This is a genomic window from Levilactobacillus huananensis (genome assembly GCF_003946145.1).
GTDB classification, from domain to species: domain Bacteria; phylum Bacillota; class Bacilli; order Lactobacillales; family Lactobacillaceae; genus Levilactobacillus; species Levilactobacillus huananensis.
Genome location: NZ_RHOC01000015.1, coordinates 1 through 40,426 on the forward strand (window position 1 = coordinate 1; position 40,426 = coordinate 40,426).

The 40,426-nt window shown below is 45.8% G+C and carries 37 protein-coding genes; 13 read left to right on the plus strand and 24 right to left on the minus strand.

Features of this window, described 5'->3' with window-relative positions; genetic code table 11:
• Nucleotides 1–173: 173 nt before the first annotated feature.
• Nucleotides 174–530 (minus strand): hypothetical protein, encoded by a 357-nt coding sequence (locus EKM71_RS09690; RefSeq protein WP_125574413.1) that lies wholly within the window; start codon nucleotides 528–530, stop codon nucleotides 174–176.
• 221 nt (nucleotides 531–751) lie between these two features.
• Nucleotides 752–1,678 (minus strand): tyrosine-protein phosphatase, encoded by a 927-nt coding sequence (locus EKM71_RS09695; RefSeq protein ID WP_125574414.1) that lies wholly within the window; start codon nucleotides 1,676–1,678, stop codon nucleotides 752–754.
• Nucleotides 1,679–1,870: 192 nt separating this feature from the next.
• On the opposite strand from EKM71_RS09695, the gene EKM71_RS09700 reads away from it, so the two are divergent.
• The gene (locus EKM71_RS09700) at nucleotides 1,871–2,479 is read left to right on the plus strand and encodes a DJ-1/PfpI family protein (protein WP_125574415.1); all 609 of its coding nucleotides are present in this window, start codon (nucleotides 1,871–1,873) and stop codon (nucleotides 2,477–2,479) included.
• A gap of 52 nt (nucleotides 2,480–2,531) precedes the next feature.
• Here the strand turns inward: EKM71_RS09700 and EKM71_RS09705 are convergent, their stop codons facing one another.
• Nucleotides 2,532–3,170, minus strand: a complete 639-nt coding sequence (locus EKM71_RS09705) for a glutathione S-transferase C-terminal domain-containing protein (protein ID WP_125574416.1) — start codon at nucleotides 3,168–3,170, stop codon at nucleotides 2,532–2,534.
• A gap of 742 nt (nucleotides 3,171–3,912) precedes the next feature.
• Between EKM71_RS09705 and EKM71_RS09710 the strand changes: the two genes are divergently transcribed.
• From EKM71_RS09710 to EKM71_RS09715, 3 genes are all read left to right on the plus strand, one after another.
• Nucleotides 3,913–6,372: a phosphoketolase family protein gene (locus EKM71_RS09710; RefSeq protein ID WP_125574417.1), complete on the plus strand. Its 2,460-nt coding sequence runs from the start codon at nucleotides 3,913–3,915 to the stop codon at nucleotides 6,370–6,372.
• Between the two features lie 340 nt (nucleotides 6,373–6,712).
• On the plus strand, nucleotides 6,713–6,874 hold the full coding sequence (locus tag EKM71_RS11120; protein ID WP_164504781.1) for a hypothetical protein: 162 nt from the start codon (nucleotides 6,713–6,715) through the stop codon (nucleotides 6,872–6,874).
• A 210-nt stretch (nucleotides 6,875–7,084) separates the two neighbouring features.
• The gene (locus tag EKM71_RS09715; RefSeq protein ID WP_125574418.1) at nucleotides 7,085–8,215 is read left to right on the plus strand and encodes a GGDEF domain-containing protein; all 1,131 of its coding nucleotides are present in this window, start codon (nucleotides 7,085–7,087) and stop codon (nucleotides 8,213–8,215) included.
• 286 nt (nucleotides 8,216–8,501) lie between these two features.
• Here the strand turns inward: EKM71_RS09715 and EKM71_RS09720 are convergent, their stop codons facing one another.
• The 5 genes from EKM71_RS09720 to EKM71_RS09740 all read right to left on the minus strand — a co-directional run bounded on the left by EKM71_RS09720 (nucleotide 8,502) and on the right by EKM71_RS09740 (nucleotide 13,178).
• Nucleotides 8,502–9,962 carry an Ig-like domain-containing protein gene (locus EKM71_RS09720; RefSeq protein ID WP_125574419.1) on the minus strand — a complete coding sequence of 487 codons (1,461 nt, stop codon included), beginning with the start codon at nucleotides 9,960–9,962 and terminating at the stop codon, nucleotides 8,502–8,504.
• Between the two features lie 19 nt (nucleotides 9,963–9,981).
• Complete coding sequence (locus tag EKM71_RS09725) at nucleotides 9,982–11,022, minus strand: DUF916 and DUF3324 domain-containing protein (RefSeq protein ID WP_225418032.1); 1,041 nt, start codon at nucleotides 11,020–11,022, stop codon at nucleotides 9,982–9,984.
• A 35-nt stretch (nucleotides 11,023–11,057) separates the two neighbouring features.
• A complete protein-coding gene (locus tag EKM71_RS09730; protein WP_125574421.1) occupies nucleotides 11,058–11,783 on the minus strand; it encodes a WxL domain-containing protein in 726 nt (241 codons plus the stop codon).
• A gap of 410 nt (nucleotides 11,784–12,193) precedes the next feature.
• Nucleotides 12,194–12,448, minus strand: coding sequence for a hypothetical protein (locus tag EKM71_RS09735; RefSeq protein ID WP_125574444.1), 255 nt, complete (start codon nucleotides 12,446–12,448; stop codon nucleotides 12,194–12,196).
• Between the two features lie 301 nt (nucleotides 12,449–12,749).
• Entirely contained in the window at nucleotides 12,750–13,178 is a 429-nt protein-coding gene (locus EKM71_RS09740; protein ID WP_125574422.1) for an Rrf2 family transcriptional regulator, read from the minus strand.
• Nucleotides 13,179–13,516: 338 nt separating this feature from the next.
• On the opposite strand from EKM71_RS09740, the gene EKM71_RS09745 reads away from it, so the two are divergent.
• Nucleotides 13,517–14,092, plus strand: coding sequence for an NADPH-dependent F420 reductase (locus tag EKM71_RS09745; protein WP_125574423.1), 576 nt, complete (start codon nucleotides 13,517–13,519; stop codon nucleotides 14,090–14,092).
• Nucleotides 14,093–14,333: 241 nt separating this feature from the next.
• Nucleotides 14,334–15,455, plus strand: coding sequence for an Ig-like domain-containing protein (locus EKM71_RS09750; RefSeq protein ID WP_125574424.1), 1,122 nt, complete (start codon nucleotides 14,334–14,336; stop codon nucleotides 15,453–15,455).
• A 111-nt stretch (nucleotides 15,456–15,566) separates the two neighbouring features.
• Here the strand turns inward: EKM71_RS09750 and EKM71_RS09755 are convergent, their stop codons facing one another.
• Nucleotides 15,567–16,607, minus strand: coding sequence for a zinc-binding dehydrogenase (locus tag EKM71_RS09755; protein ID WP_125574425.1), 1,041 nt, complete (start codon nucleotides 16,605–16,607; stop codon nucleotides 15,567–15,569).
• A gap of 213 nt (nucleotides 16,608–16,820) precedes the next feature.
• On the opposite strand from EKM71_RS09755, the gene EKM71_RS09760 reads away from it, so the two are divergent.
• Nucleotides 16,821–17,999: a DUF998 domain-containing protein gene (locus EKM71_RS09760; RefSeq protein ID WP_125574426.1), complete on the plus strand. Its 1,179-nt coding sequence runs from the start codon at nucleotides 16,821–16,823 to the stop codon at nucleotides 17,997–17,999.
• A gap of 73 nt (nucleotides 18,000–18,072) precedes the next feature.
• On the opposite strand, the gene EKM71_RS09765 is transcribed toward EKM71_RS09760, so the two are convergent.
• From EKM71_RS09765 to EKM71_RS09795, 7 genes are all read right to left on the minus strand, one after another.
• Nucleotides 18,073–18,882: a chitosanase gene (locus tag EKM71_RS09765; protein ID WP_125574427.1), complete on the minus strand. Its 810-nt coding sequence runs from the start codon at nucleotides 18,880–18,882 to the stop codon at nucleotides 18,073–18,075.
• Between the two features lie 868 nt (nucleotides 18,883–19,750).
• Nucleotides 19,751–20,569 carry an energy-coupling factor ABC transporter ATP-binding protein gene (locus EKM71_RS09770; RefSeq protein WP_125574428.1) on the minus strand — a complete coding sequence of 273 codons (819 nt, stop codon included), beginning with the start codon at nucleotides 20,567–20,569 and terminating at the stop codon, nucleotides 19,751–19,753.
• The gene (locus EKM71_RS09775) at nucleotides 20,553–21,419 is read right to left on the minus strand and encodes an energy-coupling factor ABC transporter ATP-binding protein (protein WP_225418033.1); all 867 of its coding nucleotides are present in this window, start codon (nucleotides 21,417–21,419) and stop codon (nucleotides 20,553–20,555) included. Before EKM71_RS09775 ends, EKM71_RS09770 begins: the two co-directional genes overlap by 17 nt.
• On the minus strand, nucleotides 21,416–22,213 hold the full coding sequence (locus EKM71_RS09780) for an energy-coupling factor transporter transmembrane component T (protein WP_164504782.1): 798 nt from the start codon (nucleotides 22,211–22,213) through the stop codon (nucleotides 21,416–21,418). The genes EKM71_RS09775 and EKM71_RS09780 overlap by 4 nt, the downstream gene beginning before the upstream one ends.
• Nucleotides 22,214–22,221: 8 nt before the next feature.
• A complete protein-coding gene (locus tag EKM71_RS09785) occupies nucleotides 22,222–22,836 on the minus strand; it encodes an ECF transporter S component (RefSeq protein ID WP_164504783.1) in 615 nt (204 codons plus the stop codon).
• Nucleotides 22,837–23,031: 195 nt separating this feature from the next.
• Nucleotides 23,032–23,967 carry a nucleoside hydrolase gene (locus EKM71_RS09790; protein ID WP_225418034.1) on the minus strand — a complete coding sequence of 312 codons (936 nt, stop codon included), beginning with the start codon at nucleotides 23,965–23,967 and terminating at the stop codon, nucleotides 23,032–23,034.
• A gap of 10 nt (nucleotides 23,968–23,977) precedes the next feature.
• Nucleotides 23,978–25,174 (minus strand): MFS transporter, encoded by a 1,197-nt coding sequence (locus tag EKM71_RS09795; RefSeq protein WP_125574432.1) that lies wholly within the window; start codon nucleotides 25,172–25,174, stop codon nucleotides 23,978–23,980.
• A 136-nt stretch (nucleotides 25,175–25,310) separates the two neighbouring features.
• On the opposite strand from EKM71_RS09795, the gene EKM71_RS09800 reads away from it, so the two are divergent.
• The 3 genes from EKM71_RS09800 to EKM71_RS09810 all read left to right on the plus strand — a co-directional run bounded on the left by EKM71_RS09800 (nucleotide 25,311) and on the right by EKM71_RS09810 (nucleotide 27,377).
• The gene (locus tag EKM71_RS09800) at nucleotides 25,311–25,988 is read left to right on the plus strand and encodes a Crp/Fnr family transcriptional regulator (RefSeq protein ID WP_125574433.1); all 678 of its coding nucleotides are present in this window, start codon (nucleotides 25,311–25,313) and stop codon (nucleotides 25,986–25,988) included.
• Nucleotides 25,989–26,080: 92 nt separating this feature from the next.
• Nucleotides 26,081–26,896, plus strand: a complete 816-nt coding sequence (locus EKM71_RS09805; protein WP_225418035.1) for a helix-turn-helix transcriptional regulator — start codon at nucleotides 26,081–26,083, stop codon at nucleotides 26,894–26,896.
• 73 nt (nucleotides 26,897–26,969) lie between these two features.
• Nucleotides 26,970–27,377 carry an SRPBCC family protein gene (locus tag EKM71_RS09810; protein WP_125574434.1) on the plus strand — a complete coding sequence of 136 codons (408 nt, stop codon included), beginning with the start codon at nucleotides 26,970–26,972 and terminating at the stop codon, nucleotides 27,375–27,377.
• Nucleotides 27,378–27,426: 49 nt separating this feature from the next.
• On the opposite strand, the gene EKM71_RS09815 is transcribed toward EKM71_RS09810, so the two are convergent.
• The 7 genes from EKM71_RS09815 to EKM71_RS09845 all read right to left on the minus strand — a co-directional run bounded on the left by EKM71_RS09815 (nucleotide 27,427) and on the right by EKM71_RS09845 (nucleotide 34,837).
• A complete protein-coding gene (locus tag EKM71_RS09815) occupies nucleotides 27,427–27,954 on the minus strand; it encodes a hypothetical protein (protein ID WP_225418036.1) in 528 nt (175 codons plus the stop codon).
• 180 nt (nucleotides 27,955–28,134) lie between these two features.
• Nucleotides 28,135–28,536 carry an aggregation-promoting factor C-terminal-like domain-containing protein gene (locus EKM71_RS09820; RefSeq protein WP_125574435.1) on the minus strand — a complete coding sequence of 134 codons (402 nt, stop codon included), beginning with the start codon at nucleotides 28,534–28,536 and terminating at the stop codon, nucleotides 28,135–28,137.
• Between the two features lie 270 nt (nucleotides 28,537–28,806).
• Complete coding sequence (locus EKM71_RS09825; RefSeq protein WP_125574436.1) at nucleotides 28,807–29,634, minus strand: undecaprenyl-diphosphate phosphatase; 828 nt, start codon at nucleotides 29,632–29,634, stop codon at nucleotides 28,807–28,809.
• A gap of 322 nt (nucleotides 29,635–29,956) precedes the next feature.
• On the minus strand, nucleotides 29,957–30,964 hold the full coding sequence (gene asnA, locus EKM71_RS09830; RefSeq protein WP_125574437.1) for an aspartate--ammonia ligase: 1,008 nt from the start codon (nucleotides 30,962–30,964) through the stop codon (nucleotides 29,957–29,959).
• A 584-nt stretch (nucleotides 30,965–31,548) separates the two neighbouring features.
• Nucleotides 31,549–31,617 carry a hypothetical protein gene (locus tag EKM71_RS11310; protein WP_404819435.1) on the minus strand — a complete coding sequence of 23 codons (69 nt, stop codon included), beginning with the start codon at nucleotides 31,615–31,617 and terminating at the stop codon, nucleotides 31,549–31,551.
• Between the two features lie 16 nt (nucleotides 31,618–31,633).
• Nucleotides 31,634–34,129, minus strand: coding sequence for a KxYKxGKxW signal peptide domain-containing protein (locus EKM71_RS09840; RefSeq protein ID WP_164504784.1), 2,496 nt, complete (start codon nucleotides 34,127–34,129; stop codon nucleotides 31,634–31,636).
• Between the two features lie 375 nt (nucleotides 34,130–34,504).
• On the minus strand, nucleotides 34,505–34,837 hold the full coding sequence (locus tag EKM71_RS09845; protein WP_125574439.1) for a nuclear transport factor 2 family protein: 333 nt from the start codon (nucleotides 34,835–34,837) through the stop codon (nucleotides 34,505–34,507).
• Between the two features lie 302 nt (nucleotides 34,838–35,139).
• On the opposite strand from EKM71_RS09845, the gene map reads away from it, so the two are divergent.
• From map to EKM71_RS09860, 3 genes are all read left to right on the plus strand, one after another.
• Nucleotides 35,140–35,928, plus strand: a complete 789-nt coding sequence (gene map / locus EKM71_RS09850; RefSeq protein WP_125574440.1) for a type I methionyl aminopeptidase — start codon at nucleotides 35,140–35,142, stop codon at nucleotides 35,926–35,928.
• Nucleotides 35,929–35,956: 28 nt separating this feature from the next.
• Nucleotides 35,957–36,826, plus strand: a complete 870-nt coding sequence (locus EKM71_RS09855) for a hypothetical protein (protein WP_125574441.1) — start codon at nucleotides 35,957–35,959, stop codon at nucleotides 36,824–36,826.
• A 460-nt stretch (nucleotides 36,827–37,286) separates the two neighbouring features.
• Entirely contained in the window at nucleotides 37,287–39,473 is a 2,187-nt protein-coding gene (locus EKM71_RS09860) for a MucBP domain-containing protein (protein ID WP_164504785.1), read from the plus strand.
• Nucleotides 39,474–39,620: 147 nt separating this feature from the next.
• Here the strand turns inward: EKM71_RS09860 and EKM71_RS09865 are convergent, their stop codons facing one another.
• Entirely contained in the window at nucleotides 39,621–40,397 is a 777-nt protein-coding gene (locus EKM71_RS09865) for a metallophosphoesterase (protein ID WP_125574443.1), read from the minus strand.
• Nucleotides 40,398–40,426: the final 29 nt, after the last annotated feature.

Sequence of the window (40,426 nt, forward strand, 5' to 3'; positions counted from 1 at the left end):
GAATACCGCGATGAAGCCGCTTAAGCAATACTAAAAATTATATTATTTCAACTGTCAACTTGACAGGGACTAGTGCATTCTGCAAAGTCGTTTTAATTTTGACTATTATGGTGCCGAAACGTGGAACCTAAGGCAGTTTGCGAGCCTTATGTCCCACTCTCATCACATTTAGATTATTTAAGATTCAGAGCTTGGCCGTAGACCCAATAACGCCGAGTGTGGTGCTTACTAATTGATCGGATTCGGTACCAATCATATTGTGTTCCTTGACTCGCCCGGCAGTCAATTTTCACTTTGGAACCAGCCTTGAGGTTTTCAAACTTCCAGTTGAAGACCTTAATGGTCTTATACTTACTGTGTGGTTGATGATTCGTCAGACTGAAGTGCTTGTAGTTCTTTTTGATGGTGGCTAACCCGTGATAGTGATGATACGTAACTGCCCCGGTTAGGGAACTTGCTTGACTAGTGGTACTGATCCCCATAGTGCCGGTCAAGCCAATGATACCCAAGACGACTGCGACTTTTTTCATGAAACAAAACCTCTCCTTAAACCGTTGTTAATAGCACAATTTAACCATAACACAAATTTTAGAGGAACGTTCAGTGAATGAAACTTTTTTTATCGAAACATAGTAATCGCTTAAATGGAGAGAACCTGAGGATGAAGTCATAGGATTCAGATCAGGTCAATTAAAAGCCCACAATCCCTGATGATAGAGATTGTGGGCTGAAAATTAAGACTACCGCATGATTATTTAGCTGGCGTGAGGTAGCTCGAACGCAGGTGCTTCAATTGCGTGTTGGATAATCCCAGACCCTTGTGGAGGAAGTTATCCATGTTGCCGTACTTGGTGTTGATAGCCTTGTACATGGTGTTGAGGTAAGCCATCTTGACACCGTTTTGAGCTTTGAAGTTGGCGATAACCGTTGGTGTTAGTTCCTTGCCTTGGGCCTTCCAACCAGCTTCTTGGCGCTTCAAGTTTTCTTTGTTGGTATTGACCAGGTATGTATTGGACTTCAAGTAATCCTTGGCAATAGCCTTCTTGTTGAAGTTGAGGGCTGAGAGGACGAGGACGGTTCCCATACCGGCACGGTCCTTACCCGCTGAACAGTGCCAGAGGACGGCCTTGTTCTTAGGATTCTTTAAGAGCTGGTGGAACAGGGACTTGTAAGCCTTACGTCCTTGTGCCGTGGTGATGGCGTCGTGATAGGACTTCTTCATCATCTTATCACCGGCATTTTTCTTGGAGAAGTCGGGGAAAGCCCCGAAGGATTTGAAGACATTAGCCTTGATGAGTTTCACGCCCTTCATCTTAACATCAGGGCTCTTTTGTTGTTCGATGACGGTCCGAAGGTCAACGTCGGTTGCCACGTGGTAAGTCTTGACGAGCTTCTTCTGATCAGACTTTGATAATGTTGAAAGGCTGTTGGAACGAATGAGGCGGTGAGCCTTAATCTTTTGGCCTTTGCTGTTGATGTAGCCCCCAAGATCGCGGGCATTGGAAGCGCCTTGAAGCTTAATATGGGTTGATTGTGACTTAGCAGCTTTCTTGACTCGCTTAGTGGTCTGAGTCGTCTTGGTTTTTGCGGCCGCCGTAATCGACATTAAGGGTTGTTGCCAACCTAAGGTGGTGGTCAATAACAGGGCAGTTACTAGGGTACTCATTTGTTTTTTCATCTTACAAACTCCTCCTCTTTGCTTGGGTACAGGTTAAGGATACGCGGTAGATGTAAAGACTAGATGTTGATTGTGTAAAGTTCAGGTTGATAACCAATTCGAGTATTATAACGTTTATAAAAGGCCAAGTTTATTCAGGCAGACTTAACTACTCGTGAGCGTATAATTAATTTCAAACTGGAGGTGTTCGTCATGAAACGAGCTTTAGTGATGCTGTATCCAGGATTTTGTAATTTTGAAATTTCGGCTTTAACTGAGATCTTGGCCTTTCAAGAGAGTGAATGGTCGCTGACGACGGTTGGGGCTGACCGACAATTATATGCAGGAGAGGACCATCTACAAGTCATGGCACAACAGGCATTCACCCAGGTGAATCCGCTGGAGGTTGACTTGTTGATTCTGCCGGGGATTGATAACTATCATATTCCATTAGCGGATCCACGAAATATTGCCTTTTTGGCGCAACTAAATGTTGCCCCCGCACAGCGACCAATTATTGCTTCCATGTCCTCGTCACCGATTCTCTTAGCCAAAGCTGGATTGTTGGATAAGACCAAATTCACGGGTGGCATATTTGAAGAAACCTATGACCGCAATCCGTTTATTCCAAAGCACAATCTGGTTCGTGAGCCTGTCGTCACTGATAATGGAATCATCACGGCGAGTTTTCAATTCTTTCGGGAATTTGCAATCACAGCAGCCCGAGCCTGCGGCATAGAAGTCGGCGATCGCGCATTCGAACCTGCACGAACAGATCGTCCCTATACGGCGGCGGAATTGACGTTTCACCTGCCAAAGTAAAGTGAAAGCCCCGGCGCGTCGTTTCGTGTGCGGGGCTTTTATCGTACCTATCCTATTTGGATTCTAGCGAGTGTGGCCGTCCTTCCTGCTGTAAAACGCGTTGGACGGCTGGGCGTTCCCGCATGGTTGCGTCAAAGGCCTTCAGCCAAGGGAAGTTGTCGAAAGAATAGTGCAGGCGTTGCATCCAGTTGGTCATGACAAACAGGTAGGGGTCAGCAATGGAAAAATCCCAACCCAGTAAGTATGGGCCACGATCGGACAGCCGCTTTTCGACATAGTCCAGGCGAGGGTGTACCCGCGTCCAAACGCGTTCTTTGGTCTCTGGTGTGTTAGGAAGCCAGTTACCATAACGAGCTGGCGAGATGAAATTTTTATGGAGTTCAGTTGCAATGTAGTTCAACCAGACCCGCTGTTCCCAGTAGTCTGAGGTATTATACGGCGGGAGTGGGGATGGTTGGGCCAACGTGCCAATGACTTCTAAGATGACGGCACATTCCGTTAGTAAGGACTGATCATCGATCTGTAGCGCAGGGACATAGGACTTGGGGTTCAGTTGATTGTAATTGCCTTGTGACCATGTTTTTTCATCCAAGTCGACTTTCTCCAAGTGATAAGGTAATCCGAGCTCTTCTAACAAGATGTGGGGTGCCAATGAACTTGCCCCGGGGGCATAAAATAAGGTTAATTTCATGACTGAACACACTCCTTTAGTGAACGTAAGCCAAGTATAGCGGAGGAATTCGAGATCTTCTAAACAAGTGACCTTGGTTAGGAAAATGACACGCCAAAATATGAACGCGGCAAAGCGACCTTAATGTGGACCTATATAAGTCTAATAAGAGGGACTCATTGGATTGTTGCCGTTGTTTTTTGGATCAAACCGCTGGCTTTGATTCACCTGACAGTGATGGTTTCTTTTTTTCGTGAGGAGCACATTAGCGACGGCGGAGACAATCTGGTTCGCGATATAAGCACAGCGCAAAGGCCACGCTTCCGCATCTGACTGATGATTATGAAAGGTTAGTGGTGACAAGCCAAACTACTGCGAAAACGCGCACGCTTCTGGTATACTGGGCTCAAGTTGGTTGCCAACAATCATGTCGAGACCGGGTGTCGTTCGTCAGGTCTGGAACCGCGGTATCGGTGACTTAGCAACTAATTTAAGGGATTGAGCGCCGAGTCAGACAGAGGATAAATTAAATCCGGCGTGTGCCTTCCATTCCGATTACATTGTTTTTGAGCGGGATGAAAGGCACACGGGAGGACGGTTAAAATCGTCTAAAATCCAACTTTTTCATAATTGGATCGTATCAATTTTCAAAAAGGTTGACTTTTTGAAAATTATTGGTATCATTAAGGACATAAATTGACCTCTAATAACTCGGGTTAATTCTAGTAGAAGTTTGCGACCAAGACGAAGGAGTGTAAAATTCATGACAGTAGATTACGATTCCAAGTCATACTTGGAAAAAGTTGACGCCTGGTGGCGTGCTACAACGTACCTCTCAGGTGGAATGATTTTTCTGAAGGACAATCCATTGTTCTCAGTAACCAATACACCGATCAAAAAAGAAGACGTTAAAGTTAAGCCTATCGGACACTGGGGGACTATTTCAGGACAAACCTTCCTGTATGCCCACGCCAACCGTTTAATCAACAAGTACGGCTTGAACATGTTCTATATTGGTGGTCCCGGTCATGGTGGCCAAGTTATGGTTACGAACTCATACTTGGATGGTACCTACACGGATGCTTACCCTGAAATTACGCAAGATCTCGAAGGTATGGCCCGTCTTTACAAGCGGTTCTCATTCCCTGGTGGAATTGGTTCCCACATGACGGCCCAAACGCCTGGTTCCCTTCACGAAGGTGGAGAACTTGGTTACTCATTGTCCCACGCAATTGGTGCCGTATTAGACAACCCAGACCAAATCGGCTTCACTGTCGTTGGTGATGGGGAAGTTGAAACGGGTCCTGCAATGACTGCATGGAACTCCATCAAGTTCTTGAACCCTAAGAATGATGGTGCTGTATTACCTATCTTGGACGTTAACGGATTCAAGATCTCTAACCCAACTATCTTCTCACGGATGAGCGACGATAAAGTTGCGAAGTTCTTTGAAGGTCTGGGCTGGTCACCTCGTTTCATCGAAAACGATGACATCCATGACTACATGACTTACCATGAAAAGGCAGCTGCGGTCTTTGACCAAGCAATTGCTGATATCAAGCAAATCCAAAAAGACGCCCGTGAAAACGGCAAGTACGAAGATGGTACTATCGCCCCATGGCCAGTTATCATCGCTCGCTTACCAAAGGGTTGGGGTGGTCCTACACACAACCCAGCTGGCGAACCTATTGAAAACTCATTCCGTGCCCACCAAGTGCCGCTTGGCTTGAGCCAGAATAACTTCGATGAACTACCAGAATTTGAAGACTGGATGAACTCATACAAGCCAGCCGAATTATTCAATGCTGATGGAACATTGAAGGCAGAAGTCGCTGACTTCGCCCCTAAGGGTGACAAGCGGATGGCTGCTAACCCAATCGCCAATGGTGGTCGCGCTCGTGGCGAAAAGCCAGAAACGTTAGACTTACCTAACTGGAAAGACTACGCTAACGACATCAACGAATCTAACCGTGGAACGAACTTGCCAGATGGCAACAAGAACATGGATATGAACGTTCTGTCAACCTTCTTCGCTGGCGTTGCCACGAAGAACCCATCATCATTCCGTCTCTTCGGACCTGATGAAACGATGTCTAACCGTCTTTGGGAAATGTTCAAGATTACGAACCGTCAATGGATGAGTGAGGTCAAGGAACCAAATGACCAATACGAAGCTCCAGAAGGTCGTATCTTGGATGCGCAATTATCAGAACACCAAGCTGAAGGTTGGCTTGAAGGTTACACCTTAACTGGTCGTACCGGTGTGTTCACGTCATACGAATCCTTCTTACGAGTTGTTGATTCAATGACGACGCAACACTTCAAGTGGATTCGTCAAGCTGCTGCAGAACCATGGCGGAATGACTACCCATCATTGAACTTAATCTCAACTTCAACTGTGTTCCAACAAGACCACAATGGTTACACTCACCAAGACCCAGGTATGTTGACTCACTTGGCTGAAAAGAAGTCTGACTTTGTTCGTCAGTACCTCCCAGCCGATGGGAACACGCTCTTGGCTGTCTTTGACCGGGCATTCACTGACCGTCAAAAGGTTAACCACATCGTCGCTTCTAAGCAACCACGTCAACAATGGTTCTCAGTCGACGAAGCTGAAGAATTGGCTACTGAAGGTATCAAGGCAATCGACTGGGCTTCCACTGTTGCTGAAGGTGAAGATGCAGATATCGTCTTCGCTTCTGCCGGTGTTGAACCAACCATCGAAACCTTGGCTACTGTTGACTTGATCAACGATGCCTTCCCAGCGGTTAAGATGCGTTATGTCAACGTTGTTGAATTACAACGTCTACAAAAGAAGAACGGCCCTCTGAACGCAGAACGTGCCTTGTCTGATGACAAGTTTGCTTCTCTGTTCGGTGAATCCGGCACCCCAGTTGTCTTTGGGTTCCATGGATACGAAGACTTAATCGAATCCGTATTCTACGAACGTCAACACTTAGGCTTACATGTTCACGGTTACCGTGAAGATGGGGATATCACGACTGCCTACGACATGCGTGTATACTCCGAATTAGACCGTTTCCACCAAGCTAAGGATGCTGTTAACACCTTGATTGCCAAGGGAGTTATCGACGAAGCTGCCGGTAAGGCCTTCGACAAGAAGATGGATGACATCTTAGCTAAGCATTTCAAGGTTACCCGTGACGAAGGTCGCGATATTGAAGAATTTACGAAGTGGCAATGGACGCCATTAAAGAAGTAATTCTCTTTAATTAAAAAGTAATCAAAGAGAGGCCCCACTCAGCAATGAGTGGGGCCTCTTTGCGATCTCAGGGTGATCGTCTGGTGTCTAAGACTGCCGGAGTGATTTCGGCTCGTTACAAGGAAGGGGGGGCGATTAAGCGGATCACGTGCGGCTGTTATTAGACGATCGTTGGTTTTTGACCGTGTCGTCCGTGATAATATTGTTTTTGTATGGGTTGTGTAAATGATAGGTAAACGTTGATATAACGGTATTTGTAAGCCGTTTTAGTAGGCGTCACTCACCTCATCTGTTAAGGTTGGACCAGCAACTTAAGGATAGATGTAGGAGGATGAAAAGCATGCAACGGCACGCGTTAGTTGGGACATTATTTATTGGATTAGGGATTGTGACGATGATCGGTGGATTCTTTTTATCGGATACAGTCGCCTCGTTAACGGCGTTGGTCGGATTCTGTCTGGTGGTTTTTAGTCAGAATCTTGGTGGCGCCCACCCCAGATAAGGGGAAACCGAATGATTCGGTTAGAAAGATTTATGGTTAACCTGCAAACCCAATATTACTATGAGAATATTTACAGCTAACAACACTTACCCCATTCTGACTATAGTTTTCTTCTTGTAAAGCGTCTATATTACTATATAGGTGTGCCTTATTGGCGGACGATCCGGCTGAGATGCTGGGATTATTCTTAAGAGAAGAAGGGTTTTAGCAATGACATGGTCCCACTGGCAAGTTCCACCTTTCGTCACGGGCGTATTCTTTATTCTAGGCGTATTGACCCTCTATTGGGTGACGTACAACTGGCTAGTTTCCTGGGTCCATCAGCGACGCTTCAAGGTTACCGATGACGTGGTGAATACCTGGTACGGCGTCATTTATATGTTAGTCTTTGTTTTTAGTATTCAAACACTTGTGACTGGCACGAGTATGTCCTGGCAATTTATGAATTTTCAATTGATTGCTGTGATCTTCTGTGCGTATTTTCTAAATATTCATGTTTCCTATTACTTTTTTCTACCAATCGTGTTGATTTACATGCTCTTTAATGGGTCCATTTATTATTGGCAATCTTGGGCACATGCGCTCACACTCATGACTTTTTTCTGGGTGCTTAATGAGACACGGGTAAAGTGCCACAGCCATCGAGACTCACTATTGCTATACTTGTTGGTCACGATTCCCTTTGGGGGATTGTTGTGGTTCTGGATGAAGCTGAAGTTCAATTTTTCATGGGCCGTTTTTGGAGAAGAATGGCTCTACCTGGTTATTTTTGAGGTGTTGTTGTATCTCTATGTCACAATGTTAGCGCATGATAGCGAACTTAAAGTTCGTTTGGCGCGTTTTGCCAGTCATGATGCATTGACGCAAACCAAAAACTTTGCTGCTTACACGGATGCGATGGATGACTACTTTCATCGCAGTCGAGCAGATGACCAGCCACTTTCAATGATGATGTTTGACATTGACCACTTTAAGCAATTTAACGATACTTATGGGCATTCCGTAGGTGATTTGGTTCTACGAGAGGTTGCAACGACTGTTCAGACCGTGCTGGATGCTAATGACTTACCGGCAACCTTCTATCGAACGGGGGGCGAGGAGTTTAACGTTCTCTTTCCTGGTACAGAAGTTGCGGCGACAAAGCCAGTCGTCGACCAAATATTTGCGGCAATTAATCACCTTGAGATTCAAGCTGATGACCATAAGTTCAATGTGACTATTTCGGTCGGTGTCTCGGCGGTCGTCAGAGATGATCGGTCACCGCTCGATTTCTATAACCGTGTTGATCGTAATCTGTATCATTCGAAGCGCCATGGTCGGATGCAAATTACGGTGGCTTAACACTGAATTCGTCACGATAATATTAGGCGAAATCATAAAGGAGCGTCGATTCCAGGTCATTGGAATCGACGCTCCTTTAGGTTGCCGTGATCGGCAGTGTGCCTGATTGTCGGTGGGAACATGGGTCATTCATCATGGTTGCGCAATTGTGATTGGTGAGGTGGATTTTCGAGTTGCCATGCCTACAGGGTTCGAGTAGCCCATTTATAACGACAATCGTATGCTGAATTTAGGATAACGAAACCAGGACCACTCTGCAAGAGAGTGGTCCTGGTTTTAGGTGAACTCAACTTGGCGCTTCCGTCAAGGTCCAGGTGATGGTACTTTCGTAGCTACCGGCACTAGCCAAGGGACTAGGACCGAGATCGAGTTGGGTGTTGCTAACATCCCAGTCTTGACCGTCATAGTCGCTGGACGTGTAAATTGATGTGGCCTCACCATTGGCTGGAATGGTCTTATCTAATCGGTTGCTGGGGTCATAGAGGTCGAGGCTAGTCGTCCCCAATTCACCCCCGTTATCACCGATAAAGCCAAATGGCTGTAAGGTTGCAGATAAAGTCCACGGACCGCCAGCATAACGACTGTCTAGAACTGATAGTTCACCATTACTGTTGCCATCGTGAGCCTGACCTTGGGCCAAGGCATCGAGGTTATCAAGCGTGAGGGCTTGACTCAGATCAGAGAGATTGGCCTCGCCAAAGTTGAAATCGGGTACGGCCATCAAAGAAACCAAGCCACTTTTGGTCACAGTGAGTCGAGCAGAGTTTGTGGTGATGGATTTTGTACTCCCATTTACCGTGTAATTTAACACGGCGTAGTAGGAAGTGCCATCATCGCCACTCTTGGTTGGCTTAGTGATCGTGTAACTGGTGTCGGTGGTATTTAGCGCAGTGCTTTGGCCATCCTGAACGCGATACCAATTGTTAACAGTGACGTCGGTGGGTAAATCCTTGAGACTAAATGTCGCGGCTTTACCTTCGATCGTGTCAACGTCTTGGAGGGCGCCAATGGCAATCTTTACGTCGTCACTGTGGCCATTAGCAGATCCAGTGATGGTTACAGTGCCGTGATCGTGAGCCGTCCCGTCAGTCTGAGAAGAAGCACTAGTTGCTGTCACATCACCATACTCGTCAACCGTGGCGAGGCTTGGATCACTACTGGTCCAGGTCACACGATCGGTTGCGTTTTTTGGTGTCAGAGCGGCATGAGCTACGGTCGTATCGCTGTTGTTCAGATAGGTCTTGTCAGCTGTGACCTTAATTGCCGTTGTTGGGACGCGACTAGGTTCGACATCGATGGTGGCGATACGAGACCATTCATTGTAGAACAGCCCGATCCCAGTGAAGTCGTATTCGACTTGGAAAAGCAGTTGGGTTGGTTGCGTGACAGTTGGAGCAGTGAACGTATAGGTTGTGCTGTTGGAGCCAACAGTGCTATACGTATTGCCATTGTCTGTCGATTCCCACCAAACATATTTACGACTTCCGAAGGGGTTCGTGGCAGCCTCCAACAAGTTCCGTGTCCCCTTAGCAGCCAGTGTGACTTTGTAGCCAGAGACCTGGTTTGAGTCCATTGGTTGCTGAGTAAAGCCACCGGCTAAGTTGATGCCCATAATTGAAACAGGAGGTGATGTCGGTGTTTGTGGGGCGGAAGATGCCGCTCGGGCGGGAACCCAGAGACTCAACGAACCGATGATAATCACCAGTCCCAGTAGCCCCATTTTTAATAATTGTTTCCAATTACGCATCGTCCAACACCTCCCGAAGTTAAGAACGAGAACGAGAACGCCGTTTGCCTAACCAGTAGGCACCGAAGATTAACAACGCCAATAGGAGTGCCAGGAGAAGCCAGAACCACCAATCGATGCCACCTTCCGGCCGAATGATAGTATTGTGGGCCTTAGCTTGGTTTTTCGTCAGTGAGAAGGAATGCGTGAAGTCCCAAACCCGTTTGCCACTAGTCAGGTGAAGATTGAGTGTGTACCGACCAGCGGTTAGCGGCTTGTTTCCCAGGGGTACCCCATAATTGAACCAACTATTAGGTGCCATAGATCCCCTTTTTAGATCCTGACGAGCGACCTGCTGACCCGTGTCAGCTTTCACGATTCGTGCGGTTCCTTGTAGGTCTCCGAAGAGGGCAGGGGTTAGGTTACGAATCTTAGCCTGAACAACAGGATTGGTATCGGAATTGGCAATTGCGACATCTCCCAGCTTTAGCATGGTGGTTAGACGCTGGTTAGGGTGACACCACAGAGCTACTGCGGTGACCACGGCATAACGGTTATGCAGGCGGAAGCTGGAGGCACCTCCATTTTGGGTTGCGGCGGGACTTGCTTGAGGATCCGTCACAAAGAGGCCACCCAAGACCTCACCTTGGAATCCGCCAGTGGGAATGGTGGTTTTAAAGGTCACGGTTTTCTCCTGATGAGAGGCGAGCGTGATAGTCACGGCACCTGAAGTCATCTTAGTAAAGGTCGTTTGCGCCGATGGGTCAGTCCGATTGGATGGCACATAGACGGCGTTACCCGAGTCGGACGTTGTGGCGTTGACGGGAATAACCTGCAGCGTTTTCTGCGTGTTCCCGGGATTGGTGACAGCCAGTTTCAGATTTTGCGTGGTTCCAGGCATCACCTTTAAATCAAAATATCCCGCTTTTGTGGTGAGTTGGTTCTTGGGCAAAAATGGTGTGGCAAAGAAATTCGTCGGGGGTGTCTGTGCGGCTTTACCCAGTACAACAGGTCCTCCGATGAGAATGCCAGCCAAGACACCTAGGATCAAGAGGCGCCAGTTTAACCATCTTAATTTCATAGTCAGCCCCACCTTCATTGACAGCTAGGCGAGTCTTATTGGGCTGGCGTAGTCGCTGCTGGTGCATTCTGCAATGCCCAGTACAGTGTTGCGTTGTAAGTCCCAGCGGAAACGTCTGGTTGTTTTGTAATCGTTAATTTGCTAGAAGCGGCAGTGGTAGCACTGTTACTTCCTTCACCAGATTTAGCGGCAGCATTCCATAAAGTCTTAGGGCTGCTGATCCAACCGTTAGTCACGGTGGATTGTGGTAGCGTCAGACTTAATGGTGCGGCAGTGGCACTGTTATCCAAGGCGCCTGCCGTTTCATCGAGAGTTAGTTGTGCTTCGGTGATGGTGTTTGCACCTGACGTGAAGGGACTCATGCCGACGGTTAATGACCAGCCGTCATGATTGCCACGGTAGTCCGTAATGTTTAATGCGCCATTGTTATTACCATCGAAGCCAGTGCCTCCAGTTGGTGCTCCTGTCGAGATCGGAATATTCGTGTTCGCGGAAGAAACATCCTTGACGCTGACACTTCCAAAGACGATATTAGGCACTTGATTCAAACTAAGAGGGCCTGGTGTGATCGTAAACTCGGCATTAGACATCGCCTGGGCACTCCCGGTGCTATCTGCCACATAACCACCAGACACGTTCGTCAAGTTACTGGAAGCAGTCCCAGGACCTGCAGCGAACGCAACTAGAGGGGTGAGTGCGAGTGCTAACATGGTGATGACAATACCGCTGCTGACACCACTCACTAATTTCATGACACGCATGGTATTTTACCTCCAATCTATACGAAAAATAACAGTAGTGACAACTTATTTAGGTCTGGATTCGGACCCATTCTCTTGGCGGCAACCTTATACTAGCAGGGGATGTGCCAGACCCGTATGAAAAGGATATCATTTAGAAATTACGTATACTAACCGGTAAAAATGGGGTCATTTAAGTGGTGCATTGGTGTGGGAGCGGACAATTTATGTTGGTCACTGTGATTAACGACGACTCAAGGAACGTGGGATAAAAGTCAGTTGGTCAATGGACATTTAGCCGATAAAAAAGGCGTCGTCGTTCAGTGAATTGCTGAATGATGACGCCCCAGAAGGCAAGTTAAAGTTTGTCTAATAACTGCTGATTAATGATTTTTGAGTTGTTCTTTTTCCGAATTATAACCGCGAATAAGTTATTCACTGACCTCAAAAGCTTTGTCAGCGAATAACTTATTCAAAACAGCAATTGCTAACTCTGGATATGCCGCAAATGTTCCATTCTTTTTATAATCGCTTTGTGCTTTTTGGACACCCATTTCAAAATCGGTTAGATTAGATTGGTAATTATTCTCGGTTTTCCAAGAGGTATAGGCAGCTTTGGCATCATCATAGTTTCCCGCTTCGTAATTCTTTTTCACGTAATTATGGAGATCTTTCATCATACTCATTGTATCCGCCCCACTTGTTGAGTTTCTAACAGCTACCAGCATGAATTTAGGTCTTCTCACCTAAAATATCAATCGTAAGGCATTTTCAGGTGTTGTGGGCAAAATGGCTTAAATAACGGTTATCGGAAAGCAAATCAGTCGGGTGCAAAGCTCTCGAGCACTTTCTTAAAGGAGACGATTGCTTTAAGAAAAAAGGCACTTCACGTAAGAAGTGCCTTCAAGCATGTGACCTCAGTCAGCAATCTGATTTGACAAAGAGCCAAAAGATCTGTTCGTTTTTCTCAGATTCGAGTGATATCTTCTATTCTGCTAGGCGTTGCATGAGTGTGACATCGTTTAAGATGTCTTGAAGAGAAATCTTAGCCATCTTTGCTTCAGCAGCTGCTTGGATTTCTTGGTAGTAGTGGGTGAGAACTGGTGGAACGGCCTTGCCCACGGGACAATTCTTTGATGTATGCGCATCGACATTTAGGAGCGGCGCTTGGTTGGGAAGCGTGGCATAAATATCACGAAGTGTAATGGCCGCCGGTTCACGGGCCAAAGCCAGCTGGGTGGGACCGTGTGTGGGTGCTAACAAGCCGTGGTGTTTCAGATTAGCCATGATTTTTCGAATTAGGCTTGGGGATGTTTCGAGACTGCTGGCAATTTCTTGGCTGGTCATCTTTTTCCCTTCAAAATAGGCGATATAGACCAAGACGTGGATGGTATCGCTAAATTGGGTATTAGCCATGGGCGACCTCCTTTTATTGATGTGACGATGTCGTAAATAATACGCAGGCACGTTGGATGCCATCGGATTATCTATTTCTGTATTATATTTTATAACAGTTTACGAAAAAAGTCAGTTAAAAAGACTATCTATTTTCAATTAATAATTATCATACAGTTTCACCCAGAGTAGGGACTAGGCCGTTGGATTAGGTCGAGTAACACATACAGGTCGCTTTTATGCTTTAAAGTTCTGATTGTTTGAATGTAAAGAATTGACTTTCAAACAAAAGTACTATATTCTCTAAAGTGTACTTAAAAATAATACAAAAAGATAAAACAAATCAGGGGGTATGTGTTATGGCAGCAATTACGATTTTTGGTAAGGGTAACATGGGTTCAGCAATCGGTGATGTTTTCACACAGGGTGGTAATCAGGTTACCTTTATTGATTCCAAGGATCCCGTCGAAAATTTGGGAGAGATTGTGGTCTTAGCGGTTCCCTACAATGCCGCATTAAGCATCGCCAAGGCGAACCAAGAGGCACTAGCTGGTAAGGTCGTTGTCGATATTTCTAACCCCCTGAACTTTGAGACCTGGGATAGCTTAGAAGTTCCTGCTGACAGTTCAGCTGCCGCACAATTGGCTGGCTTGTTACCAGATTCTAAGGTTATTAAGGCTTTCAATACGACCTTTGCAGGTACCTTAATGAGTCGTAAGGTTAGTGATAAGCAACAAACGACCGTGATGGCTGCAGGGGATGACGACGCTGCCAAACAACAATTGGCTGACGCCTTAACTGATAGTGGCGTGGCGTTTGTGAACGCTGGCTCACTAAAGCGGGCACGGGAACTTGAAAGCTTTGGTTTCTTGCAAATGACCTTAGCGGCTAGTGAACAAATCGGGTGGACCGGCGGCTTTGCTGTTTTGAAATAAGCCTGGATCTGACTAGGGCAACACGACCGAGAATTGAATAGACATTAGGAAGAGTATGAGGCGAGTAGTGCCCCATACTTTTTTTGTGAAAAACAAGTGGCTTAATCAAACTGAAGTGGTCTTAAAGAGTATGCTAGCGGGACTTACTAATTGGCCAGATTAGTAACGGCAATCGTATAAGGGTGCTAAATTTGGGGTGTTCGTCAGGTTCATTAAGAAGCTTGAATGGGAGGCAGCAATAATGGGAAAGGATTTGAAGCGATTTATTCTGTTGACAACTTCCGGGCTAGGCTTGTTTATTTTCTATGGGGGAACAACGGCCCATGCTAAAGAGATTAGGGCTAGTGGACTGTCAGCAGCCGATGCCAGTATCGTTCATTATCCGGACAAAACGGTGATGTCGCATACTGATGAACTTCCACGAGATGAGAGCTATAGGGTGGAGTATAAGTGGGCTGTCAGCGACGACATTCGTATTAATAGTGGTGATTATACGTTCTTCTATTTACCAGCTAATGTTCGAGTCACTCGGACGCGATCATTTCCACTGACCTCAAATATTGGTGTTGGAACGGTCGGTGATGCCTTTGTTACCAAGGGATCGCTCGATGGACGTATCGTTTTTAATAATTACTTTTCATCTCAAGGACGTGGAAAGAAAGGGTATGTTAATGTTGTTGTAAATGGGACGGTGGATGATCCAGAAGAAACGGAACCACCTGTTACGGAACCTGGGCCTGAAGAACCAGGAACCGAGGAACCTTATCCAGAGGAACCAGGAACTGAGGAACCGGGGACTGAAGAACCAGGAACTGAGGAACCGGGTACTGAAGAACCGGGTACTGAGGAACCGGGTACTGAGGAACCAGGAACCGAGGAACCGGGGACTGAAGAACCAGGAACTGAGGAACCAGGAACCGAGGAGCCACATCCAGAGGTTCCATCCCCTGAAGTACCAGGCGTCGAGGAGCCACATCCAGAGGTTCCATCTCCTGAAGTACCAGGTGTTGAAGAACCACACCCAGAAGTCCCTTCTCCTGAAGAACCAGGGAATGAAGAGCCTGGGCACCCTGAGGTTCCCGGGAATGAGACGCCAGAAACGCCACAGCACCCTAGTGTCACGACACCTAGCCACCCAAGTTCTAACGCACCCGTTCACAATGGTGGGCAGTCGGCGACCCCAGTCACTAGTTTGTCAGGCAGTGCCAGTGCGCCACGTCCAAGTTTAATCACGAAGTCTGCCACCGTTCTGCCACAGACGGGCGAACGGCACACGGCAACGGAATTTCGACTAGTTGGCTTAGTCTTACTTATCGGCACTGTGTTGTTAGGGGCTATTGGTTTGCGAGATCGGAAATCCTAAATTAAATGTGATGTTTAACCGCTAGAGCTTGATCATACAAAGAAACCGAATCACTCTCATTTCAGAGACTGATTCGGTTTCTTTGTATGATCAGATTAAACTTGGTCTCACTTAGTCAACTTTAATAAGGGCCTTGATGGCCTGACGGTTGGTCATCGCTTGATAACCATCGTCGATGTCATCGAGGGTGAAGGCTTGTGTGAAGACCTTGCCGGGATGAATGTCACCATCCAAAACGGCCTTTAGCAGCACTTGTTTATCGTAGGTGGTGACGGAAGCGGGGCCACCGGCGATGATCGTGTTGCTGTAGAAGGAGTTGGTCATATCCATCTTAGGTTCATGAGGCAGACCAACTCGGCCAACGATGGCACCGGGACGAGCCACCTTCATAGCGGTGTCATTTGACAATTCTGTTCCGACACATTCAAGAACGGCATCAGCACCAGCATTGTTGGTTAAAGCCATGACCTTGGCAACAGCGTCGTCTCCACGGTCGGCTACAATATCAGTCGCACCAAACTCGGTAGCCAGTTTTTGACGATCCTCGTGCCGGCTCATCGCAATGATGCGCTTGGCACCACGCATTTGAGCGGCAATAACGCCACACAGACCGACAGCCCCATCACCCACAACGACGACCGTATCGCCGGTCTTAACGTTGGCAACGCGAGCGGCATGGTAACCGGTTGCCATGACATCGGCTAAGGCTAATAGTGAATCCAACATATCCTCGGAGTAATCGGCTGGTTGCCCAGGAATCTTAATAAGTGCCCATTCACCATGTTGGTAACGAATATATTCGGCTTGAACACCGGCACTAAAGTTGTCGGTGTGATTCTGACAACCACCATCGAAGCCAGCTCGACAAGCAGCACAATGGCCACAACCGTGTGTAAATGGGGCGATAACAAAGTCGCCAGGTACCACTGTCGTGATAGCTGAGCCTACTTCTTCAACGATCCCAATGGCTTCGTGGCCCGTGTTTTCGGAGTGCTTATCTTTAGCTTCTAGCCCACGATATGCCCAAAGGTCAGAGCCGCAGACACAGGTTCGGACAACATGAATGATAACATCGTCATCGGCTTCAAGCGTTGGCTTGTCGACGTTTTCGATGGCAACCTTACCTGGTTCCATAAAAACAGTAGATTTCATAGTTCAGTTTCCTCCTTAAAGTGTTTCCACCCTAAATATTAAGGTTTTCCGTACATCAAGTAAAGTATGTTCACCCTACATCATGTTCCTTTCTCGACTGGGTATGGCTTAATGGTTATCGTGTCGACAGGGGACGCCTCAAAAAGCGCGCTCATGGTCGGGAGTCTTTGTTATAATAAAGATCGTTATAAAACGACATTAGTGGGGGACAGGATGAAAAAGCAAGCGTTTCAATTAAAATTACCACCTGATGTGAGCGAACAGCTCAAGTTGGATCAAGATACGCCGGTAAAATTGGTGGTGAAGCGTGATCGCCTCGTGGTCCAATTTTCTGAACCCCGGCTTCAAATTTTTCAGGGCCGTGTATTGGTGTGGCCACTAGCATTAGCGCTGCTCTCGGCGATTGGGTACTTTATTTATTGTATGAGTCAGGGCCTACACGCGGTCCAGTTAGTAGGAGAAAACTCGCTGGCAACTGGAATCATCGTGATTGGCACGGTGGTGGGAACCCTGTTATTTGCGGGGTTCTTCATCCGAGACCGCAATAATCCGCGCAATCATTTCACGCAAAATATCTATTGGCGAAACTTCCCGGTGATCGTGTTGTCCTTTGCTTTAATCGTGGTGCTTCTGCTGAGCGGCAGCATGTGGCTATTGGGAACGCTCTTTAAGGGGGCCATTTTCGATATCTTCACGGCCAGTGTGATCTTCATGGTCTTCAGTGTTGTCGTGAACCTCGTCATGGTGTACTTCGCCTTGATGGTGGATGCGGGGGTTTTGACTACGGTTTTGACTTTGGTGATTATTAGTGGTGTGGTCATTGCGATGGCCGTAAACAATCAGAGATACTGGTGGCAACATAACCTGAGTTTCTTAGGAACGAGCAATGCTTCCAGCGGGTGGCAATTTAATGCGACGCTGATCTTTGCGGCGTTATTGATGATCGCTCTCATCGATTATCTCTTCGTGAGTCTCCATGAATTTTTTCCGAAATCACGTCAGTTATGGATTCTGCGGATTCTGTTAACCTTGACAGCGGTGGATCTGGGACTCGTTGGGGTCTTTCCCAACAATGTGTCTTCTCATGCCCTACATGATCAAGTGGCGACCTTTCTCGTCTACCTCATCATGGCCCTAATCGTTGGGGTGCGCTGGCTTCTGCCACAGGTGACCCAAGAATTTTTGTATCTTTCCTATGGTGTCGGGGCGGCTCTGTTCGTCGCGGAAATTCTCTTTCGATGGGTTGGTTACTTCTCCCTGACGGCGTTCGAGATGATGGCATTTGTTCTGGCCTTTGGTTGGCTGCTGATGCTATTGGATCGGATTGAGAATTTAATCAATACTGGAACAGCCGCTAAGATTGTTCAAACAAAAGAAATTGAGGCTCACTAACCTTGGGGTCTGGGACAAGTTGTCTCAGACCTTTTTATGTGCCCATTTGCCGCTTATCCCAGTCGTGTTGTCATTACTTGAGGTGATAACGATCGCCATACATTTCCCATGACAGGGGACGCTTGAGTTGGAAATTCTTGTCGCGGATGAAGTGACGCTGAGCGGTCAGTCGTGAGAGGTCGTGGTGGGCAGCCTCCTGACGCATGATGGGCGTGCGGGCCTTGAGAAATGCCTGGAGGTAGTGGGTTTCATTACCGCCCTGACGCGGCGTTTTAGCCAGTCGTTGGGCCTGGCGACGAATGCCACCGAAGCTACTCTTACCGCTACCGGGACCGTGAACCACCATAGCATCGTAATAGATGTATTGTCCCAGTGGACTCAGATTGTCTTGCTTGGCCGCGTATAATACGGGATTCAGATATTCGGTATCTAGAATGTGATTTTCAGCTTGAATGAGCTGAGGGGTTTTGGCGGCTCGATGCCAAGCTTTGACAAAAGGCCGGCCAAGTCCACGATGAGTAGATGACCCCATGGCGTCCTTGAGGGCGGGTAAATAGGACTTGAGTTCATTATGATTAGGCTTCAAGTGGACGTAGCGTTGAATGACTTGGCGGAGATCGCCGTTGGCCGTCGTGAAACCAATGATACCGGCGGTGTAGCCGCGCCCGTCTCCGATGTCTTCAATGTAGCCGTATTGGTGGTGATAATTCGTGGTGGAATTTTCGGCACTTGCCACCAAGGAGAATGTGGTATCACGGCGTTGACCGGTTTTGATGGTATGCTCAGACTGATAGCCTGTGGTAGCGGCCGAAGACTGACAACCGGTTAGGGTGAGCGCCAATAGACTGATTAATGTGATTATTTTGAATGGCTGGTGTTTCATGTGAACAGACTTCTTTCTCGGCACTGATATATTGTGTAGGACCTATACCCTAGTCTAACAAGATATCCTGAGGTCTAAAATGATTAGTTGGCGGTCTTAATTGTTGTTTAATTGTTAATCTGTCGCATAATTTATTTTTAGACGATGGTCAATCGTTGGCAAGATAGGTCAATTCGGTTTTATCCACTGATGATTGTAGTACGCAACATGACTGGTAATGGCCAATACTAATTCTTTGTAGCTGTGGAACTAATGATTATGAGCTGTTCCTACTTTGATAATGTGAAGGATACTTTCATTGTCTAGACATGTAGCATTAGCATTTCGGTCCAATATTTGAAAAACTTGGCCCGGCTTTAAAATGTCGATATATCGATAATTCTGATATTGAAAATTTTGATCTGGGTTAACGGGCATTCGGTATAATAATGCAGTCCAGTTAAGAATAAGTCTCTTTAGTGGTTTAGTAACGAAATTTGTTAACGTCTATAGCAAATTTTTGAATTGGTTTGATATTTTTGGTGAATCATAACGTAATAATTATTACTCGATAGTCTTGTGGTTTTCAATATCATAGCTGATTTAACGTTGAATTTCAGCCTCAGTTTAGTCATTGGTAAATGGTCGTATCTTTGATGCCATACTTTCCAACGAACTGAAGGTGTGACACATCTTGAAGAAATTTTCTTAATGCTTGTTGCTTAATCTTAGCCATTAGTATAAAAGAACCCTCTGAATTAGATCTTTACTAATTCAGAGGGTTCACCCCAACTAGGGAAAATGGTTTAAAGTGAAAGCATTTTAACAGAACATGCTAGGATATTTGAATAGTTTTGGGGACCAGGCAAATAAAAAATCATTAGGACGATTATGAAAATAATTCTGACTTAATGGCTACAGTAGCCTCTTTTAGCGTTATGGGTTTTGACATAATACCAAGGTGTTTACAGATACCACATATGGATGGTTGTTCAATGTGAGCCTCGTTAATTAATTTTTCATCCCAAAAAACTGCTTTTGCAGTATCACGAGACAGAATTCTTTGATGAGTCATAACCAAGATGTCGTTGAAGTTATTTGATACAAAGTCCATATCATGAGAGATAACGATGACAGTTTTGCCCATTTTCTTTTGTGTACGTATGATTTTACTAAGGAGTTGATTTCCGAAAGTGTCTTGTCCAGCTGTTGGTTCGTCGAAAATGATAACGTCTGGGTTTAACGCTAGAACAGTTGCAATTGCAACAAATTTTCGAGTGGCTGGTGGCAAATCAAATGGATTCATGTCACGGTACCGATCTAGACCAGTCATGATAAGTGCGTGGTTGAGTTGTAATTTAATTTGAGCTTTTGGAAACTTTCGCAGTTTCAAACCAAAAAGAACTTCTTTTGCCACAGTGGCATGGAATATTTGTTCATCGGGATCTTGAAATACATAGCCAACATATTTTGAGATTTCAGCCGTTGGAATACTCTGTGAGTCTAAACTATGAATATGAGCACTACCAGAGGTTGGGTGCAACAGGCCATTCATTAGTTTAGCTAGTGTTGATTTTCCCGAACCGTTCTGCCCAACAATGGCTAATTGATCACCTTGATTGAGGGTTAAATGAATTTGTTTAAGTGTAGGTTCGTCATTTTTGGGGTACTGGAAAGTAACGTTCTGGAGTTCAATCTGTGTTGTCATTTTTATTTTCCTCTTTGATTAATTTAACTGCTTCACCCTCAGTGACTGGAAAGTTGGCGTTTGTTGGTAGGCTAAGTTTCAATGAGCGTATTAATTGTGTTGCAGGAGGGACTTTGACACCAAAAGCACTAATGTGTGGATTAGTTAAGACCTGGTGAGGGGTTCCTTTTTCTAGGAGATGTCCTTTGGCAAATAACAAAACTTCGTCAGCATATTTTGCAATAAGATCTGTTCTATGATCAACAAGTAGAATGGTTTTGTTTTTACTTTTCAAGTTGCAAATTATCTTGTATATTTTCTCGGCTGCCATAGGATCGAGCTGGCTAGTTGGTTCATCAATAATTAAAATATCTGGGTCGAGAACTAATACTGACGCAAAAGCAACTCGCTGGACTTGTCCCCCGGATAGTTTAAAGGGGTTACGGAGAGCTAAATCGCAAATATCACAATCATCCATAGCTCTGTTAACACGATTTTCGATCTCAAGAGGTGGCATACCAAAATTTTCAAGACCGAATGCTACCTCTTCAAAGACAGTTTCTTTAACACCACTGAGTTGAGAATAAGGATTTTGAAAGACAAATCCCATTAAGTGTGCTAACTGTGATTGTAGCTGACTAACGGGTATGCCATTGATTTTAACTGTGCCTGTCAAAGTTCCCTTGTAAAATTTGGGAATAAATCCGCGAATGATAGAACAGAAAGTAGACTTTCCGGATCCGTTAGCTCCAACGATACCGTAAAATTTTCCTTTTTCTAGTTGTACACTAATATTTGTTAAGGCTTGAGTATTATCAATTGCAATTGGATAGGAGTATGAAATGTTCTGGCAGTCAATAGCAATAGTCAAATTAGTGCCCTCCCAATTAATATGAATCCTAATAAGATAATGACAAATGCAAGGCTAATGGATTCATATCCATTAGGTCTTATGGTGACTAAAGTGGTTCGTGGTCCTTTGAGTGAAAAGCCACGAGCTTCAAGTGCTAATGAGCGTTCTTCAGCCTCCATAATAGCCCCAACGATTAAAGGAATGATTGCAGAGGAAAACGAAAGAAATTTAATACTGATCTTCCCTGTAGAATTGATTCCACGAGCACTTTGAACTTGGAAAATCTCCTTGCTTCGCTTGGTTAATGTAGAAACCATTCTCATCGTTGAAGAAAGGACGAATATGGCCCGGTAGTTCAGCCCTACGCTTTCCAATGACACAGTCATCTCATCAATAGTTGTTGTGTTCAAGAACCAGATAAACTCACTTGCAATATTTAGGATGAGTAGTCCTAGGAAAAAGCCATTTTGAACACCGGTACTATAGAGGTGTAGAAAGTAAAAGTGAAAAAGTAAGAATCCACCTTGAAGTGATAGGCTTTGAACTATTAGAATAAATAAGCTTAAAGAGAGTATGGCCTTGATTTGAGCGTAACATTTTTTGAAAATCCCACTGCCTCCAATTAAGAGCAGGATTAACAAAAAATTTGGAATAAGTAAAAGTGGAAGGTTAAGTGATGTTAATTTAAAAGTTTCTAGAACTAATGTAATGGCAATAAGAAAAAAGCAAATAATAAATTTCGCAATAGGGTGGAGTCCTGCGATCTTATTTCTGTTTTGAGTTTGAATACTAGCAAGGTAATTAAGTTGCATCAGAATCATCATCCTTTAAGTCTAGTAGTTCCCCATTTAATATAGTTCTCACCAAAATCAAAACGAATGAGGAGTCGAGCTGGCATCACTCGTATAACTAACCAGCAGATAACAAAAGAAATAACACGATCGAGAAGAGTGAAAATACCTTCTGTTCCAAAAACCGCCGTCCAAATATTTGTGCCGGAAGCCATTGCAACAGCGGTTATGATTGAGGTCCCACCGCCAGTGACACCACCGTAAACAAGTACAACGATGGGAACGGAGGTTAATATGGCGACTAAGGCTAAAATAAGCATTGATAGTAGCCATTTCCACCAGTTTGAAAAGAAATTAGCTTTTGCCAGTAATCCGGCAACAACACCGGTAAATATATTAACGATGATAAAAGGGAGATTGGTTGGGTTAGAAAGACTCATAAATATATTTGTGAGTGCGCCTGTTAGCACAGCCACCCAAGGTCCACAAAGTAGTGCAGAGAATAAGGTACCGATTGCATCCAAATAAAAGGGAAGCTTGAGCACAGTGGCCATTTGTCCACCTACAAAATTTACCGCAACGCCCAAGGGGATAATTAGTAGTGAAAGAATAGAGAGTTGGGTAGTATACTTTTTTAAAATCATGATCAGCCTCACTTTCATTTAAGTGGTATAGCTTTGTTTCAACATAATCATCATATCATGAAATGACTAACGTGAAACATGTCAAGTGTCATCAAATCGATTTTTGACTTGTGTACAAATCGAAATTGGTATATATACTTGCCGATTAATTCAAAAAGACGATACAATAAGTACCGTCCAAACAGACACCTGCCGTTAAGCTAGCGTTTTAAAAATATAGTTCTTATATAGTTGCGGATCGAGTTTACTACAGATATAAGCGTTTGGTTCTTTTCCTAAAACATTGTTAACGTCAACTAACATGGCACCATAACTTGGGCCCTTATTAGTATCAACTTCACAATAGTACTTATCACAATCAACAATGCAATCAGGATAAAGTGCTGCCGCGATGGCTGAAGGATCAGCCATATCTAAGTATTCTCCACCGAACCGTTTTACGTTCATTTCTAACAAATCCTTGTTAACGTCAATAGTGAATTTGCCAAGAGTGCTTTCGGATTTGATCTTTTTAATATCTTCAGGTGTCAGCATTGACTTTCCGAGGCTAGCATCCCAACCAACATAAATGAGGTTATCTAGGCCGGCTTCAGTGACAATTTTTGCTGATTCTGGATCTTGCCAAATATTGAATTCCGCAACTGGACTGGCATTTCCTCTTCCTAAGCCAGCAGTACCCATGACTACAATTCGGCCAGCTTTTTTTACAGCGTCTAAGTTTAGTCTGATTGCAAGCGCGATATTGGTTAGTGGTCCGATAGCGATGATATCAATTTCACCATCTTGACTGGCTTCTAATAGCTCCACCATCTTAATAACACTGTTTTCATTTTCAGCTGTTAGCCTGGTAGGAACAATACCAATATCACCCATACCATCATTTCCATGGGTTTCATGAGCATAAACCATGTTTCGGAGAAGCATATGGTCTGCTCCGACGTAAACGGGAGGTTCATAGCTACCAGCGTGTTCGATAGTGGAAAGAGTATTTTGAGTTGCTTGTGTAACGTGAACGTTTCCTGATACTGTTGAGAACATGATAATTTCATACTTAGGATCATTTAGAGCCATTGCAATGGCCATTGCGTCATCAGAACCACAATCTGTATCGATAATTAGCTTTTTTTTCATTATTATTCTCCTACACTTCAATTTGTTCAGACGGAATTTTTGTTTCGGTTGTATCCAGTTTTAGAACAAGCGCTGCGACAACACAGATAGCCAGCATTGCTAGTGAGAAGGTAAAGGCGGATTTTAATCCGAAACTAGCAACTACAGCACCGGTAATCATTGGTGTTAAGAAATCACCTGCACCGCTAGCTGTTGCTACTAGTGAGCTTGCAATACTCATATGTTTGTACCCGATTCGTGTTGAGATAGCAACAATGACGCTGAATAATACACCTAAGAACAATCCGGCAATAAACAGGCAGATGAAGTAGGCTTGTGCTGTGTTAATAGCTAAAGCAATTGCGATAGCTACGAATGCTCCTGCACAATTCATCATGAGAACAGTTTGACTCTTGATAAAGCGTAGAACGACCATGAAGACAAATCCACCAATCACGCATCCGATGTTGTAAACCGTAAACATGAAAGCGGCATTTGAAGGAGAAACACCAATGCTTTGGGCAAAAGAAGCAATGTAGAGTCCTAATGCACTTGAGAGAGCGCTGAAGGCAAAAACCACAATGAAGATAGAGATGTAAGAAACAATTGCATTTTTTGTGTATAAAGGTTTAACGGGTTCGGCATCCTCAGGATTTCCATCAGTGGATTTCTTTTGAATCTTAGCAAATGGAATGAGAATTAGCATAAGCACTGCAAACGCTGCCAAAACATAGTAAGATAAATAAAATGGTAATTTTCCTTTTAAGAAAACACCAATCAGAAATGGTGCAACGAATGTCCCAACACCGAAGAGACCTTGACCACCGCTGAGGGATCCATCATAGGAATTTTTAGAGAATGCGTAACTTAGTAAGACAGGGGTTGTGGCATCTTGAGAGCCCATGCCAACACCACCAATAAAGGTAAATACAAGTCCGGCATAGAAACTCTGGAAGGTTGGAACACCCGCTAAGAAAATGCCGGTAAGTAATACACCCACAAAAAGAACTTTTAAAGAACCTAATTTTTCTACCAGTTTTCCAGTAATTAGAACTGTTAGAATTCGACCTAGCGCGTAAGCAGATCCAAGAATAACAACCTTGCTGATTGGCATGTGATACATGTCAACTAATTGGGGCATACTACTACCAACCATGACACAGGCAGCACCAGTTAGAAAGTACATGGCAAAGGCCAGGAAACCTACTAAAAACTTATTCGATTTCATTTTCTACATCTCCTATTTTGATTTTGTTAACTAAGGGGAAAGATAATTCAACGTTAATTAACTGACTTCAAATTATCATGACATGTGTTCATGGTAAATGACAACTGTCACTCTTTGAAGTTTAGGAGGCTGCTTTATGAAGACAAATTATGAAGAAGAACTATTACTGATTTTGAATGATAAAGGGTCATCTTTACGTAGCGAGAACATAACTGGTAAGTTACAACACTATGCATCCAATGACATTATTGTTAACCAACAAGATGACATTACTGATTTTTGTATTTTAATTAATGGCAGTGCATCGGTTTGGAATAAGATTGCATGGGATGAGGGACAAATTGTGGGTCATGTATATCCTCTGGAAATTTTAGGATTAATTGAATATTTAAATGACATCAAATTTTATACAGCTGATGTGATGGCTGAATCTGAATGCCTAGTCTACAAAATTCCAACTAGGAATTTTATGAAGTCAATTTTGAAGAATGGCAGTCTCGGTTTGATGACTTTAAAAAAATTTGCGATTAGTGTTTCTTTAAACATGACAAATGCTGAGAAAAAGACACTTTTTAAAGGAGTAGATATCTTAGGGCACTACTTATATGTACAGGCACAAGGGAAGATACCGTATGTTTGTCCGTTTACACGACAGGAGCTAGCTGATAAATTGAAGATAAACCTTCGAACTTTATATCGTTATATTGTGGTTTTGGGGAAGCAGGATCACTTAGAAGTTCGACGTGGAAAAATTACAATTACAGGAAAGCAGTTTATTCAATTACAAAAAAGATATCAAAAGATCATTTTTTGAAGCATACATCACTTGTTGGTGAAGGTTTTACTATATGTGTGATGAGACATCAATTCGGTATAATGAAGCAACCAGCAAGGGAGGCTATTACGATGAGTTTAGGCACGACAATCAAACAGGTTCGCCTGCAGCGGCATCTGACGCAGCGTGAGGTTGCTCAGGACATCTGTGCGCAGTCTATGCTGTCGGCAATCGAAAACGACCGCTATACGCCCAATGCGACGCTTTTAATGCGGTTATGTGAACGACTGGCAATCAGTCTAAATGAGATCAGTCTGGCCAAGAACTTCGACGTGGGGCCGCAGGTGGCGTTTAACCAGCGAGTTGAGGAGCTCTGTAACCAGCATCAATATGCAGAACTTCAGGCCTTTTTGAAGCAAGACGATGTGATAGCCGCGATTGACTCCGACGAGCAGACACAGGCCTATTACTATTATTTAGGCGTGACAGAAATTCAGCTAGGACCAGATCTCGTTGCTGCGGAACAGGACTTTCACTTGAGCCTAGCGAGTGCGGTGAGCAGTCGCGCGACGACCCTGACTCGGATTGCCCAGATGTCGCTGGCCTTGGTTCGGGGACGTCAGCAACGGCAAGTAGATGGTCAGAAACTTGTGACCACGGCGCTGACAGATTTAGCCAATAGTCCTTATGAAGAAAATCTAAACATTTTGTTTTACCTAGCGGCGCTCTTTGATTTTGAAGCGCAACGGGATAACGAGGCCATGCAACGACTCATAGTGGGGATTCAATTTGCAACTGACCATAACTCCCATTATCTATTAGCAAATGATTACCACCTGTTGGCTGTGATCGCTGAACGCAGTGAACGCTTGGTAGACGAGAACTATCATCAATCCGAGAAATTACTCACTAAACTCTTTCACGAAAAAATATACGACCGTTTCTAAATATCAGAATTCTGATTTTAAGCCTTTGAAGGAACCCATTAGAATGGGGTCATCATCTAGAGGAGGTTTTATCATGACAGACACAGCAGTTTTTACCAATGATGTTCTAGCACAGGCGACGGTCGCAGATAGCCAAAAAGTTTTGGCCGATCCGCAGGCACTCTTAAAGTGGGTCCCAGACATTACAACAGTGACGGCAGGGGTGAATGCCTTCGAGCTGACCCGGCAAGGTGCGGCCCTGAATCAGCATGAACGGATCACCGTGACGGTGGAGGATGACCAGGTGACTTATGAGAGTACTCAGGGACGTCTGGCTTACCGTTTGGTCTTTACCCTGACGGCACAAGAAAATGGAACGCTGATTCGCGAGGCGCTGTATGTGCCGAACGACACGGGATTGCCAATCAAATTGATGGCGCCAATTGCGAAGCGGGCCTTTCAACAGAATCTGACTCGGTTAGCCCAGCTCCTCGCAAACTAGATCCAAAAAACAGATCCACCGATAAGTTCTCCGGTGGACCTGTTTTTAGTTACTTTGTATGATTAACAACTGCCAAGTTGTGAGGCATGTGTCGAACCTTTTTCTCGGCGTGGTCGTGGTTGAGCTGTTTAACAATCTTAGGAAGAGTCGTCGTGGCCGTCTGATCTTTTCGAAAGGAGTGGACAATGAAGCTGTCATAGATGACCTGTTGGCCCTTGAGGGTAAACCAGTTGGGCGCGAGGTTCTTCTGAGCACTGGTAATGTGTTGATCCGGCCAGACCAGGTATTTGCGACGGTTCTGATGGGGATAGATTTCGACCTGCCACCCGGCTCGCATATCGGCTACTTCTTGCCAGCGAGGAAGTTTGGTGTGATGGATGGCAAAGTAGATGATTGCGGCATAGGTCAGCGATTCGTTATGTCGCAGTTCCGAGACGGTCAGGGGACTTATTTTCGGTTTAGTGATCGTTGTTGGCTGGGGGGTGTGGGAGGTAGCGGTTGATTTAGCACCACAGGCTGGCAACGTAAGGCCGGCTAGGATGATCATTACACTTGTGACCCAGATTTTCTTAGACATGGGGTGATCCTTTCTCAAAATGATTATGGCTTCCAGTTTAGTTGTTAAGGGGCTAAAGCGCAAAATAAAAAACCGACTAGCCCCAGCTAGTCGGTCAGTTACTCAGTCAATTCTATGTCCAAACAAGAACCCTGATGATTTGTGCTATGTAGCGACAAGGTACGAACAGCCGATGCTATTCTAGTACCAGTGATGACTCTGCCAGAAACGCTTAGCCTTAGTCCAAGTCCCATACCGACCACTGACGTAGTTATTAGCAACACGTTCTTGATTAGCTGGTGAATAGTCACCATGCAAGTACGCTTTTAGTAATTGGTAACGACCGTAACAGCGACCATTACGAGCAGTGTAGCTATATCCGGATTCACGCTTGGCGATCCAGTTCTTAGCAGCTTTTTGCTTTTTCGAAAGATTCTTATTGATTTCGGCAATTTTCTTTGCCTGGCTCTTGGAAACTTTGCTCGATGCCTGAGCCGTAGTCGTCGTTTCAGGCATGAGGTTGGCCGTCACATCGGTAAGTGTTCCGAAGGAGAAGCCAAACAGTAATAATAATGTTGCGATTTTAATTTTAAATTTTGACATTTCGATAACTTCCTCATCCCTTAATTGCTAATTGCAGTATACCGGAGAAATGTTGCAAACATGTTAACAGCCGGTTACCAGGCAATTAAAAGAACTTCACAACATCTGGGAAGTTAGGGTTGACCCTGATTGGTGTTGGGTCTTTAATTCCTTGAGAATCCTATGATACCGGGCTTAAGAAGTTCTTAAGAAATCAAAAAACGGCCGTTCAAATATTACAGACGGCCGTCACATAACTTGTAACAAACTAGCAATATTGGGGTCAGATAATTAGTTGAGTAACCCAAAATAGGCAATTACCAAGGTTCCGAGGGCGATTCGATACCACCCGAAGACCTTGAAATCGTTGTTACGAATGTAGCCGAGAAGGAACTTAATAGCCAGATAGGCCACGAAAAAGGATACCACGGTACCAGTTGTGAGTACCGCTAGCTGCATGCCGGTGAAGGTGTTGCCGTGGATGAGGTATTTCAAGACCTTCAGGCTAGAAGCCCCCAGCATGGTAGGGATGGCCAGGAAAAAAGAAAATTCGGTGGCGACGTAACGCGAGGTTCCTAGTAAGATGGCTCCCAAGATGGTGGCGCCGGAGCGTGAGGTTCCGGGGACCATGGCGAGGACTTGGCACAGACCAATCAGGACGGCCATCGTCATTGGCAGTTGATTGAGATCGGTGTAGCGGGGATGCTTTGTTTTATTGTAGGCTTCAATCACGATGAATAGGATACCGTAGACAATTAGGGTTCCCGCAATGACTTGCCAGCTTGTGAGGTGTGCATCCATCCAGTCGTTTAACGGCAAGCCGACGATGATAGCTGGTAGAACAGCAATAATGACCTTGATCCAGAGTATCCAAGTCTGATGACGTTCTAGATTGGTTTTTCGCGGCGCCCAGGGATTGAGCTTGTTGAAGTAGATGACGACGACCGCTAAGATGGCGCCCAGCTGGATAACCACCATGAACATATTGATAAAAGCCGTGGGTTCATTGAGCTTCACGAAGGCGTCGGCTAAGTAAAGGTGACCAGTGGAGCTGATCGGCAGGAATTCCGTAATACCCTCAATGATGCCCAAGATGACCGCTTTAATGATTTCTAACACACAAGGTCCTTCTTTCTAGAACAAGTAAGTCTGCCACAAGGTGACAGTGTTTAGGGTTCATCGTATCGGACTGGTGTAAAGGTGGGATTGCAGTTGTGTAAAATGTTGGTAAATAACTGAAGGCATGTTGACCGTTCAATAATGATTGAAGTTTGAAAGAAAAAAGATCGGCTTATATAGTAGAAACACTAGTTGCAACTAGTCGCATTTCAGGCGATAGTATATTTTGCAACAAGGACGACTGTAACTGATCTCTACTCCCATATTTAGCACAAAATAAAAGCCATGATCCGCTAAGTAAAAGCGAGTCATGGCTATTTTTTTACAGTAAATGAATGTTAGCAGCTTCGCATTTGTCGATCATTTCTTGTGGCCAGAGGGAAGCTTGAACTTCACCCACGTGGGCCTTACCTAGTAACAACATGCACAGCCGGGATTGACCAATCCCACCACCGATGGTGAATGGCACTTCCTCGTTTAAGACCATTTGGTGATAGGGCAAGGTTAGACGGTCCTCAGCGTCAGCTAACTTAAGTTGCTTACGCAGTGAATCGGCATCGACCCGAATGCCCATACTGGAGATTTCCATAGCCTGGTTCAAAGGTTCGTACCAGAAGAGAATATCACCGTTTAACTCCCAATCATCGTAGTCAGGGGCACGACCATCATGACGTTTGCCACTCTTCAGTTCCCCACCGATCTTCATTAAGAAGACACAACCAAGTTCTTTAGTAATGGCGTTTTCTCGTTCCTTAGGCGTGAACTTAGGGTAACGGTCTTCTAATTCTTGGGTCGTGATGAAGTGAATGTCATCAGGTAAGTGGTGAACCGCTTGAGGGAACTTGTACCAGACTTCGTGTTCCATGTGCTTAATCACTTTGAAGATGGTTCGGACGGTTTGCTTCAACGTGTCGATCGTCCGTTCTTCTTTGGTGATGACCTTTTCCCAATCCCATTGGTCAACGTAAGCAGAGTGGTAGTTGTCCAGGTCTTCGTCCTTACGAATCGCATTCATGTTGGTGTAAAGGCCTTCGTGTAGATCAAAGCCGTAACGTTTCAAGGCCACCCGTTTCCATTTAGCTAATGAGTGGACGATTTCAATCTGCGCGTCACCCATGTCAGCCATGGTAAAGGAGACGGGTTTCTCAACGCCATTCAAGTTATCATTTAACCCAGTGGCTTTGTCGACAAACATGGGTGCGGACAGCCGTGACAGATTTAATTGGTCACCGAATTCGTCTTGGAAGGTTTCACGAATGTAGCGGATAGCCTTTTGTGTTTCTTTAACCGATAACTTTGGTTCGTATGATTCTGGAATAATTAAATGCATGGTCCATTTCTCCTTTACGTGTTGGATTAAGACAAAAGAAAAAGCCTTCCGCCCCCTCAGAAAATCAAGGGACGAAAGGCTACTTTCGCGGTACCACCCAAGTTGTCTATCTAAAATAGACCAGCTCAATTGGAGTACAATCATACTCCACCGATGGTAACGTATCGGTCACGGCTTAACTTACTGCAACTCAGGTTGGTTCGGTCAGCAACTAAGAAAGTGTTATTCGGATAGGTCAACACTGATTGGGTTTTCACTAAGTCCCAACTCACTGGCAGGTTGACGAATCGTACTTGTCTTTCCTCCGTTTTTTATCTTGTGAAACCTATACTAGCATCTTTTTTTGATTTGTAAACAAGAAAATTAAAAAGTAATGAGTAATTTTCTTATGAAATCGTGACCAAAGCCTTGTTGTTCTAAGAGCTTTCACAGTTCTAAAAAAAGTGGTTGAAAGCATGCGAAAATCTTGCGAGGGATTTTGTTAGGACTGGTAGGGCAATTATCATGATAATTGTCAAAGAAGACAAGCTCAGAAAAAGCGCGTCACACCCAAATGACTGCAACGCGTTAGAAATCAGATTCAGTTAATCTTGTTTCCGTCGAACCACTAGGGTTTGGCTTAAGGCCAAGAGCACGAGCCCCAATTCGGCCAACCACGGTGTGTTCTGTTCACTGGTTTGTGGCAGCGGTAGCTGACTTACTATTATGCTGTGAAACGGTCATCGTATGACCGACGGCTTGAGACCCCTTTGCAGAGGCGGTTCCCCAGACAGTTTGGTGTTGACCAGCGGCAGATTTTTTAGGCACAACTAAGGAGACACGTAGGCCGGGTATGTGGACGACACCCTTGACTATCGGTTTGGTTGGTTTAGTTGGAGTCGTTGGTTTAGTCGGCTTATCTGGCATTGTTGTGCCAGTACCCGTTGTGCCGGGATCGGTTGTTGGATTGCTGGTGTCAGTGTCTCCTGTCGTGGTATTGCCCCCGTTATCGGGATTTACCGGTGCGGTGACCGTCAGGGTAACCGCGTCAGGGGTGATAACATTACCGTTGGCATCCGTGTAGGTATAAGTCAGGGTATAGGTCCCAGGTGTGGTGGTGTCAAGGGATGTGGGATCAAGCGTCTGGCCGTCACTGTCTGTGATGGTAACGGCAAGCTTGGACCCATCGGCTGCGGTGCCCATAGATGGCGTGGTGATGGGCGTCCCATCGACAGCTGTTTGACCAGTGATAGCATCGCTGGGCGTCCACTTGGTTCCCGTCGTGATAGCTTGGTTCGTGACCGTCAAGGTGCTGGCGGCCGGCTTGACGGTGATGATAGATGTGGCGACGGTACTAATTGTATTCGACCCCGAGTGATAGGCGCCCTTGTTGCCTTGTGCATCGTTATACTGACATTTCACAGTGTAGGTTCCAGGCTGTCGTAGGTCGGATTGTGCGACGGTTTTACCATTTCCATCGGTGATGGTCATGATGATTGACCCTAAAGTGGGTGTTGTACCAGCAATAGCTTGATCCACCGTAAGTGGTGTCCCATCTGGAGCCAGGCCATTTAGTGTATCAGCTGGCTCCCAGCCGTTTTTATCACCAGCGTAATAGGTTCGATTGGTGGCGTTTAACTGAGTTTGAATATAATTTGTGTAGAAGTAATAGGTTTGACCAGCAACCGGGGTCGTATCACTAGCAGAGCTTAAATCAAGCTTGGTTGGTTCTAACAGAGCATTGGTTGGTCGTGCTTGTGCGACTGGATTAGCAAGGGAGGTCCCCATGTATTGTGGATACCAGTAACGGTCTGTGTACATTTTATCCAGAGTCGTCTTTAAGGCCTTAGCAGGATTAAATTGTTCACCGGCAGCGCCAGTATATAGCGCACCACTGTATAAATGTGTTTTAGGGTTAGTGCTTAAGTAAACCTGGAAACGACTTTGGACTTTAATTGAGACGTAATCCAACCTGCCGTAGTTATCAGCCTCCGCGGCACCGTTATTCATGCGAATACCGACTAAATTATTATCTGGCCAGTCAGCTGCGTTCGATCCAAAAAGATTAACCGCGTTGAATGACATATAACCACCAATGGTATTTGAATAAGTCTGGTCACCGATTCCCATGTAGAGAACGTCCGTAGTTGTTGTATCTAACGGGGCACCACTGGGATTATTCACCGTCAAAGAGGTGTACTTATCGGCATCTTTTGATGAGGCCGTGGCAACCAGGGTTTCCATGTGAATCTGATTGGAGAAACCACGGATCCCACTTTTTTTAGTAAACTGAGCGCCATCGTTTGGTTTGAAATAGAAAACTTGACGGCCATCGGCAGTATTGGTTAATTGATAGACAGTCAGTTTGGAGACATTGATGTATGGAATGCCGGTTGAAGGATCAACACTGGCCTGAAGGGCCTGGACATAAGAGTCGGCACCAGCTTGAACATTCTTCAGCGTTGTAGAGATCGAAATAGGAAGGACAACATAAAAGCCATAGACATTTTCAGGGAAATCAGTGTCGGGGAAATTTTCGGTGTCATAGGGCACGACCCCAACGAGAGCCTTTGAATCGTAAGGCACATATTTGTTGCCACCAAGGCTAACGTAAAAATTGCCTAAATGAGGTTGTGTGGTGACGAGGGCCCCAGTGACCGGGGTCCCATTGATATCTGTACCAGTTTTTACAAGGGGGGCATCCTCGGTGACAGGAGCCGACATTTTAAGCAGTCGATTGTTGGGAAGATAAAGCATTTGTTCAGCAGTGGATAATGCTGGAGCGGCGGCAGAATGTGCTGGTTCAGCGGCGGACGATACCGGAGCGGCGGCAGAATGTGCTGGTTCAGCAGTAGACGATGCCGGAGCAGCGGCAGAATGGACTGGTTCAGCGGCGGACGATGCCGGAGCAGCGGCAGAATGAACTGGTTCAGCGGCAGACGACGTCGGAGCGGCGGATGATGTTACTAGCTTTACAGATTTCTGGGCAACTGTCCCTGATTCAGCTAGTTTAGCAGCAGTGTCACTATCTTCACTTGTAGCGGCGCTAGCAGTGGTTGTGACACTTAATCCCGCAACGAGAGCACCGGATGCGATGGCACCCACCAGCCATAATTTTCCTGCTTTATAAAGTTTGAAATGAAGCTTAGTAGTTTGTGAATGACTCTCAACTTTGTGGATGTTCATCATGAGTTCTCCTCACTCATCTAGCCGTGCAGCTGACGGCGAATAAAACCCGAGAAGAACGCTGCGGTCGAATGATTTCTTATAGACTTAATGTTACCACAAAACTATTTATTTACACATTGATTAAACTATAGAAGTAATCCCGTGGTTTACAGGCGTGGCGTTTGCCAAACTGTCAGATAATTGGCGACAATTTGGCCAGATAGTAAGGCCTTAATACGGTGAGAAAATAGGCTTGAACGGGCTAAAAACATCTTGCCTATATGGTGTTATTTGCTGACTAAAAATTTGTAAATTAGCCCATGTCACAGGTTCTTACAGCTGTTACCAGTAAATAAAAAGACGAGCCCCATTTTGCTCGCCCAAACGCTTGGTCTAATCTGGTAAAATTTTAACTTCTTGTAGGTGGTCTTGGTTAACCGTGAACTGGAACGGACTTGTGCCGTTAAACCCATTCCCTGTGACGATTAGGTCGACGATCCAGGTCTGAGGATCAGTCTGACGAAAGTCGGCAAGTTCGAAGTGCGATTGTTTACCGATATTGTCGGTTCGGTTCCAAGAAGCAATTCCGTCTGTGCCATGGTATTCGGTGCCCCAGTCATTTAAGACGGCATCGGCGGTAAATAGGGCGACAAACCCGGCAGAATCGCTGGTATTCGTCGTGTTGATGAAGGCCGTAATTGCAGTAGGTAGCGTTAAATCATTCATCAGTAAGACTCCTTAGTGGGTCAAGATAGTCCTATCAAGCCATCCTCCCCTTGAAAAGTCAATGAATTGAAGCGTTAACTATGGGAGGCTTGAATTGGTCGTCTGTGGTGACCAGGAATTTCGCCGAACTAAGCGGGCCTAACGTCTCATCACGAGTGAGGTTGAAAGCTTTAATGGCCTCGGTGCGACCTAAGACGATTATCCCAAAAGTTTCAGTGACCAACCAGTCTATTTTTCCTTTGGCGCAAGGCGGTCGCAAGCGTATACTGAAAGGTAATCATTTTTATTTCACAGGAGGACACATGATTACTTTAAAATCAGACCGCGAAATCGCGGGAATGCAAGCAGCGGGCGATATTTTAGCTGGCTTGTTTCACGAATTAGAAGACTATATTAAACCTGGCATGAGTACCTGGGACATCGACCACTTTTCCTACAATTACATCGTGGGTCACGGCGCAACGCCCGGTGAACTGAACTTCGAGGGGTACAAGTACTCGACGTGTATCAGTGTCAACGATGTTATCTGTCACGGTTGTCCTAGCAGAGACATCATCGTTAAGAATGGGGATCTCATCAAGCTTGACACCGTGATTGATTACAAGGGGTACCTGAGCGATGCATGCCATGCGACCGTGGTGGGTAAGGCCTCACCCGAGGTTCAGAAGTTGATGGACGTGACGCGCAAAGCCCTCTATCTGGGAATTGACCAGGCAGTCGTGGGTAACCGGATCGGTGATATTGGGTTTGCCATTCAAGACTATGCGGAAAACCAGTTGGGTTACGGTGTCGTTCGTGATTACATCGGTCATGGTATCGGACCGACGATGCACGAGAAGCCAGATGTGCCACATTATGGTAAGGCCGGTCACGGCAAACGCCTCAAGGCAGGGATGACCATTACCATTGAGCCGATGATTAACGTAGGTTCCTACGAGTGCTCCGGTCCGGATGAGGATGGTTGGACCATTCATACGGTCGATGGCAGTCTGAGTTGTCAGTACGAGCACACCCTAGTTGTGACCGAAGATGGGCCAAAGATTCTGACGTCATTTGACCATGAACGCGACGCTAAATATTTGTTACCATAGGTCAGTCAAGAAAGTTGGGTTAGGAAAGATGAAACAACAGAAGACTTTAACGGAATTGCTGGCGGATGCCCCCCGGGTATTCCTAGTTCCTCACAATGTACGTCAGGAAGTCCCCGTGCACGTGGCCGAGACCGACCTGACTATTGGGGTGGATGCTGTCGGCGGTGACAATGAAGATCCCTATGTCTGGACGCCGAACTTTCTCTACACGTTCTGTCATGCCCATGGCAATCGCTATCAAGGTTCCCTGTTGGAGGATGTTCCAGTAGGGTCAGTGATCATCTTCCTGGCCTTACCGGCACCAGTGAAAGGGCGACCGTCATGGAAGACCGCCACGCACGTGCAGATTGATACGATCATGACGGTTCAGGCACAGGTGAAATGGCAATTGGATAATCCGCCGCTAACGTTAGCTGACCTTCAGCGACAATTTCAGGAAACGCCGGCCTACTTAGGTGATGGGCAGGCGATTGAAAATCACTTGCCCTATATTGACACCCCAACACGGCGTTTGCTGAGCAAGAATCCCGGGCATGATTGGCCAGTGCATAATGACTGGCAGAGCTACGTGACGTTGGTGGGTGATCCCCAAAATTCCTTCCTACCACTGGGTGCGAACAAGCACATCGTGGACATTCAAGGTGATCTCGCCAAGGCCTTGATTAACTATATCCAGATTAACAAGCGTAATCGGGCCGCCGTTCTGGATTTGCCAGAATTAGTGGCGCTCCGACCAGCTAAGGGGGCGCGGGTCTACTTCAGGCGGACCGAACGGATCTTGGCGGATGGGTCGACCAATCCACTGTGGGCTGAGATGATTGATCCACTTGTTCGAACCATTGACGACCAGCTGGTTTATCGGGTTACCGGTAGTGAAATTAGCGATCAACGACCTTAATTTTGAACTGTATGGGACGATGCCGACAGGCGTCGTCCTTTTTGTATATTATCGACAGAATTAGACCTCACTTATACCCGGTTAAAAGGTAAAAGGCGTGTCACAAAACAGAAAGTAAAGTGTCATAACGAGCTGACAGTTGGTTTTGAAACAGACTTAGCCATCATCACAAATGTGGATAAATCAGGCCGGAATTAGCTTTTTGAAAGCGGTGGAATGATCCCCTAACAGAAGGATTCTTTGCTGGTAAAACGTTCAACTGAAAATTAGTCAACGTAATTGACGATTAGCTCTTGAAAAGCTTTCCAGTTCGACTATAATAGGTTTGTGAGCAAAACTACTCACATTTGGAAATGTGTGAGGAAACAACTAAGGGATTTATTTTATATTTAGGCGGATTTGAAAACGAATACATAAAAGAATGACTAGGGCAGGTTTACTTCACAAGGAGGAAGCACTCATGAGAACACCAATGATGGGACAAGCTAAGGAACACTACAAGAGTTATAAGGCTGGCAAACGCTGGGTTTACGCTAGCATTACGGTTATTGCGTTGGGCCTTGGATTAACTGGGATGACGACAGCTCAAGCTGACACCGCACCGGTTTCTGATCCCACGACACCAACCGCTGTAAAGGATGATCCTGAAGTACAACCGGCGGGTAACGGCGATAAGCAACAGTCCGATTTGAAGACTGATGATGAGTCAGGAAAATTAGATGGTGTGGATAAGAATCAGCAGCCTGAAAAGCCTGAATCCGATGCCCCTGTTTCTGATGCCCCTGCTTCCAAGCCAAATGGGGAAAAAACTATCGACCCTGTGCAGCCAGAAGAACAGAAGAATGATGTCGAGACGTCAGACATGGTTAAACCAAGTGAACAACTCAAGAATACCGTCCAGCGGGCTCCTCAGATGATGAGTCGTGCGGCCTTGGTTAAGGAAGCACCATCAATTGTCAACCAAAATGCCGATGAATGGATGCCTGATAAGGCCACTCAAAAGTGGGTTATCGCAGCAGTTAAACAGTATGAATCCAATGTTAAACACAATGCCTCTGCAGAGGTCAATGCTGATACCCTCTATAGGTATGTTGCAGATGAGATTGCTTTTGATTATCGAGGAGACAGTGCCGGTACGGCCACGAATGGGAAGATTCAAGATCTCACTGGATTACAGTACTTTACCAATATGAAGGTTTTCCATTGGGCTAATAGTTTGCCTACCAATGGTTTGATCGATATGCGTTTTGCCCCTAATTTGATTGACTACCAGCTCCATGGGGTAAGCAACGGAACGGACCCTAACATGGATTTGGCTACCTTCTTAAAGACCTATTTAAGTCAAAATACGAACTTGCAAATGTTAAGCCTTGATCAGGCAAACCTGACGGGAACATTGAATGGTATCGAAGCTTACCAAAATCTGAACGGGTTAGATCTGATAGGTAACCAGCTGACAGGAGACTTGTCACCAGCGACTAAGTTGTCGAAATTAACGAGTCTGAGTGTTTCTAATAACCAATTAACTGGGGAATTACCTGCCCCAAGTACCTGGAGTGAACTGACTCATCTTGATGTTCAGGACAACCAGTTGCGGGGGATTCTACCAGACTTCAGTGGGTATACTGGCAAGTTCTGGGGAGCGAATAATCACTTTGCTAGTGGTTTATGGACACCAACGGTTTATTATGAAACGGTTAATGGTAAGACCTACAAATTGACCCCAAAGGTCCAGAACTTCGATCCGTTGACGGATGTTGTGGCTGGGATTCAAGGCTCCGATGGCAAGATTGACCAGACTGATGCGATTATTTCACTGCCATTTTCTTCAGGTGCGATGGTTGTTTCTGGGACCCCTACTGCAGACATGAAGGGGTCAGCGGTTGATGCTTGGGCTCGGACACAGGCTGATGCTTCTTCACTGTTCAAGTTTAGTGCGGATGCAGACAATCCGCTTGGGTTCACTATGACAGCTGTGGGCGATGTCCCAGATGGCGCCTACACGATCTTCTTGGAAAATGCCAACTACAACACAAGCAATAACTGTTATTTCGGATACCTGACCTTCAATATCGTCAATGGTGAGGATTCAGTCGATCCGGTCACGCCAGTTGACCCAACCCCAGGTGTGACGACTGGGACGGTTACGGTGGTTAATGTCGATGAAAATGGTCATGTTATCAGTCAGCACGTTGAAACTGGGACGGTCGGGGACAGCTACACGGTTACCGCACCAGAATTGGATGGCTACCAATTAACGAGTCCAAGTTCCGTCACGGGAACCTATACCACAGCAGGTTCAACGGTTACCTTTACCTATAGCTCATTGGCTCAAGGTGGTGACGGCGCGACGATTGAAGAACCTGCCGCCAAGCCCGAAACGGGGCATGGTGTGACGGTCAACGGTGGTGACGGCGATAAGGGTGTTAACACTGTTGCTGCCAAGGAAAATCAAGCCGCAAAGGTTCAAGCTGGTCAGGCCACGATGTTAGCTAGCCACGAGAACACGGCAGCTGCACAACAGACGACTAAGACCACTTTGCCACAAACCAATGAAGCTTCTTCTGCTAGTTGGATTGCCGCAGGGATGGCAGTCTTAGTTGCCACCTTAGGGTTAGCTGGATTCCGGAACAAGCGTCACAACTAAACAAGACATATGATCAAAAAGCACGTCTGCCAATTTCTTGGGGGCGTGCTTTTTTGTTGTGATTAACTGGGTTGTTTATAGAAAGTGATATTTTGATAAGAAAAGCCACCACATCTTCAGTTATGAAGGCGTGGCGGCAGGAGTGACCTAGAAGTTGAGAATCGCGGTTTCGTAACCATCGGGCAATAGCGAAATGACGCGGGCACCACGAGGAAGTGTCCCGTAGCTGTTGTAGCCGGTAGGGTTACCGTAGTTCAGACCAATACCGCGGTAGTTGGCCGTGAAGTTGTTGTCGTGGTCGTGACCAGCAAAGAGGGCCTTGACGTTTTGTGACCGCAACAAGGTGTAGAACAAACCGGAGTTGGTGACAGGCGAGCAGACAGCCTCGCCTTGTTCGCCGGTAAGAATGGCTTGCCCAGCTTGTGTGTATTCCGGTAAGGGAATATGCAGGAAACCCAGGTCTGTTTGCGCCTGGGTCCGGGCATAAGGCAAGCGCGTGAACCACTCGATTTGTTCCGGTTCAATGGCCGCGTATGGTTCATCGGCAGGCCAGTGGGAGTAGGCACCACTATCCCAGACATACAGGACGTGGGCAAGCTCGCCATCGCGTTGTACTTCTAGTGTATAGCTCTCACGATCAGCAACGATAGTTGCGTGGTGTTTGTCGGCAGGGTGCACTAGGCCAGCTTCTAGCTGACGTAAGCCGGCCCGGTTGAGATCACCCTCTGCGTCATGGTTGCCATACGTGATGGCCACTGGAACAGGATAGCGGTTCAAGACATCATACAAGGCACCCAGCGTTTCCGCTGGCTTTGAGGCGAGCTTGCCCCAAAGGAGATCCCCGGTAATCATGATGAGGTCAAAGTCATTGGTTTGGGTCAAGTCCAAAATGTTGGTGTAAATTAAATTCCGCGAATTTATCATTTCACAAGCTTAAGCATACCGGCTTCTTC

Coding starts and splice junctions, on each gene's coding strand:
- EKM71_RS11120 (WP_164504781.1), top strand. CDS start 6,713: ATGCAACGGCACGCGTTAGTTGGGACATTATTTATTGGATTAGGGATT.
- EKM71_RS09795 (WP_125574432.1), bottom strand. CDS start 25,174: ATGAAATCGAATAAGTTTTTAGTAGGTTTCCTGGCCTTTGCCATGTAC.
- EKM71_RS09760 (WP_125574426.1), top strand. CDS start 16,821: ATGAAAAAGCAAGCGTTTCAATTAAAATTACCACCTGATGTGAGCGAA.
- EKM71_RS09845 (WP_125574439.1), bottom strand. CDS start 34,837: ATGAATGATTTAACGCTACCTACTGCAATTACGGCCTTCATCAACACG.
- EKM71_RS09725 (WP_225418032.1), bottom strand. CDS start 11,022: ATGAAATTAAGATGGTTAAACTGGCGCCTCTTGATCCTAGGTGTCTTG.
- EKM71_RS09705 (WP_125574416.1), bottom strand. CDS start 3,170: ATGAAATTAACCTTATTTTATGCCCCCGGGGCAAGTTCATTGGCACCC.
- EKM71_RS09710 (WP_125574417.1), top strand. CDS start 3,913: ATGACAGTAGATTACGATTCCAAGTCATACTTGGAAAAAGTTGACGCC.
- EKM71_RS09690 (WP_125574413.1), bottom strand. CDS start 530: ATGAAAAAAGTCGCAGTCGTCTTGGGTATCATTGGCTTGACCGGCACT.
- EKM71_RS09780 (WP_164504782.1), bottom strand. CDS start 22,213: ATGCAACTTAATTACCTTGCTAGTATTCAAACTCAAAACAGAAATAAG.
- EKM71_RS09800 (WP_125574433.1), top strand. CDS start 25,311: ATGAAGACAAATTATGAAGAAGAACTATTACTGATTTTGAATGATAAA.
- EKM71_RS09810 (WP_125574434.1), top strand. CDS start 26,970: ATGACAGACACAGCAGTTTTTACCAATGATGTTCTAGCACAGGCGACG.
- EKM71_RS09735 (WP_125574444.1), bottom strand. CDS start 12,448: ATGAGTATGATGAAAGATCTCCATAATTACGTGAAAAAGAATTACGAA.
- EKM71_RS09750 (WP_125574424.1), top strand. CDS start 14,334: ATGGGAAAGGATTTGAAGCGATTTATTCTGTTGACAACTTCCGGGCTA.
- EKM71_RS09720 (WP_125574419.1), bottom strand. CDS start 9,962: ATGCGTAATTGGAAACAATTATTAAAAATGGGGCTACTGGGACTGGTG.
- map (WP_125574440.1), top strand. CDS start 35,140: ATGATTACTTTAAAATCAGACCGCGAAATCGCGGGAATGCAAGCAGCG.
- EKM71_RS09740 (WP_125574422.1), bottom strand. CDS start 13,178: ATGGCTAATACCCAATTTAGCGATACCATCCACGTCTTGGTCTATATC.
- EKM71_RS09840 (WP_164504784.1), bottom strand. CDS start 34,129: ATGAACATCCACAAAGTTGAGAGTCATTCACAAACTACTAAGCTTCAT.
- EKM71_RS09730 (WP_125574421.1), bottom strand. CDS start 11,783: ATGCGTGTCATGAAATTAGTGAGTGGTGTCAGCAGCGGTATTGTCATC.
- EKM71_RS09755 (WP_125574425.1), bottom strand. CDS start 16,607: ATGAAATCTACTGTTTTTATGGAACCAGGTAAGGTTGCCATCGAAAAC.
- EKM71_RS09815 (WP_225418036.1), bottom strand. CDS start 27,954: ATGTCTAAGAAAATCTGGGTCACAAGTGTAATGATCATCCTAGCCGGC.
- EKM71_RS09770 (WP_125574428.1), bottom strand. CDS start 20,569: ATGACAACACAGATTGAACTCCAGAACGTTACTTTCCAGTACCCCAAA.
- EKM71_RS09820 (WP_125574435.1), bottom strand. CDS start 28,536: ATGTCAAAATTTAAAATTAAAATCGCAACATTATTATTACTGTTTGGC.
- EKM71_RS09695 (WP_125574414.1), bottom strand. CDS start 1,678: ATGAAAAAACAAATGAGTACCCTAGTAACTGCCCTGTTATTGACCACC.
- EKM71_RS09805 (WP_225418035.1), top strand. CDS start 26,081: ATGAGTTTAGGCACGACAATCAAACAGGTTCGCCTGCAGCGGCATCTG.
- EKM71_RS09765 (WP_125574427.1), bottom strand. CDS start 18,882: ATGAAACACCAGCCATTCAAAATAATCACATTAATCAGTCTATTGGCG.
- EKM71_RS09715 (WP_125574418.1), top strand. CDS start 7,085: ATGACATGGTCCCACTGGCAAGTTCCACCTTTCGTCACGGGCGTATTC.
- EKM71_RS09865 (WP_125574443.1), bottom strand. CDS start 40,397: ATGATAAATTCGCGGAATTTAATTTACACCAACATTTTGGACTTGACC.
- EKM71_RS09790 (WP_225418034.1), bottom strand. CDS start 23,967: ATGAAAAAAAAGCTAATTATCGATACAGATTGTGGTTCTGATGACGCA.
- EKM71_RS09855 (WP_125574441.1), top strand. CDS start 35,957: ATGAAACAACAGAAGACTTTAACGGAATTGCTGGCGGATGCCCCCCGG.
- EKM71_RS09860 (WP_164504785.1), top strand. CDS start 37,287: ATGAGAACACCAATGATGGGACAAGCTAAGGAACACTACAAGAGTTAT.
- EKM71_RS09700 (WP_125574415.1), top strand. CDS start 1,871: ATGAAACGAGCTTTAGTGATGCTGTATCCAGGATTTTGTAATTTTGAA.
- EKM71_RS09785 (WP_164504783.1), bottom strand. CDS start 22,836: ATGATTTTAAAAAAGTATACTACCCAACTCTCTATTCTTTCACTACTA.
- asnA (WP_125574437.1), bottom strand. CDS start 30,964: ATGCATTTAATTATTCCAGAATCATACGAACCAAAGTTATCGGTTAAA.
- EKM71_RS09745 (WP_125574423.1), top strand. CDS start 13,517: ATGGCAGCAATTACGATTTTTGGTAAGGGTAACATGGGTTCAGCAATC.